Annotated in this window: 50 protein-coding genes and 1 pseudogene (2 of these 51 cut by a window edge); 26 read left to right on the top strand and 25 right to left on the bottom strand. The window is 70.7% G+C overall.

Annotated features, from left to right (window positions below; genetic code table 11):
- Positions 1-4, bottom strand: the start of a protein-coding gene (locus QT196_RS34635) for a YjbQ family protein (protein ID WP_168482609.1). It extends 419 nt beyond the left edge of the window; the window shows 4 of its 423 coding nt (coding positions 1-4); the start codon lies at positions 2-4; its stop codon lies off the left edge, out of view.
- 145 nt (positions 5-149) lie between these two features.
- On the opposite strand from QT196_RS34635, the gene QT196_RS39460 reads away from it, so the two are divergent.
- The 6 genes from QT196_RS39460 to QT196_RS34610 all read left to right on the top strand — a co-directional run bounded on the left by QT196_RS39460 (position 150) and on the right by QT196_RS34610 (position 6,145).
- The gene (locus QT196_RS39460) at positions 150-248 is read left to right on the top strand and encodes a putative leader peptide (protein WP_353962382.1); all 99 of its coding nucleotides are present in this window, start codon (positions 150-152) and stop codon (positions 246-248) included.
- 310 nt (positions 249-558) lie between these two features.
- Complete coding sequence (locus QT196_RS34630; RefSeq protein ID WP_290356346.1) at positions 559-1,491, top strand: ABC transporter permease; 933 nt, start codon at positions 559-561, stop codon at positions 1,489-1,491.
- Complete coding sequence (locus tag QT196_RS34625) at positions 1,464-2,312, top strand: ABC transporter ATP-binding protein (RefSeq protein ID WP_290356345.1); 849 nt, start codon at positions 1,464-1,466, stop codon at positions 2,310-2,312. Before QT196_RS34630 ends, QT196_RS34625 begins: the two co-directional genes overlap by 28 nt.
- Positions 2,313-2,465: 153 nt before the next feature.
- Complete coding sequence (locus QT196_RS34620; protein WP_290356344.1) at positions 2,466-3,509, top strand: ABC transporter substrate-binding protein; 1,044 nt, start codon at positions 2,466-2,468, stop codon at positions 3,507-3,509.
- Position 3,510: 1 nt separating this feature from the next.
- Positions 3,511-4,716, top strand: coding sequence for an LLM class flavin-dependent oxidoreductase (locus QT196_RS34615; RefSeq protein ID WP_168482607.1), 1,206 nt, complete (start codon positions 3,511-3,513; stop codon positions 4,714-4,716).
- A gap of 226 nt (positions 4,717-4,942) precedes the next feature.
- The gene (locus tag QT196_RS34610) at positions 4,943-6,145 is read left to right on the top strand and encodes an NAD(P)-binding domain-containing protein (RefSeq protein ID WP_290356343.1); all 1,203 of its coding nucleotides are present in this window, start codon (positions 4,943-4,945) and stop codon (positions 6,143-6,145) included.
- Here the strand turns inward: QT196_RS34610 and QT196_RS34605 are convergent.
- From QT196_RS34605 to QT196_RS34570, 8 genes are all read right to left on the bottom strand, one after another.
- The gene (locus QT196_RS34605) at positions 6,097-6,699 is read right to left on the bottom strand and encodes an ATP/GTP-binding protein (RefSeq protein WP_168482605.1); all 603 of its coding nucleotides are present in this window, start codon (positions 6,697-6,699) and stop codon (positions 6,097-6,099) included. The two genes, QT196_RS34610 and QT196_RS34605, sit on opposite strands and share 49 nt — an antisense overlap.
- Complete coding sequence (locus QT196_RS34600) at positions 6,680-7,054, bottom strand: DUF742 domain-containing protein (protein WP_168482604.1); 375 nt, start codon at positions 7,052-7,054, stop codon at positions 6,680-6,682. The genes QT196_RS34605 and QT196_RS34600 overlap by 20 nt, the downstream gene beginning before the upstream one ends.
- 10 nt (positions 7,055-7,064) lie before the next feature.
- Positions 7,065-7,472 carry a roadblock/LC7 domain-containing protein gene (locus QT196_RS34595; protein WP_168484190.1) on the bottom strand — a complete coding sequence of 136 codons (408 nt, stop codon included), beginning with the start codon at positions 7,470-7,472 and terminating at the stop codon, positions 7,065-7,067.
- Complete coding sequence (locus tag QT196_RS34590) at positions 7,469-10,015, bottom strand: nitrate- and nitrite sensing domain-containing protein (RefSeq protein WP_290356342.1); 2,547 nt, start codon at positions 10,013-10,015, stop codon at positions 7,469-7,471. The genes QT196_RS34595 and QT196_RS34590 overlap by 4 nt, the downstream gene beginning before the upstream one ends.
- 33 nt (positions 10,016-10,048) lie before the next feature.
- On the bottom strand, positions 10,049-10,813 hold the full coding sequence (locus QT196_RS34585) for an MHYT domain-containing protein (protein ID WP_168482603.1): 765 nt from the start codon (positions 10,811-10,813) through the stop codon (positions 10,049-10,051).
- Between the two features lie 679 nt (positions 10,814-11,492).
- Complete coding sequence (locus QT196_RS34580; protein WP_290356341.1) at positions 11,493-12,833, bottom strand: MFS transporter; 1,341 nt, start codon at positions 12,831-12,833, stop codon at positions 11,493-11,495.
- 355 nt (positions 12,834-13,188) lie between these two features.
- Entirely contained in the window at positions 13,189-13,611 is a 423-nt protein-coding gene (locus tag QT196_RS34575) for a hypothetical protein (RefSeq protein WP_168484189.1), read from the bottom strand.
- Positions 13,612-13,878: 267 nt separating this feature from the next.
- The gene (locus QT196_RS34570) at positions 13,879-15,042 is read right to left on the bottom strand and encodes an NAD-dependent formate dehydrogenase (protein ID WP_168482601.1); all 1,164 of its coding nucleotides are present in this window, start codon (positions 15,040-15,042) and stop codon (positions 13,879-13,881) included.
- A 183-nt stretch (positions 15,043-15,225) separates the two neighbouring features.
- Here QT196_RS34570 and QT196_RS34565 point away from each other — a divergent pair, with 183 nt between their 5' ends.
- The 7 genes from QT196_RS34565 (at position 15,226) to QT196_RS34540 (ending at position 21,121) form a co-directional block, all read left to right on the top strand.
- Complete coding sequence (locus tag QT196_RS34565; protein ID WP_290356340.1) at positions 15,226-15,723, top strand: CrcB family protein; 498 nt, start codon at positions 15,226-15,228, stop codon at positions 15,721-15,723.
- Positions 15,720-16,088, top strand: coding sequence for a fluoride efflux transporter CrcB (crcB, locus tag QT196_RS34560; RefSeq protein WP_168482600.1), 369 nt, complete (start codon positions 15,720-15,722; stop codon positions 16,086-16,088). The genes QT196_RS34565 and crcB overlap by 4 nt, the downstream gene beginning before the upstream one ends.
- Positions 16,089-16,226: 138 nt before the next feature.
- Positions 16,227-16,505: an FmdB family zinc ribbon protein gene (locus QT196_RS39455; RefSeq protein WP_168482599.1), complete on the top strand. Its 279-nt coding sequence runs from the start codon at positions 16,227-16,229 to the stop codon at positions 16,503-16,505.
- 81 nt (positions 16,506-16,586) lie between these two features.
- Positions 16,587-17,225, top strand: a complete 639-nt coding sequence (locus QT196_RS34555) for an AmiS/UreI family transporter (protein WP_290356339.1) — start codon at positions 16,587-16,589, stop codon at positions 17,223-17,225.
- 24 nt (positions 17,226-17,249) lie between these two features.
- Positions 17,250-18,500, top strand: coding sequence for a formamidase (gene fmdA / locus QT196_RS34550; RefSeq protein ID WP_168482597.1), 1,251 nt, complete (start codon positions 17,250-17,252; stop codon positions 18,498-18,500).
- A 167-nt stretch (positions 18,501-18,667) separates the two neighbouring features.
- Positions 18,668-20,119 (top strand): hypothetical protein, encoded by a 1,452-nt coding sequence (locus QT196_RS34545; RefSeq protein ID WP_266732601.1) that lies wholly within the window; start codon positions 18,668-18,670, stop codon positions 20,117-20,119.
- A gap of 96 nt (positions 20,120-20,215) precedes the next feature.
- Positions 20,216-21,121: a hypothetical protein gene (locus tag QT196_RS34540; protein ID WP_168482596.1), complete on the top strand. Its 906-nt coding sequence runs from the start codon at positions 20,216-20,218 to the stop codon at positions 21,119-21,121.
- On the opposite strand, the gene QT196_RS34535 is transcribed toward QT196_RS34540, so the two are convergent.
- Positions 21,015-21,599, bottom strand: coding sequence for an NUDIX hydrolase (locus QT196_RS34535; RefSeq protein WP_323139136.1), 585 nt, complete (start codon positions 21,597-21,599; stop codon positions 21,015-21,017). The two genes, QT196_RS34540 and QT196_RS34535, sit on opposite strands and share 107 nt — an antisense overlap.
- 244 nt (positions 21,600-21,843) lie before the next feature.
- Here QT196_RS34535 and QT196_RS34530 point away from each other — a divergent pair, with 244 nt between their 5' ends.
- A complete protein-coding gene (locus QT196_RS34530; RefSeq protein ID WP_266732598.1) occupies positions 21,844-22,893 on the top strand; it encodes an HD domain-containing protein in 1,050 nt (349 codons plus the stop codon).
- Between the two features lie 109 nt (positions 22,894-23,002).
- Here the strand turns inward: QT196_RS34530 and QT196_RS34525 are convergent.
- Positions 23,003-23,197: pseudogene (locus QT196_RS34525) on the bottom strand (VOC family protein); the annotation flags it as partial.
- 89 nt (positions 23,198-23,286) lie between these two features.
- Between QT196_RS34525 and QT196_RS34520 the strand changes: the two are divergent.
- On the top strand, positions 23,287-24,114 hold the full coding sequence (locus QT196_RS34520; protein ID WP_266732596.1) for an SDR family NAD(P)-dependent oxidoreductase: 828 nt from the start codon (positions 23,287-23,289) through the stop codon (positions 24,112-24,114).
- A gap of 13 nt (positions 24,115-24,127) precedes the next feature.
- Here the strand turns inward: QT196_RS34520 and QT196_RS34515 are convergent, their stop codons facing one another.
- Positions 24,128-24,271 (bottom strand): hypothetical protein, encoded by a 144-nt coding sequence (locus QT196_RS34515; protein ID WP_168476351.1) that lies wholly within the window; start codon positions 24,269-24,271, stop codon positions 24,128-24,130.
- A gap of 48 nt (positions 24,272-24,319) precedes the next feature.
- The gene (gene def / locus QT196_RS34510) at positions 24,320-24,982 is read right to left on the bottom strand and encodes a peptide deformylase (RefSeq protein ID WP_168482592.1); all 663 of its coding nucleotides are present in this window, start codon (positions 24,980-24,982) and stop codon (positions 24,320-24,322) included.
- A 113-nt stretch (positions 24,983-25,095) separates the two neighbouring features.
- On the opposite strand from def, the gene QT196_RS34505 reads away from it, so the two are divergent.
- Positions 25,096-25,674: a helix-turn-helix domain-containing protein gene (locus QT196_RS34505; RefSeq protein WP_266732588.1), complete on the top strand. Its 579-nt coding sequence runs from the start codon at positions 25,096-25,098 to the stop codon at positions 25,672-25,674.
- 183 nt (positions 25,675-25,857) lie between these two features.
- Here the strand turns inward: QT196_RS34505 and QT196_RS34500 are convergent, their stop codons facing one another.
- On the bottom strand, positions 25,858-27,675 hold the full coding sequence (locus tag QT196_RS34500; protein WP_168482590.1) for an ABC transporter ATP-binding protein: 1,818 nt from the start codon (positions 27,673-27,675) through the stop codon (positions 25,858-25,860).
- A gap of 124 nt (positions 27,676-27,799) precedes the next feature.
- Here QT196_RS34500 and QT196_RS34495 point away from each other — a divergent pair, with 124 nt between their 5' ends.
- Both QT196_RS34495 and QT196_RS34490 read left to right on the top strand, forming a co-directional pair.
- Entirely contained in the window at positions 27,800-28,258 is a 459-nt protein-coding gene (locus QT196_RS34495) for a MarR family transcriptional regulator (protein WP_168482589.1), read from the top strand.
- A gap of 82 nt (positions 28,259-28,340) precedes the next feature.
- On the top strand, positions 28,341-31,271 hold the full coding sequence (locus QT196_RS34490; RefSeq protein ID WP_266732584.1) for an FAD-binding and (Fe-S)-binding domain-containing protein: 2,931 nt from the start codon (positions 28,341-28,343) through the stop codon (positions 31,269-31,271).
- A gap of 97 nt (positions 31,272-31,368) precedes the next feature.
- Here QT196_RS34490 and QT196_RS34485 read toward each other — a convergent pair whose 3' ends face one another.
- Complete coding sequence (locus QT196_RS34485; RefSeq protein WP_266732582.1) at positions 31,369-32,739, bottom strand: alpha-amylase family protein; 1,371 nt, start codon at positions 32,737-32,739, stop codon at positions 31,369-31,371.
- Positions 32,740-33,068: 329 nt separating this feature from the next.
- On the opposite strand from QT196_RS34485, the gene QT196_RS34480 reads away from it, so the two are divergent.
- Positions 33,069-34,499 (top strand): Gfo/Idh/MocA family oxidoreductase, encoded by a 1,431-nt coding sequence (locus QT196_RS34480; protein WP_168482586.1) that lies wholly within the window; start codon positions 33,069-33,071, stop codon positions 34,497-34,499.
- A gap of 112 nt (positions 34,500-34,611) precedes the next feature.
- Here the strand turns inward: QT196_RS34480 and QT196_RS34475 are convergent, their stop codons facing one another.
- Positions 34,612-35,370 (bottom strand): hypothetical protein, encoded by a 759-nt coding sequence (locus tag QT196_RS34475; RefSeq protein ID WP_266732579.1) that lies wholly within the window; start codon positions 35,368-35,370, stop codon positions 34,612-34,614.
- Between the two features lie 274 nt (positions 35,371-35,644).
- On the opposite strand from QT196_RS34475, the gene QT196_RS34470 reads away from it, so the two are divergent.
- Complete coding sequence (locus tag QT196_RS34470; protein WP_266732577.1) at positions 35,645-37,444, top strand: ABC transporter ATP-binding protein; 1,800 nt, start codon at positions 35,645-35,647, stop codon at positions 37,442-37,444.
- Complete coding sequence (locus QT196_RS34465; protein WP_168482584.1) at positions 37,441-39,222, top strand: ABC transporter ATP-binding protein; 1,782 nt, start codon at positions 37,441-37,443, stop codon at positions 39,220-39,222. Before QT196_RS34470 ends, QT196_RS34465 begins: the two co-directional genes overlap by 4 nt.
- Before the next feature lie 146 nt (positions 39,223-39,368).
- Here the strand turns inward: QT196_RS34465 and QT196_RS34460 are convergent, their stop codons facing one another.
- From QT196_RS34460 to QT196_RS34440, 5 genes are all read right to left on the bottom strand, one after another.
- Positions 39,369-40,247: a hypothetical protein gene (locus QT196_RS34460; protein WP_266732574.1), complete on the bottom strand. Its 879-nt coding sequence runs from the start codon at positions 40,245-40,247 to the stop codon at positions 39,369-39,371.
- 144 nt (positions 40,248-40,391) lie between these two features.
- On the bottom strand, positions 40,392-42,557 hold the full coding sequence (gene helR / locus QT196_RS34455; protein ID WP_266732572.1) for an RNA polymerase recycling motor ATPase HelR: 2,166 nt from the start codon (positions 42,555-42,557) through the stop codon (positions 40,392-40,394).
- Positions 42,558-42,863: 306 nt separating this feature from the next.
- A complete protein-coding gene (locus tag QT196_RS34450; RefSeq protein WP_290356337.1) occupies positions 42,864-44,075 on the bottom strand; it encodes a glycosyltransferase in 1,212 nt (403 codons plus the stop codon).
- 762 nt (positions 44,076-44,837) lie between these two features.
- Positions 44,838-46,070: a GNAT family N-acetyltransferase gene (locus tag QT196_RS34445; protein WP_266732568.1), complete on the bottom strand. Its 1,233-nt coding sequence runs from the start codon at positions 46,068-46,070 to the stop codon at positions 44,838-44,840.
- A gap of 419 nt (positions 46,071-46,489) precedes the next feature.
- On the bottom strand, positions 46,490-47,281 hold the full coding sequence (locus QT196_RS34440) for a metal-dependent hydrolase (RefSeq protein WP_168482579.1): 792 nt from the start codon (positions 47,279-47,281) through the stop codon (positions 46,490-46,492).
- 453 nt (positions 47,282-47,734) lie between these two features.
- On the opposite strand from QT196_RS34440, the gene QT196_RS34435 reads away from it, so the two are divergent.
- From QT196_RS34435 to QT196_RS34425, 3 genes are all read left to right on the top strand, one after another.
- Positions 47,735-48,346, top strand: a complete 612-nt coding sequence (locus QT196_RS34435; RefSeq protein ID WP_290356336.1) for an amino acid transporter — start codon at positions 47,735-47,737, stop codon at positions 48,344-48,346.
- 923 nt (positions 48,347-49,269) lie between these two features.
- Positions 49,270-51,783, top strand: coding sequence for a DEAD/DEAH box helicase (locus QT196_RS34430; protein ID WP_168482577.1), 2,514 nt, complete (start codon positions 49,270-49,272; stop codon positions 51,781-51,783).
- Positions 51,784-51,835: 52 nt separating this feature from the next.
- Positions 51,836-52,705 carry an acyl-CoA thioesterase II gene (locus QT196_RS34425; RefSeq protein ID WP_168482576.1) on the top strand — a complete coding sequence of 290 codons (870 nt, stop codon included), beginning with the start codon at positions 51,836-51,838 and terminating at the stop codon, positions 52,703-52,705.
- Here QT196_RS34425 and QT196_RS34420 read toward each other — a convergent pair.
- Together QT196_RS34420 and QT196_RS34415 are read right to left on the bottom strand one after the other, a co-directional pair.
- The gene (locus tag QT196_RS34420) at positions 52,636-53,532 is read right to left on the bottom strand and encodes a DUF6397 family protein (RefSeq protein WP_248001442.1); all 897 of its coding nucleotides are present in this window, start codon (positions 53,530-53,532) and stop codon (positions 52,636-52,638) included. The two genes, QT196_RS34425 and QT196_RS34420, sit on opposite strands and share 70 nt — an antisense overlap.
- Positions 53,533-53,611: 79 nt before the next feature.
- On the bottom strand, positions 53,612-54,019 hold the full coding sequence (locus QT196_RS34415; RefSeq protein ID WP_085924956.1) for a roadblock/LC7 domain-containing protein: 408 nt from the start codon (positions 54,017-54,019) through the stop codon (positions 53,612-53,614).
- Positions 54,020-54,188: 169 nt separating this feature from the next.
- On the opposite strand from QT196_RS34415, the gene QT196_RS34410 reads away from it, so the two are divergent.
- On the top strand, positions 54,189-54,617 hold the full coding sequence (locus tag QT196_RS34410) for a PPOX class F420-dependent oxidoreductase (protein ID WP_266732558.1): 429 nt from the start codon (positions 54,189-54,191) through the stop codon (positions 54,615-54,617).
- A gap of 51 nt (positions 54,618-54,668) precedes the next feature.
- Here QT196_RS34410 and QT196_RS34405 read toward each other — a convergent pair whose 3' ends face one another.
- Entirely contained in the window at positions 54,669-55,283 is a 615-nt protein-coding gene (locus QT196_RS34405) for an ATP/GTP-binding protein (RefSeq protein WP_168482574.1), read from the bottom strand.
- Positions 55,284-55,711: 428 nt separating this feature from the next.
- Here QT196_RS34405 and QT196_RS34400 point away from each other — a divergent pair, with 428 nt between their 5' ends.
- Positions 55,712-56,323, top strand: a complete 612-nt coding sequence (locus tag QT196_RS34400) for a class I SAM-dependent methyltransferase (RefSeq protein ID WP_168482573.1) — start codon at positions 55,712-55,714, stop codon at positions 56,321-56,323.
- Between the two features lie 24 nt (positions 56,324-56,347).
- Here QT196_RS34400 and QT196_RS34395 read toward each other — a convergent pair whose 3' ends face one another.
- Positions 56,348-56,907: the 3' portion of an oxygenase MpaB family protein gene (locus tag QT196_RS34395; protein ID WP_168482572.1), read on the bottom strand. 334 nt of this gene lie beyond the right edge of the window; only the last 560 of its 894 coding nucleotides appear in the window; the start codon falls outside the window, past its right edge — the gene reads right to left on this strand; the stop codon is at positions 56,348-56,350.

Here is a 56,907-nt window from a genome sequence, read left to right as displayed (position 1 = left end):
TCATGCGGTCATTTTCGTATGGATGGCCCGCCCTCGTCCGCACCCCCGCGGGTGTCGTCCGCAATGCCGTCTCCACGCTCCGGCAACAAAGGTCCATCAGCCGAGATGGTGTTTGACCCCTCTCGGAGCGCGCCGCTACGTTCAGCGGCATGTCTACATCAGCGATGCTCACCACGCGCGGTCACATTGACCTGCTGCGGGTGGCCTCGGCCGTGTGTCGCCGCGGAGGCGGCCGTTTCTGCCGCTGAGGCAGGCATCCGCTGGCAGTGATGCAGTGGTGTCGCTGAGGCATTGCTGGCGTTGAGGTTGTGGCTGTGGCCCTGGCCAGTGGGCTGATGTCGATCTCTTGAGGGTTGGCGGTTCCTTCGCGACCCCGCGGATTCGTATGTGGGGCCTGCGGCATTGCGGCAAGTCACGCTTCCTGCCGGGCCGTTGTGGGGCTTGGCGCCCTTAGGGGCGGGCCTTGCGGCATTCCACATGTGCGCCGTCTGTTGATTGTCGCCGGGCGCGCCTCTTCTCCCCTCCCTCGTTTTCCGTTCGCCTTCCCGTGGAGCATTCATGAGTGTTGATCAGGCCGTGTACGGCCATGCCCCGCCCGATTCGCCCGTTCAGTCCGTTCAGGCGCGCCGGCCGTTGCTCGCCAAGGGTTTGGAGGCGGGGGCGGAGGCCGGTTCCCGTGGCGGCGGGCCCGTGCTCGAACGGGTTGTTCCCGTTTCTGGGCGGGGGTGGTCGGGGCCGCGGTGGGTGCGGCGGGCGGTGGGGCCCGTTGTGTTGTTGGGGTTGTGGCAGGTGTTGAGTGCGAGTGGGGTGCTGGAGGGGGACGTTCTGGCGTCGCCCGGTGCCATCGCTGCGACGGCCGGGGATCTGGTCTCGGACGGGACGCTGCCGTCGGCGATGCTGGTGTCCCTTCAACGAGTCGCGTTTGGGCTGCTGTTGGGTGGTGTGATCGGTGTAGTGCCGGCGCTCGTCTCGGGGCTTTCGCGGCTCGGGGAGGATCTCGTCGATGCCACGGTGCAGATGTTGCGCTCCATCCCGTGGGTGGGTGTGATCCCGCTGTTCATCATCTGGCTGGGCATCGGTGAGGCGCCCAAGATCGCGTTGATCTCGCTGGGTGTGGCCTTCCATCTGTATCTGAATGTCTATGCCGGTATCCGTGGTGTGGACGCCCAGTTGGTGGAGGCCGGGACCGCGCTCGGGCTGGGCCGGTGGGGGCTGATCCGGCATGTGGTGCTGCCGGGTGCGCTGCCGGGCGCCATGACCGGGCTGCGCTACTCGCTGGCCACCGCCTGGCTCGCGCTGGTCTTCGGGGAACAGGTCAATGCCGATGACGGTCTCGGCTTCCTGATGAATCAGGCCAGGGAATTTTTCCGCACCGACGTGATCGTGGTGTGCCTGGTGGTCTACGCGATCCTCGGGCTCATCGCCGACTTCCTCGTCCGTACCCTCGAAAGGCTGCTGCTGCAATGGCGACCGACGTTCACGGGTCAGTGACCGACACCGCGCAGGGGGAGGGCCCGCGCGCCGGGGCTTCCGAGGCCGCCGCCGTCCAAGTGGCGGGGCTGGTGCGGGCCTTCGGTGACCGCGCTGTTGTTGATGACCTCCAACTGACCGTGCAGCAGGGTGAGTTCGTGGCGCTGCTCGGGCGTAGCGGCTGCGGTAAGTCGACCCTGCTGCGGGTGCTGGCCGGGCTCGACCGGGAGATCGAGGGTGAGGTGCTGGTGCCGCGCCGTAAGGCCGTGGCGTTCCAGGCGCCGCGGCTGATGCCCTGGAAACGGGTCTGGCGCAATGTGCTGCTGGGGCTGCCGGGTCGCCCCGAACGGGCGGCTGCGGAACGGGCGTTGGCGGAGGTCGGGCTCGGTCACCGTGCGGAGGCCTGGCCCAAGACGCTCTCCGGTGGGGAGGCGCAGCGGGCTTCGCTCGCCCGCGCTCTGGTACGGGAGCCTGATCTGCTGCTGCTCGACGAGCCGTTCGGCGCTCTCGACGCGCTGACCCGGATCAAGGCTCAGCGCCTGGTGGCCGAGCTGTGGCGGGAGCGGGGCTGCGCGGTGCTGCTGGTCACCCATGACGTGGAGGAGGCGCTGCTGCTCGCCGACCGGGCGCTGGTGATGGAGGGCGGCCGGATCGCCTACGAGACCACGGTGGATCTGCCGCGGCCGCGGGAGATCTCCGATCCGCGGTTCGGTGCGCTGCGTGCCCGTCTGCTCGACCGGCTCGGCGTGGAGGGCGGCACGGGCACGCACGCGGCGGGACCGGCGGACCCAGCGGACCACGCGGGGGTTACGGGCGATGACTCCGCCACTGCTGCTGCCTGACCGTGCCGGGACCTGCCCGCCACACACTGACCGACCCGACCGCACCCTCACGCGCCGCCCCCTCCACCCCCTGACCAGAAGCGACGCTGCACTCCCTCCCCCTGAGCCCCCGCCCCCTCACCACCCCCACCCCGAAACGGAAACGGACACCCCATGAGAGCACGCCACCTCGCCCCAGCCGCCCTGCTGCTTCCGTTCGCCCTGTTGCTGGCCGCCTGCGGTGGTGCGCCGCGGGCCGAGGGGGGCGGCGGGACCGGGAGCGGGACCGACGGCAAAGGGTCGCTGACGCTCAACGTCGGTGATCAGAAAGGTGGTTCGGAGGCGTTGTTGCGGGCCGCCGGTGAGCTGGATGACCTTCCGTACAGGATCAAGTGGTCGACGTTCACCTCGGGGCCGCCGCTGCTGGAGGCGATCAATGCCGGAGCGGTGGATGTCGGTGCGGTCGGCAACACCCCGCCGGTGTTCGCGGCCGCGGCGAAGTCGAAGATCAAGGTGATCGCCGGGTCCCACAGCAGGTCGGACGGCGAGACGATCCTGGTGAAGAAGGGCTCGCCGCTCAAGCGGCCGACGCAGCTCAAGGGCAAGTCGATCGCCGTGGCCCAGGGCAGTTCGGCGCACTACCAGCTCATCGCCTCGCTGAAGAAGGCCGGGCTGACGCCGAAGGATGTCACGCTCAACTACCTTCAGCCAGCCGACGCCCTCGCCGCGTTCACCCGGGGGAAGGTGGCTGCCTGGGCGGTGTGGGACCCGTACACCTCGCAGGCCCTGGATCAGGCGGATGCCCGGGTGCTGACCACCGGGCAGGGTGTCGTCAACGGGCTCAGCTTCCAGGTTGCCGCGCCGGCCGCGCTGGATGACAAGAAGAAGTCGGCGGCGCTCAGGGACTACACCGAGCGGCTGCGGCGGGCGCAGGACTGGGTGTTCAAGCACCCCGACGCCTGGGCCGAGGCCTGGGCGAAGGAGACCGGGCTGCCGGACAAGGTCGCGCTGGACGCCGTCAAACGCACCCGGGGGACGGCGGTCGCGGTGGCCGTGGACAAGGCGGCCGTCGCCTCCGAGCAGCGGATCGTCGACGCGTTCGCGGCGTTGAAGCTGATCCCCCGGTCCTTCGACTTCGGCGCGTTCGTCGACCCCCGTTTCAACGGCGACCTGCCGCCTTCGGGCACGGCGCCGCGTACCTATGGAAAGGACCACTGAGATGTCCGTACACCTGCACTGGTTTCTGCCGACCGGCGGCGACGGCCGGACCCTCGTCGACCGGCATGCCTATACCGACGGCGGGATCCGGCGTGACCGCATCACCCCGGTGAGCGGGGTACGGGCCCCGGATATCGAGTATCTGGCCCAAATCGCCAAGGCGGCCGAGCAGTTGGGGTTCGAGGCGGTGCTCACGCCGACCGGTACGTGGTGCGAGGACGCCTGGCTGACGACGGTGGCGCTGACCCAGGTCACCGAGCGGCTGAAGTTTCTGGTGGCGTTCCGGCCCGGGGTGATCTCGCCGGTGCTGGCGGCGCAGATGGCCGCGACCTATCAGCGGATCTCGCGTGGGCGGCTGCTGCTGAATGTGGTGACCGGCGGCGACTCGACCGAGCAGCAGCGGTTCGGTGATCATCTCGGGCATGACCGGCGGTATGCCCGTACCGATGAGTTTCTGAAGGTTGTGCGGGGTGTCTGGGGTGGGCGGCCGTTCGACTTCCACGGCGAGCACTACCAGGTGGCGGGCGGGCTGACGGCGCTGCCGCCCGACCCGTTGCCGCAGATCTTCTTCGGCGGATCGTCGGCGGCCGCGGGGCCGGTCGCCGCCCGGAATGTGGATGTGTACCTGACCTGGGGCGAGCCGCCCGAGGAGGTCAAGCAGAAGATCGACTGGATACGCGGGCTGGCGGAGAAGGAAGGGCGTACGGTCCGGTTCGGCATCCGTCTCCACAGCATCTCGCGGGACTCGTCGAAGGAGGCCTGGGCGACCGCCGATCGGCTGCTGGACGACCTCGATCCGGAGACGGTGGCGGCCGCACAGCAGGCGCTGGGCAAGAGCGAGTCGGTGGGACAGCAGCGGATGCTGGCGCTGCACGGCGGCTCACGCGACAAGCTGGAGATCGCGCCCAATCTGTGGGCGGGGGTCGGTCTGGTGCGTGGTGGAGCGGGGACCGCGCTGGTCGGCAGCCATGCGGAGGTCGCCGACCGGATCGAGGAGTACCACTCCCTGGGCATCGAGCACTTCGTACTCTCCGGCTATCCGCATCTGGAGGAGGCGTACTGGTTCGGGGAGGGCGTGCGGCCGGAGCTGGCCGCCCGGGGGCTGCTGGAGGCGGGGCCCGCTCCGCTGGCCGGTGTACCGGCGGCCAACGGCCGGCCGGCGTCGGCGCCGGGTGGAGCACCGCTGCTGATCGCCGGCGGGCGCTGACCGCTGGGCGTGGCCGCAGGGTGGCCGGGCCGCCGAGGAGCAGTGCTGCCTCAGCGGCCCGGCCGTCGTGGCGTACGGCGCTCACGACCCACTCGCGGTGCTTCCCCGGGGACGGTCCAGTGGGCACGGCCGGCCGGACAACGGGAGGGACGAGCCCGTAGGCGGGCAGGAAAGCCCCACTCACCCCGCCGGGAAGACCTGGCCCCCTCCCCCGGTTAGTAGAAGCATGAACAACACCGGGGTGCGTGCGGTCGAGGTCGTGGTGGTCGGTGCCGGGCAGGCCGGGCTGGCCGCCGCCTTTCATCTGCGGCGGATCGGGTACCGGCCCGACCGGGACTTCGTGGTGCTCGATCACTCGCCACGTCCGGGCGGTGCCTGGCAGTTCCGGTGGCCGACGCTGACGTACGACAAGGTGCACGGGATGCATGCGCTGCCGGGCATGGAGCTGACCGGCGCGGATCCGCTGCGGCCGTCGTCGGAGGTGATCGGCGGGTACTTCGACAGCTACGAGCGGGCCTTCGGGCTGCGGGTGCACCGGCCGGTGAGCGTGCTGTCGGTGCGCGAGGGCGGTGCGGGCCGTTCCTGGACGGGCTCTTCCTCGACGGGGCCTTCGTCGACGGGGCCTTCCTCGACGGAGTCCGCCGGAGCGCCGGGGCGCGGGCGGCTGCTGGTCGAGACGTCGGAGGGGAACTATGCGGCGCGGGCGCTGATCAACGCGACCGGGACCTGGGACCGGCCGTTCTGGCCGCGGTTCCCCGGGCAGGAAGTCTTCGGCGGCCGTCAGCTGCACAGTGCGCAGTACCGGGGCCCGGAGGACTTCCGTGCGGCGCACGTCGTGGTGGTCGGCGGCGGGACCTCGGCCGTGCAGCAGCTGCTGGAGATCGCGCCGGTCGCGGCCGCCACGACCTGGGTGACCCGTCGGCCGCCGGTGTTCCGCGCGGGGCCGTTCGGTGAGGAGCAGGGCCGGGCCGCGGTCGCCCTGGTGGCGGACCGGGTCCGGCAGGGGCTGCCGCCGCGGAGCGTGGTGAGCGTGACCGGACTGCCGATGACCGAGGCGACCCGGCGGGGCCGGGAGAGCGGCGTACTGGAGCGGCTGCCGCTCTTCGAGCGCCTCACGCCCACCGGTGCGGTCTGGGACGACGGGCGCACGGTCGAGGCCGACGCGATCCTCTACGCGACGGGGTTCCGCCCCGCCCTCGACCATCTCGCCCCGCTGCGGCTGCGCGAGCCGGGCGGCGGCATCCGGATGGATGGCACCCGCACGCTCCGTGACGCGCGGGTCCATCTCGTCGGTTACGGGCCGTCGGCGAGCACCATCGGCGCCAGCCGCGCGGGCCGGGCCGCGGCCGTGGGCATCGACAGACTGCTGACGGAGGAACCTCAACCAGCGGATGAGGGCGCCGAGTTGGCGGGCATCCTGGCTTCGTAGGCGGAGGCCGCGTGCTCGACCAGACCGATCAGTACCTCCTTGCAGGACGCGCGTTCCCGGGCGTCGCACAGCAGCACGGGGGTCGCCGGATCGAGGTCCAGGGCTCGTGCCACCTCCTGGGCCCGGTGGGCGCGGATGCCGTCGAAGCAGTTGACGGCGACGACGAACGGGATGCTGCGGTGCTCGAAGTAGTCGATGGCCGCGAAGCTGTCGGCCAGCCGCCGGGTGTCGGCGAGCACCACCGCGCCGAGCGCGCCCTGCGCCAGCTCGTCCCACAGGAACCAGAACCGGTTCTGCCCCGGCGTGCCGAACAGATACAGCGCCAGGTCGTCGTGGATGGTGATCCGTCCGAAGTCCATGGCCACGGTGGTCGTGGTCTTCTGCTGGACCCCGTCGAGCCGGTCGACGGGACGCCCGGCCTCGGTCAGCCGCTCCTCCGTGTTGAGCGGGCGGATCTCGCTGACGGAGCCGACGAGGGTCGTCTTGCCCACGCCGAACCCTCCGGCCACCAGGATCTTGAGGGCCATGAAGGAGTCAGAGCGCGCGGAGTCCATCGATCACTTCCCTGAGTATGTGCGCGTCGGGCAACTGGGCAGGCGGCACGGGACGGTTGACGCGGATCAGTCCCTCCGCCAGGAGGTCGCTCAGCAGCACCCGGACCACCCCCAGGGGCAGCCCGGAGTCGGAGGCGACCTCGGCGACCGGGCGGGGGCGTTCGTCGCACAGCCGGTAAATCGCGTGCTGCTCGGGCGACAGCGTGGGGTCCTCGTCCGGCCGGGGCTCGGCCTGCACGACGGCCATCAGCTCGAAGGCCGAGCTGCTCGGCCGGGCCCGCCCGGCGGTCATCGCATAGAGCCGGACCATCGGCCCCGCTTCGTCGTCGTACCAGTGCGGGGTGGAGTCGGTCATGGGCGGCCGGTCACTCCGTTCCGGCGCGCACGGGGGTACCGAGGTGGGCGCCGACCCGCTTGACGAGCCGGGCCATCTCGTAAGCGACCAGGCCGATATCGGCCTCGGCGTCGCCGAACACCGACAGGCACGAGCCGTCGCCGGCCGCCACCACGAAGAGGAAGCCGCCCTCCAGCTCGACCATGGTCTGGATGACCTGGCCGGCCGCGAAGTGCCGGCCCGCTCCCTTGGCGAGGCTGTGGAAGCCGGAGGCGATCGCCGCGAAGCGTTCGCTGTCGTCACGGGTCAGTCCGCTGGAGGTGCCGACGGCCAGTCCGTCGCCGGAGAGCACCACGGCGGAGCGGATCTCCAGCACACGGGAGACCAAGTCGTCGAGGAGCCAGTTGAGTTCGCCGGAAAGCTGCTGGTCGCCGGTCATCGGGTGTCTTCTCCTCGTGACGGATTGTCGTTCGCCCCGTTCGGTTGCCGCGGGACCTGCGGGTGCGGCTGCTCGGGTGGCTCGCGGCGCGGCGCCTGCGGCGCAGGGGTGTCGCCGCGGCCGCGTGCCCAGCCGGCGCGGAGCGACGCCATGGTGGCGCGGGCCTGTTCCGGGGATCGCCGCGGTGCGGGCATGCCCTCGGTGCGCGGCACCCACTCGGGCCGCTGGTCGGGACTCGTCCGCAGCTCCGGCGCGAGGTGGGCCTGACGCACCCGGCGCGGCAGAGCTGCCTCCGGGTCCGCCGCCGCTTCGGAGGGCTGGGCGGCGGTGGCGGGCGAGCTTTGCTCGGCCGCGGGCTGCTCGGTCGCGGTGTCGGCCGCGGCGGGCGGGAGCTCGTTGCGGCGGGGCGCCGCGGCCACCGGCGTCCGGTGTGCGGCCGACCGGCGCCGGTGGAAGAGCGAGGCACCCGCCTCGGACTGCTCGGTGCTGCGCACGTCCGCCGGCTCCTCGTCCGCTCCCGCGGCGAACAGGGCATCGGGCACCAGCACCACGGCAGTGATGCCGCCGTACACCGAGGGCTGGAGCGCCACCTTGACGTGCCGGCGGTGGGCGAGCCGGTTGACGACGAAGAGGCCGAGCTGTTCGGTGTCCAACAGGTCGATCTCTTCGGCGTCCTGGATACGGCGGTTGGCCTCGTCCAGCGCCTCCTTGCCCATCCCGAGGCCGCGGTCGTGGATCTCCACGGCGATACCGGAGCCGACCCGTTCGGCGCGTACCTGCACCTTGGTCTGCGGGGGCGAGAACATCACTGCGTTCTCGACGAGTTCGGCCAGCAGATGGGTGAGGTCGGCGACCGCGCCGCCGGCCAGCCGGGCGTCGACGACGGAGTGCACCTCGACCCGCGGGAAGTCCTCCACCTCGGCGACGGCCGCGCGCACCACGTCGAGCAGCGGTACGGGATGGCGCCAGCCCCGACCGGGTGCGGCGCCGGAGAGGATGATCAGGCTCTCGGCGTGCCGCCGCATCCGGGTGGTGAGGTGGTCGAGCCGGAAGAGGTCCTCCAGTTCCGCCGGGTCCTCGGTGCGGCGTTCCATGGTGTCCAGCAGGGCGAGCTGGCGGTGCAGCAGCAGCTGGCTGCGCCGCGCGAGGCTCACATAGACACCGGAGATCCCGCTGAGCGCCTCGGCGCGGCCGGCCGCCGCCTGGAGCGCGGCCCGGTGCACCGCCACCAGGGCCTCGCCGACCTGCCCCACCTCGTCGCGGCCGGTGCCGCGGTCGCCGAGCGGCGCGACGGCGTCGATGTCCACCTTCTTGCCCGCGTGCAGCAGCCGCATGGAGGCGGGCAGATCCCGGCGGGCGACCCGCAGCGCGGAGTTGCGCAGCTGCTCCAGCTCGACGACCAGCCGACGGCCGATCTTGACCGAGATGAGGAGCGAGAGCAGGACACCGGCCAGACCCAGGACGACGGCGATACCGGGTCCGCCGAGGGTGCCGGCGGACAGCGGGTCGGCGTCCCGGGCCGCCCCGGTGCTCGCGGCCCGCTGCGCGGTGCGCAGGTCGTGCAGAACGGTGTCGCTGACATCGGTCCAGCGCACGGCGGGGACGGCGGTGGCGGCCCGGATGCCCGAGCCGGCATCCCGTACGGCGTTCTCGGCGGCGCGCAGTTCGCGGTAGGCCGCGCCGTCCAGGATCCGGTGGTAGGCCGCGGCGTCCCGGGGCCGCAGATCGTCGATCGCGGCGGTGAACAGTGCGCGCTGGGTGTGCACCGCGCCGGTGAACGCGTCGAACTGCCCCGGTGACATCCGGCCGGAGAGCTGGGCGGCGCCGAGGAGCGCGTCCTCATGAGCGAGCGCCTCGCGGGCCCGGGAGAGTTCCAGGACGACCCGCGCCTCCGAGGAGACCGCCGTCGTCTCCAGGCCGGTCAGCGCGCCGACGGTGGCGAAACCGTCCTCGATGAGGCCGGTGTAGTCGGCGACCAGCCGGTCCCGGTCGGGCTTGTGGCCGTCGACGTGGCCGCGCAGCGCGGCCAGCCCGTCGGCGTCGTGCAGCAGCCGGTCGATACGGCCGGGCAGCTGGGCGTCGGTCGTCTCCGCGTCCGCGCTGCCGCTGTCGATGCCGTCCCGGAGGGCGACCGCGGCGGAGTCGGTGGCCCGCTGCCGTTCCCGCAGCGTCTGCTGACGTCCGGAATCGGGGGACGCGAGGGCGCGGGCCGCGGCGCTGCGCTCTTCCTGTACGGCGGAGACGAAGTCCCCGACCGGGGCGACGAGGGTGGCGTTGACGTCCTTGAGGCGCTGGAGATCGGAGACATTCCGCGCGGTGGTGACGGTGGCGAACGCCCAGAGGGCGATCAGGGACACCACAGGAACCATGAGCAGCGCGACGATCTTCGCGCGCACCGAGCGGGGCATCAGGCGAACGCGGTAATCCGTAGCGAATTTCCAGGACATGGCGACCGCGGGCAGCGCATGCCGGGGGCGGTTGTTCCCGGGCGGCTGCGCCTCCCCTGCGGGCCCGGATCCATCCGGGGTCTGTCGTATGTGCATGAATTCCTCAACAGGTCTGACGAGGTGCGGAGTTCAGTGCTCGGGCAGCGAATCGACGGAGGCGGCTGCGGCACGCTCGCGGGCGGTCGGGGACAATGCGACAAAGGCCGCTGTGAGGAAGAGAAATGAACCGAGGGCGACGGCCAGCGGAAAGACGAATTCCATTGCGGTGACACCAGTCAACGGCGCCCGGCTGGGCGTCAATTCGATGCGTACGGCAGCCATTCCGGTGTAGTGCATGCTGCTGACCGCGAGCCCCATGACGAGGGAGGCGAGGACCGCGCCCATGGTGCCCCGCACGGTGAGCGCGGCCCACAGGGCGGCGGTGGCGGCGCCGGCGGCGATGAGGACCGAGAGCGCGACCAGCCCCGGGTCGAAGGCGACGTGCCCGTGCAGCCGCATCGCCACCATGCCCAGGTAGTGCATGGCGGCCACGCCGACACCGGTGCCCAGGCCGCCGAGCAGCAGCGAGCGCAGCCCGGGGGGACCGTAGCCGACGGTGAAGACACCGGCGCCGACGACCACCATGGCGATCAGCAGGCTGAGGACGGTCAGCGGGACGTCGTAGTGGACCGGGCTGCCGGTGACCCCGAATCCGAGCATGGCGATGAAGTGCATGGTCCAGATACCGGAGCCGATGGCGACGGAGGCGGTCAGCAGCCAATTGCGGCGGGAACGGCCGTCGGCCGCCCGCGCCCTTACCGTGCAGCGCAGCCCGAGGGCGGATCCCACGCATGCCATGGCATAGGCGAGGACCGGAGAAATCCAGCCCGCGCTGAAGTGGTGCAGGTGGCCCACGGAGTTTCCTTTCGCGTATTCGGTTCGCGGCGACGGACGCTAACACGTGATCGTCTTGTGAAACTCGGACACCGGCCCCGAGAGATTCCGGCGGGATTACCGAGTTCCTGACGCACCGTTTCGCTACCGGCGAGTTCAGTGAGCCCACTTCCGGGTATATGTCCATCATTGCCCGGGCGCCCGGGACTTCTGATTGCACGTCAATTCCGGGTGAATAGCGCCCGGCTCATTTCAGCAATGAGATCGGCAATGAGAAAGGTCACGCAACGCGCGACCGCCATGCCCGCACAAGCCCCGCCATGCCCTCTTAAAGGGCGCCAGGGGCGTCATATGGGGCATCGCGAAGACTCCACACGATGCGAACAAGCGAACGTGGGAGCGAGTGTTCGCCGGTAAGCATGATCGAAGAGGGAAGGCCTTCAATTGACTCGGAGCGACGAGCCATGATGACGAGGCGCGAGCGACGTGCTGCAGACCGTTACCGCGCCTCCGGTCGATATCCCTTGCTGGTCCGGAGAGTTGAGTCCCGCAACTTCAAGGAGAAGAATCCCCATGGACATCCTCACGCACCTGCTGGCCAACATCCTGCACTTCGTGGGTTGGCTGGTCTGACAGACCTCACCCCCCAAGGCGCCGCCCGTCCCTGTCCCGGGACGGGCGGCGCCTTCGTGTCCGCCGGCTACTTCTCCAGCTCCTGCCGTGCCGTCTCCGGCAGCGTCAGATAGACGAGGAACGACACCAGGCACAGCGCGGCCACGTACCAGGGGAAGAGTCCGGCGTGACCGGCCTGCTTGAACCAGGTGCCGACGTACGGGGCGGTGCCGCCGAAGAGGGCGACGGTGAGCGAGTAGGGGAAACCGATGCCGGCGGCGCGCACCCGGGCGGGGAACACCTCGGCGTTCACGGCCGCGGCGACCGAGGTGTATCCGGTGAGCAGCACCATGCCCGCGCACTGCACCAGCAGGAGCGAGACGAACGAGTCGGTGACCAGGTGCAGCAGCGGCACGGCCAGGACGGCGAAGCCCAGGGAGAAGCCGAGCAGCAGCGGTTTGCGGCCGATGCGGTCCGAGAGCAGTCCGCCGAGCGGCTGGAGCAGGGCGAAGAAGATGAGCGAGAGGGTTCCGACGGTGAGCGCCTCACCCTTGTCGAAGCCCGCGTTGACCTGCGCGTAGGTGGGCAGGTAGGTGGTCCAGGTGTAGTAGGCGATGGTGCCGCCGGCGGTGATACCGCAGATCAGCAGCGACTGGCGGGGGTGGCGGCGCAGCGCCTCGAAGAGGCCGGGGCGATCGGCCGCCTGCTTTTCGATTGGGGTCTCCCCTGCTCGAACGGCGTTGAGAGCTTGGGGAAGGGTCTCCTGGGCGCCGCGCCGGATCCACAGGCCCAGCAGGCTCAGCAGCGCGCCGATCAGGAAGGCCACCCGCCAGCCCCACTCCCCCATCTGCTGCTCGGTGAGCAGCGCGGCGAGCAGCGCCGCGGTCGCGGACGCCAGCAGCTGGCCGGCGGTGGTGGACACGTACTGGAAGCTGGAGAACAGCCCGCGCCGGCCGGGCCCCGCCGATTCGACGAGGAAGGTCGTGGAGGCGGCGAACTCCCCTCCTACCGACAGGCCTTGGACCAGGCGGGCGAGGACCAGCACGAGCGGGGCGAGGATTCCGGTGGCCGTATAGGTGGGGGTGAGCGCGACCAGCAGACTGCCGCCGCCCATCAGCAGGATGGTGAGGGTCAGTGCGCTGCGCCGGCCGTGGCGGTCGGCGATCGCGCCCATCAGCAGTCCGCCGACCGGCCGCATGAAGAAGCCGACCGCGAAGACCGCGAAGGTCGAGAGCAGCGGGACCAGGGAGTTGCCGGCGCCCGTCGGGAAGACCTGCTCGGCGAAGTAGACCGCGAGGAAGGAGTACGCGTACCAGTCGTACCACTCGACGGCGTTGCCGATGGAGGCGGCGGCCAGTTGCCGCAGCCGCGACGGGGGGCGGACGCTGTCGGGCGTCCGGTCCTTGGCCAGGTGTTCGGCGTTCGACATGGTCCTCCGCTCCCGGTTCTTCTCCTCGGCCGCTGCGGCTGGGGCAGGATGAGCCGTCAGGTGATCATGTACCAGGAAAGCGGGGATGGTCCAGGGTCGCGAGCGGACCGAGTACGGGGGGCTCTCTGCGCCCCGCGTCCGTAGAGGGGGACGATCACCACGCTCGCAGTCCGGCGGTCCGAACTCCGGTAGCAGCGGCCGCCCTTACGGTTCGGCTTGCGCAATATGTGTGGCCGAGTTCGTATTTGACGCACCATCAGCCGCGACGCAGCAGAAGAAGCAGTCCGGCAGCCGAACCGAACGGAGGGAGCCCCCGATGTGGGGGCTCCCTCCGTACGCGTTCAGGCTCGGGCCGTCAGAGCTTTCCGCCGATCTCGCACGCCTGGCACGGCGGGCGGCCGCAGGTGCACTGCATGATGGCCTCCAGCACCTCACGGTCGTGGTAGAGGCACTCGTCCCGGCAGGTGTGGCGCGGGATGAAGCCGGCGGGGATCTCGCCGGGCCAGGGCTCGTGGCCGTCGCGGCAGCGGAGGAAGCGCTCGGGGTCGTTGGCGTGCAGGTCGTGCATGCTCGACCGGGCCTCGTCCTCCAGCTCCCGTACCCGCTCCACCAAGCTCCTGAGCTCGGCGGCGATACCGGAGTACCGGTCGGAACCGGTCCGCACATGGGCGGAGCGCAGCGCCATGGCCGCGTTGCCCAGAAATCTGCCGGCATCCTGCAGGTCGGTCACGTGATGCATCTGAATGCCGTTCACGCCTCGCACCCACACGGCGTCCATGCTGCTCACTGATCCACCTTCCCGGATTTCACCTTGGTTTTCTTGCGAAACAGTATGCGCGGCGCCGGTGCCTTCGCATATGGAAAAATCATTCTTTTATGGACGCTAAAGGTCTCGCCTCGCGCCCGTCCAGGAATTTCGGCGTGAGTCCGCTCACAGCAGGGTGGTGGATCTTCGGGAATTTCTCCAAGATTGCTGGATCTTTCAAGGGCCCGTAAAAATCTTCCCTCTCCCGGTGTTTTTGCCGTCCGCCGTGGCCAGCGTCTGTCACCCGGCGACCGTGTACGAGCGCGCTCCCGCCCCGGCGAGACCGCCCCCGTCGACGATCAGGTACTCCGGGCGGATGGGCCGCCCGTCGAGCCAGTGCTCCAGGATCTCCCGGGTGCCGGCCGAGTAGCGGGCCTGCGCCGACAGCGTCGTACCGGATACGTGCGGGGTCATCGCCTCGTACGGCATGGTGCGCCACGGGTGGTCGGGCGGTGGCGGCTGCGGATACCAGACGTCACCGGCGTAACCGGCCAGCCGGCCGCTGTTGAGGGCCCGCACCACGGCGTCCCGGCTGACGATCAGGGCGCGTGCGGTGTTGACAATGTACGAACCGCGCTTCATGGCGCCGATCAGCTCGTCGTCGAAGAGGTTCTGCGTCTGCGGGTGCAGCGGGGTGTGGATCGACAGCACGTCGATCGCGGAGGCCAGCGAACGGGCGTCGGGGTGATAGGTCAGCCCCAGCTCTTCCTCGACCTCCGGGGGCAGCCGGTGCACGTCGCAGTAGTGCAGGGTGACGTCGAACGGCTTGAGGCGGCGCAGCACCGCCTGGCCAATACGGCCGGAGCCGAGCACGCCGACATCCATGCCTTCGAGGTCGTAGGCGCGCGCCGCACTGTCCGCGATGTTCCAGCCTTCCTTGGCGGTCACCCACTCATGGGAGGGCAGGTAGTTGCGGACCAGCGTGAGGATCTGCATGACGGCGTGCTCGGACACGCTGATGCTGTTGCTGAACGTCACCTCCGCCACCGTCATGCCGTGCGAGATGGCGCTCGGCAGGTCGACATGGTCCGACCCGATCCCGGCGGTGATCGCGAGTTTGAGGCGGGGAGCCCCGGCGATGCGCTCGGGGGTCAGATAGGCGGGCCAGAAGGGCTGCGAGATCACCACGTCGGAGTCGGGCAGCTCACGGTCCAGCGTGGAGCCCGCTCCTTCCTTGTCGGACGTGACGACGAGGGTGTGGCCCCGCTCCTCCAGGAAGCGGCGCAGCCCCAGTTCTCCCGAGACGCAGCCGAGCAGCTGGCCAGGGGTGAAATCGATGGCTTCCGGGGTCGGCGCGGTCTGACCGCCCGGATAGCCGGTGATGGTGGGAATCCCGTCGCGGGCGTAATCGGGGGGATATCCGCCCACGGGGTCCGGATAGAGCACCGCAAGGATCTTTGCCATGGCCGTCCTCCAACGGTGGGGGGCCATTGCTCCGGCAAACCGGCCGGTCGTGGAACCGTCGGTTCCGGTGATCAAATTTTAGTCGCGCGGGCCTCGGCGCGGCAATCCCCGGCGATAATGGAGGAGCTGGGCCGGTGATGGAGTGATGCGGCTATTTCGATGAGGGCTGCGGCAGGTAGTGGGGTGCCCGAGCCGGACGGTGGGCCCGTACGGGCCCGCGAGCCGTTCCGCGCCCGTGTGGGGCGGCGTGTCCTGGCGGTGGTCGCGCTGGGCGGCCTGCTGGGCGGGACGGCGCGCTATGTGCTGGGCCTGGCCTTTCCCGCACACGCGGGGACGTTCCCGCTGACGACGTTCGCCATCAATGTGTCCGGCTCGTTCCTGCTGGCGCTGCTGGTGGTGTACGTGCTGGAGATCTGGCCGCCGACCCTGTACGTGCGGGCGTTCGCCGGTGTCGGATTCCTCGGGGCGTTCACCACCTTCTCGACCTGGATGGTCGACACCGACCGCCTTCTGGGCCATGGCCACCCCGCGGTCGCGGCGGTCAATGTCGTCGGCAGTCTCGCCGCCGGCCTGGGCGCCACCGTGCTGGGCCTGGCGGTCGGGCGGCTGGCGCGGGCGCGGCGGGCCCGGAGCGCCACCCGGCGCCGCCGCGGCCGGCGATACGGCTGGTGGGTACGGTGATCACCCTGCTCGCCGTCGCCGCGGCGGCCGCGGTCGGGGCGGTCGCGCGCTATGTCCTCGACCAGTACGTGCAGTACCGCAGCCCGGGGTCGTTCCCGCGCGGCATCTGGCTGGTCAACATCACCGGCGCGTTCGTGCTGGGGCTGGTGGTGGGCCTCGGCGCACGGCACGGACTGCCGTCGCACGTCGTGACCATCCTCGGCGCCGGTTTCTGCGGTGCCTATACGACGTTCTCCACATTCAGTTACGACTTGGTCCACCTGTGCGAGAAAGGGCAGGTCAGGAAGTCCCTGTGGTACGCCGGGGCGAGCCTCGCGGCAGGGCTGGCGGCAGCGGCGGCGGGGCTCGCGCTCGGGGCGCTCTGACCGAGGGCGGGCCCGGCCGTCCGCGACTTGACACCTGAAGGGACGAGAAGTCTCCTGGAAGTGACGAAGTGAACTGTGGCGCACGCGTATCGGGGCGCACCACACTCACTCGGGCTGGCCGGCATCCGGAGGCTGCTGATGGCCACCTATGAATATCTGTGCAGCCGCTGTGGGCCCTTCGACGTGAAGTTGGCGATCGGGACGGCGCCCCAGAATCATGGCTGCCCTGTCTGCGCAGCCGCCGCGAGACGCGTGTATTCCTCGCCCGGCCTCACGCTGACCCCGGACGGGGTCGCCGCCCTCCATGCACGGGAGGAGCAGGCCCGTGAGGCCCCGGCAGTGGTCTCCGAAGTCCCGGCGGGCAAGAGGGTGCCGAGGCGCCCGCATCCCGCGCTCTCGCAGCTGCCGCGCCCCTGAGGGCGGTGGTCGACCAGGCAGAACATCACAGGCGGGATTCGACGATTCCGTCCCCCACGCGGACTGAGGAGGTGCGTCCCCGTGGGCAACGTGGGACTGCTCTTTGTCGGTGCGGTGCTGTTCATCAACGGAATGCTGTTGCTGGGAAAGGTCGACGGCAAAGCGGCAGCGGTGTTCAACCTTTTCGTAGGTGCACTTCAGGTGCTGACCCCGACCTACCTCATCATTGCCGCCGCCGGTGATCCCATCAAGATCCTGGCGGTGTCCGGCATTTACCTGTTCGGCTTCACCTACCTCTACGTAGGTATCGGACTCCTGGCCGACCTCGACACCACCGGCGTCGGCTACTACTCGTTGTTCGTGGCAGTCGCGGCCCTGGGATACTCGTTCGTCAACTTCCATGTCCTGAAGGACTATCCCTTCGGCGTCATCTGGCTGTACTGGGCATTCCTGTGGTTCCTGTTCTTCCTGCTGCTCGGGCTCAAGTGGGACAGCCTTACCACCTATACGGGCTATGTCACGGCGATCGAGGGCTGGGTTACCGGTGCGATTCCCGCGGCGCTGCTGCTCTCCGGTTACTGGAAACACCCCACCGAAACCGCCATCGCACTCGCGGCCTTCGGCGTGGTGGTGTTCGCCGCCCTGTGGCCGCTCACCCGGAATTCGCGGAAGCCTGCCCCGGCGGCCCCGGAGGCCGGAAGTGTGGGCGCACAAACGTGACCGGATCAGAAACGAGGAACTGTCATGCCCGAAATTCTCTTCAATGTGGACCACAGCAAGTCAATGCGTGACCAGGACGTCCCCGGGCACAACAGGTGGCACCCGGACATCCCGACGGTCGCCATGGTGAAGCCCGGCGCGGAATTCCGCATGGAGTGCCGCGACTGGACCGACTGCCAAGTAGGCAACAACGACTCCGCCAACGACGTACGCGACATCGACCTGACCATCCCTCACATGCTCAGCGGCCCGATAGGCGTGGAGGGCGCCGAACCCGGTGACCTGCTCGTCGTCGACATACTCGACCTCGGCCCCGTGCCGCAGCAGTCCGGGGACGCGGCGGGCCAGGGCTGGGGCTACACCGGCATCTTCGCCAAGGCGAACGGCGGTGGCTTCCTGACCGACTATTTCCCGGACGCCTACAAGGCGATATGGGACTTCCACGGGCAGCAGGCGGTCTCCCGCCACCTCCCCGGAATACGGTTCACCGGGATAACCCACCCCGGGCTGTTCGGAACCGCCCCGTCCGCCGAGATGCTCGCCCGCTGGAACACCCGCGAGAAGGCGCTGATCGACACCGACCCGAACCGGGTCCCGCCGCTCGCCGTACCGCCGGACAGCACCAACGCGCTCCCCGGCACGGCCACCGGAGACCTCGCCACCCGCATCGCCGCGGAAGGTGCACGCACGGTGCCGGCCCGTGAGAACGGAGGCAACCACGACATCAAGAACTTCACCCGCGGCTCACGGGTCTTCTACCCCGTGTACGTGAAGGACGCCAAGCTCTCGGGCGGCGATCTCCACTTCAGCCAGGGCGACGGAGAGATCACCTTCTGCGGCGCCATCGAGATGGGCGGTTTCATCGACTTCCACGTCGAACTGATCAAGGGCGGCATGGAGACGTACGGCATCACCACCAACCCCGTCTTCATTCCGGGCAACGTCGAGCCGAGGTACACGGAGTTCCTCACCTTCATCGGGGTCTCCGTCGACCACGACACGGACACGAACTACTACCTGGACGCGACGCTGGCCTACCGCCGGGCCTGCCTCAACGCCGTCGAGTACTTCAAGAAGTTCGGCTACAGCGGAGAGCAGGCCTACCTGCTGCTCGGCTCCTCCCCCATAGAGGGACGCATCAGCGGCATCGTCGACATCCCCAACGCCTGCTGCTCGCTGTACGTGCCCACCGCCATGTTCGACTTCGACGTCCGCCCGACCACCGCCGGCCCGATGAAGGCCGACCGCGGTCAGTGCGCGATGGCCGCGGCCTGAACTCACGTCAGGAAGGACCCAGGACCCGCCCTGCCGGCCCCCGGCCCACGGCCTGGAGCCGGGGGGCCGGGGGCCATTGCCGGGTGTGATGGCCGGGTGTGATGGCCGGGAAGGGCTGCGACAGGTGTGCGACCCCGCTGTCAGTGGGGATTCCTACACTGATCGGGATGCCCTTCGCACAGGCGGTGCGGGGGCGCGCGCCCGGGGGGAGGGAGCAGCAGATGGTGCTGCGGCAGGACTTACCACCACAGCGTCCCGGTGCGGCCGACCGCGCGCCCGTGGCGGATCCCGGCCCGCCGCCCGAGGCCGCCCCGCGTGTCCTGGCCCCGGCCCGGCTGCTGCCGTGGCTGGCGCGGCTGGGTGTGCCGGCCGCCGCGTTCGCCGTGTTCCAGGCGCTGTTGGGGATCCTGCCGCAGAATCTCGCGGGCGAGGCGGCGCGCTACTGCGTGGCGGCGACCGCCGGGGCCGCTGTCGGCGCCGTGGTGTGGCTGGCGGCGGCCCTGCTGCGGGCCCGCGCCGCGGCCGCCTCCGCCGTACCACCGCCCGTCCCCGCGCCCGCGCCCGCCGGGTCGCTGCCGGAGCTGGTGGACGGCACGTACCAGGCGCTCCGGCGCGGTCTCACGGTGATCGAGGTGCCCGGCCGCGGACCGCTCACAGGCTGGCCGCACTCCCTCGCGGAGAGCGAACCGCCGGTGCATCCGACGGCGTTCGGCACGGCGTACGGGCTGCATCTGCTGCTCGACATCGCGCCCTGCGACGGCCGAATACGGGCCGGTGAGGTGGCCGAGACGCTGTGGCGGCTGCGGCTTCCCGGCGGCGGGTGGGCCGCCCGCTCCCAGGGCAGCGGGGCGCGCCCCGAGGTGTCCGCGATCGTGCTGGGTGCGCTGGCGCGGGCCGGTGCCGATCCACGGCTGCTGGAGGCCGAAATACGCTCCTGCGAGGTGCTGTGGGACCCGGACCATGACGCGTCGGGGCTGGCGAACACCTATGTGGTCACCAATGTGCTGCGCGGGCTGCTGCGGGCGGCGCCCGGGGCCACCGCGCTGGACGGCCTGCGGGAGGTGCTGGTCAATGGCGCCACCGCCGATCCGGCGCGCGACCACCACCGCTGCTGGGGCGCGGCGCTGGCCACCGGCCACGGCAATCCGGCGCCGTCCGCGGTGCACACCGCACGGGCCGTGGTGGCACTGGACCGGGCCGCACGGGTCCTGGGCGAGGACGAGCGGCAGCGGGCGGTGCGCGAGGAGGGGGTGCGCTGGCTGCTGGCCGGCCCGGCGGCGCCAGGGGGCGGCGCGTCCGATCTGCTGAACTGCCAGGAAGAGGTCCGGCGGCCGGTCCAGGAGGATCCGCTGCATCAGGAGCTGCTGTCCGTACGGCACTTCGCGGCCGCGTGGGTGGCCCGCGCGCTGATGACGGACGGTGCCCGGCAGGTGGCGGCCGAGGAGGTGGGGCTGCCGGTGTGGGAGGCACAGCTGACCGCTGCCGTGGCGCGGGTACACGGTATGCAGCAGGGCGGGGTGTGGCGATGGGACGACGGGCCCATGGGCCACCCGGTATGGATGGCGTATCAGGGCCTGTCGGTGCTGCGGCGGTACGCCCTGATGGTCTACCGGCCATGAGGCGGGCCGGGGCCGAGGGGCGGGGTGCTCTTCTGGGCTGCCGGTTCGGTTCAGGAGCCGTATGCGGCCAGGGGGTTCGGTGAAGGGGAGGCGGAGATGCAGGTCGAGGAGGCCCGTCGGCTGCTGGTGGAAGGGCTGGGCGCGGGACCGGAGCCGCCGTCGCCCGAGTCGGCGCGCCAGGTGACCGCCCAGCTGGCGCACCCCGGCACGCTCGGTCCGCTGGTCCGCCGATTATCCGTCGGCGATCTGGAACTCGCGGAGTGCGTCCGGCTGTCGTACCGCCATGTGCTGGGCTTCGACAAGCTGTTGCTGCTGGCCGGTGCGCCCCGGTTCATGCTGCGGATCCATTTCTGGCACGGTGCGGCCGGCGCCGTCTCCGAGGACATCCACAATCACCGCTGTGCGATCGCCTCGGCGGTGGTCCGCGGCCGGGTACGGATGGAGTGCTACGAGCCGGCCGCGGACGGTGTGCCCGCGATCGCCTACCGGGAGACCATCGACGGCCCCGGCGGGGCCTGGCGCCTGCGACGGGTCGGCGACGCACGGCTGCGGCTGCTGCACACCGAGCAGTACGGCGCCGGGCGGAGCTATGGCCTGGCCGCCCGTACGCTGCACCGGGTGGTGAGCGAGGAGCCGACGGTGACGCTGTTCCTGGAGACCGCGCCACAGCGATCGGTGACCGATGTCTATGTCAGGAGCCGCAGCCGCGTCAGGGACCGCGGCTCGGACAGGGACGACTGCGGCTCCGTCAGGGACAGCGGCGGTGATCCGGGCCCGGCCGGCGGCACCGGCCGGACCGGCGAGGTCAGGCCCGGCAGCGAGGCCGGGTCCGCCGGTGAGGTCAGGTCCGGCGGCGAGGTCCAGGCCCCCGGTGAGGCCAGGTCCGCCCGTGAAGTCAGCCCCGGCGGCGCCGAACGCGCGGATCCACCGCCCAAGACTCCGCTGCCGCCGGCCGCCTACCTTGCTGAACTCGACGCCCTGGCAGCGTCTTTGGGCTATTGAAAGGGGGCAGACCAGGGTGCCCGAAGCGGGCCGTCATGGCGCGGAGCCCGGCGGCGTCCAGCCGCCCGCCGAGCGCCTGCCGGATCACCGTGAGGTTGTAGGCGTCCACCCCCGCCTCGGCCAGCTCGGCGGGCCGCACCCAGCGGTGGGCCTGGTCCGGGCTGGGCAGGACGACATCCAGCGTCAGCGGGCGGACAACGAAGTTCTCCTGATGGTTGTGGACGCGGCGGCCCTGGTAGTCACTGAGGAAGCTGGTCGAGCCGGTGTGCGCGACGATGGTGCCGAGCAGCCCGGTCTCCTCCTTCAACTCCCGCAGGGCACCGCTCTCGGCGGTCTCCCGACGATCGAGCTTCCCGCACGGCACCCCCCAGGCGCCGGGCAGAAATCGCTCGCGGTAACTACGGCGCACGATCAGCACACGGGCGTGGTGCACCACCACCGCCGCGGCCAGATAAGTGTCGGCTGCAATCTGGTTCATCGGACTTCTCGCAATCCGAAGAGACGGGCCTCAGGCCCGTGGCGGACGTCCACCGTACCGGCGATGAATCACCGGCGGACCGGTTCCGGAGCACATGACACCCGGGCATTCCGGCGGAGCGGCAGGGTCCGCCTGCATGATCGTCCGGCGACGAACTCCACGCGTACGGAGCGCGCGTACCCGCTCATGATCGACGGGAAGCCGGCCGCCGGCAGCGGGTATCCGCTCGCCCTAGAGTGACCTGGTGGACAGCCCAAAGAACCCAAGCTCGCCGCCCGGAAACGAGACCGCCGCCGCCGGGCCCGTCCCGACCAATGTGGTGGGCCTGACCACGGTGTTCACCGACCCCCTGTGGCAGATTCCCGTCCGCCTGCACCCCGTGGAAGTCGCCCTCCTAAGGACCGAACCGCTCCGGCGCCTGCACTTCGTCGCACACGGCGGAGCCTCGACGGTCAGCACCTTGCAGTCGTACTCCAGGCTTGAGCACACCCTCGGTGTCCTCGCACTGGTCGCACACTTCCGTCCGGAGGACGAACTGCTGCGGGTCGCGGCGCTGTTGCACGACATCGGCCATCTGCCCCTGAGCCACACCTTCGAAGGCGTGGCCGGACTCGATCATCACGCCATCGGTGTGCAGCTGGTGCGGACCGACCCGATCCGTCCCGTGCTGGAGAAGCACGGGATCAGCCCCGAGGCCGTCGCCACCGCACTCGGCGGGACGGCCCACTCGCCCCTCACCAACCGCTCGGGCCTCCTGAATCTCGACCATCTCGACTCCTACGTACGCAGCGGGCGGGCCGCCGGACGTCTCAACACCGATCCAGCCGCCCTCCTGGACCGCCTCGGCCTCGAAGACGCCGCGGTGTCAGCCGACCCCGCGACGGCCGCCTCGCTTGTCGACCTCATCTGCGCGGAAGCCCGACTGCACACCTCGTGGGACAACGTCGGCCCGGCCTCGGTGGTCCGCCGCCTGGCCCGCCAACTGCTCGACGGCACACCCCTCGCCCCGGCCCGGCTCGCCCGGATGACAGATCCGCAGCTGTGGACCGCGTTCGACTCCTGCGCCGTCACACAGGCGGAGAGCACCATGGTCCGCTACGAGCTGCACCGATTGAACGTCGAGGCCGGATCCACTCCCCCGGACCGCCCCGGCTGGACCTTCTCGCTACGCAAGATCTACAGCTCCGCGCCGCTGGTGGAGGGACAACGGATCGAGGCGGCCGCACCCGAGCTGGCAGCTGAGTTGGCTGCGCTGCAGGCGTTGCCCACCACCTTCCACGTCTGGTGGAGCTGACCGCCGTCCGCCGCGGGACGCCGCCGCCAGGTGCGTCGAGCCGTCAGCGCTGAGGCGTACCGGAACCAGGACGCCGCTCACAGCCCCAACCGAGCGGCTGTGACCAGCACTCCTTCAGCAGCCCGATGCGCGGCAGCCCGCGGGGCGGGATTCCTCCGTACGCCGCCTTGAGCCCGGTCCGGAAGTCCTCGTGCAACCCCTCGACGTCATCGGTACGGATGCAGCAGGTGCTGCAGGACTCCGCCGGGTCCTACCGCTTCATCCCGAAGTGGAGCTGAACGCCGCCGCGCTCCACGACCGCGTACGTTACTGAGCGGCGAATTTACTGGTGGTGGCGACACCAGGTTCAGCACGCACTGTCGGTCATCGCGCCCTGCCCGCAGGCTGGTTGTCATGACGCGACGTACCACCTTGATCACCGGCGCCACCCAGGGAATGGGACGCGGCCTGGCACTCGATCTCGCCGCCCGCGGGGGCACCGTTCTGCTGCACGGCCGCGACCCTGATCGTCTCGGGAAGGTGGCGGCCGAGGTACGCGCCGCCGCCCCCGACACCACCGTCCGTACCTACCTCGCGGATCTGGCCGACCTCGACCAGGTGTACGCGATGGCCGACCGGATCCGGGCGGCGGAGCCCCGGCTCGACGGGGTGATCAACAACGCCGTCGCGGGCGGCGGCACCGAGCCGCTCCGGCGCGAGGTGAGCCGGCAGGGCCATGAGCTGCGGTTCGCCGTGAACCACCTCGCCCCGTACGCCCTCACCCGTGCGCTGCTACCGCTGCTGACCACCTCGACGCCGGCCCGCGTGGTCAACGTCGCCTCGATCGGGCAGGAGGCCATCGACTTCGACAACCTCATGCTGGAGCGGGACTACGAGGGGCTGCGCGCCTACTGCCGGAGCAAGCTCGCGCTGATCATGGCGACCTTCCATCTGGCCGCCGAGCTGGCCGGGACCGGCGTCACGGTCAACACGCTGCACCCGGCCCATCTCATGGACACCGACGGGGTGCGCGCGTACGGCCTGACTCCGCTCATCGGCATCGAGGAAGGGGTGCGCCCGACCGTCCGGCTGCTGCTCGATCCGGATCTCGCCACAACCACGGGCCGCTACTTCGACCGGTTCACCGACACCCGGGCACACGCTCAGGCCTACGACATCGCCGCCAGGGAGCGCCTGATGCAGCTGACGCACACCCTCATTGAGCGGCCGGCTGCCGGATAGCCGTCACCGTGCCTCACCTGATCCGGCGGAGCAGCCGCTCCTTGGCCGTGGTGAAGGGCGGGTAGACGGCCCGCACGGTGTCGGGGAAGAGCGGCTTGCTGAGAACGGCCTTGACGTTGCTGAACGTCTCGAGGGCCAGCTCGCTCGGCTTGAGCACCGCGCACGAGAACCTGGGCCGGCAGCACACACCAGGAACCGCCGCATCTCACCGCCCCAAATCGGCGGCCTTGATCGCGCGACGGGCGAAGACGTCCTCACGGCGGTCCTCCATCTGCCGCAAGGCATCTTTGCGGTCCCTCTTGGAGAGACGGTCAAGGTAGGTGTGGCCGATGAGGTGATCCGTTTCGTGCTGGAGACACCGGGCGAAGTAGCCCGTCCCCTCGATGACAAGAGGGTTGCCGTCCTTGTCGAGCCCGCGGACGACAGCGCGGTCGGTACGCGGAACCGCCATGGCGGCGCCGGGCACGGACAGACAGCCCTCGACATCGTCAAGGAGCCGGCGACTCCCTGCATCGGGCAGGTCCAGCACCGGGTTGACGAGGTGGCCGACATGACGGATCCCGTCGTCGTCCGGGCAGTCATACACGAACAGCCGCAGATCGACGCCGACTTGGTTGGCCGCCAGGCCCGCACCGTCGGCTGCATACATGGTCCGGAACATGTCGTCGATCAACGCCGACAGTTCCGGGGTTCCGAACGCGGTCACCTCCCGGCACCGACGACTCAGCACCTCCTCCCCCACCACCGTGACCCGGCGCACCGATCCCCGTTCCGCCTCCACCGGCAGAGCCGGATACGAGTCAACGGGCCGCCCCTGCACCCGCACTCGCCGGTCGACGGGACGGGACCGCTCGTGACGAACAGACATGGCTGCCTCCCCTTTTTGTGCACGCCCCAGATGCCGCGGAGGTCACCGCGGCTGATACCGGCAGCAAGGACTGCCGCTTGCCAACTCCTTTGCAAAGTAGCAGAGTTTGCAAAGTGACCGAAGATGACCTCAACGCCCCGGACGAGCGGAGCGCCGGTACCGACGGCGCATTGCGCGAGCACGAAGTCCGCACCGCCCTGTTGGACCTGCTCGCCGAAGTCGGCACCGTCACGGCGACCGAAGCCGCCGACCGGCTGGGTTACAGCTCCGGGCTCTGCTCGTTTCACCTGCGGCAGCTCGCACGGCACGGGTACCTCGAAGAGGCCCCCCACAGTGGGGGCCGGGCACGCCCCTGGCGTCTGCGGCAGCCCCCCTCCGCTGCCGACGGGCCCATGGAGGAGCAGTTCGGCGATCTGGCCCGGGGGCTGGAGGACGAGAGCTGGCAGCGATGGCTGACCCAGCGGGAGGGGGCGCCGCCCGCATGGCGCCATGACGAAGCCTTCAGCGCCGTCGCCTACCTGACGCCCGAAGAGATGAGCCGGGTCGCGGACGTGATCCGGCGGGCGCTCGCGCCCTACCAGGACCGCGAACAGCGCCCCCTGGCCCGGCCCGAGGGCGCTCTGCCGGTGGCCCTCATCACGCGACTGTTCCCGCTGCTTCCCCACAGGGGAGACGGTGCGGACCAGGACTGAGGAATCACCGGACGTCCCGCCGGGGCGAGCGGCACCGGCCGTACGGTGCCCCGGAGGGGAACGCGGCGAGTAATGAGCCAGCGGGAAGCCGGAGCCGACACGGCTTCCCGCCGACGAATGAGTGCGGCGGCCACCCCGACCAATGAACTGGCCGCCGCGCCTTCGACCTTACCCGTCGGTCACTTACGGGGTCATCACTTGCTCGGCGACGGGGGTGAGGTGTGCGTCACGCCGTACCAGCGCCGCATAGCGCCCGTCGGCGGCGAGCAGCTCGTCGTGAGTGCCGCGCTCGGCGATCCGGCCGGCGTCCAGGACGACGATCTGGTCGGCGTCGCGGACCGTGGACAGACGGTGCGCGATGGTGAGGGTGGTGCGGCCCGCGGACAGCTCGTCGATGGCCTGCTGTACGGCGTGTTCGGTGCGGGTGTCCAGGGCGCTGGTCGCCTCGTCCAGGACGAGGACCGGCGGGTCGCGCAGAATGGTGCGGGCGATCGCGAGGCGCTGCTTCTCGCCGCCGGAGAAGCGGTAGCCGCGCTCGCCGACGAGGGTGTCGTAGCCGTCGGGGAGGGCCGCGATGTGGTCGTGGATCTGGGCGGCCCTGGCGGCGCGTTCGATCTCCTCGTCGGTGGCGTCCGGTTTGGCGAAGCGGAGGTTGTCGGCGACCGAGGCGTGGAAGAGGTAGGTCTCCTGGGAGACCACGCCGACCGAGCGCGCGAGGGTGTCGAAGTCGAGGTCGCGGACGTCCGCGCCGTCGAGGGTGACCCGGCCGCCGGTCACGTCGTAGAGCCGTGGCACGAGATAGCTCAGGGTGCTCTTGCCGCTGCCGGTCGGGCCGACGATGGCGAGGCTGCCGCCGGCGGGGACGGCCAGATCGATGCCGTCGAGGGTGGCGGCGGCCTCGGGGTCGTAGCGGAACGTCACGTTCTCGAAGCGGACTTCGCCCCGCGGGGCCGGGATCCGGACCGGCTCGGCGGGCTCGGTGATGGCGACCGGCAGATCGAGGTACTCGAAGATGCGCTGGAAGAGCGCGAGTGAGGTCTGTATCTGTACGCCGGTGGACAGCAGGGAGACGGTGGGACGCAGCAGGCCCTGCTGGAGCGAGACGAAGGCGACCAGGGTGCCGAGGGAGAAGACCGGGCCGCCGAACTGGAGGACCAGACCGGCCGCCCAGTAGATCAGCGCGGGCATGGCGGCCATGACGATCCCGATGGTGGCCATCCGCCAGCGGCCGGCCATGTTGGCGCGGACCTCCAGGTCGACCAGGCGCTCGGACTCGTCGGCGAAGCCCTTGGTGAGGGAGTCGGCGCGGCCCATCGTGCGGCCGAGCAGGATGCCGCTGACCGAGAGGGACTCGGTGACCATCGCGGACATGGCGGCCATCTGCTTCTGCCGCTGGGTGGTGATCTTCTTGCGCTCGTTGCCGACCCGGCGGCTGATCCAGACGAAGAGCGGGAGCAGCAGCAGCGAGACGACGGTGAGCCGCCAGTCGAGGGCGAGCATGGCGCAGACGGTGGCGAGGACAGAGGTCAGATTGGAGACCAGGGAGGTGGCGGTGGAGGTGACCGTCGCCTGCATGCCGCCGATGTCGTTGGCGATCCGGGACTGGACCTCGCCGGTCCGGGTGCGGGTGAAGAAGGCCAGCGGCATCCGCTGGAGCTTGGCGTAGACGGCGGTGCGCAGGTCGTGCATGACGCGCTGGCCGACAGTGGTGGACAGCAGGGTCTGCAGCACACCGAAGACGCTGGTGGTGACCGCGGTGACGATCATGCCGAGGGCGAGCAGGGTGAGCAGTCCGGTGCGCCGGGCGGGGATCGCCACGTCCAGGATCTCGCGGAGGAGGAACGGGGAGGCGACCGAGACCAGCGAGGAGGCGCCGACGAGCAGGCCGACGAGGGCGAGCCGGGCGCGGTAGGGGCGGAAGAGCGCGAGGATCCGCCGCAACGGGACCGGCTGCTCCGGGTCCTTGGGCGGTGGGGTCCACTGGGGTTCGTCGCTGCGCATGGGCTCCTTCGAGGGGGTGCGGAAGACAGATGGGTGCGGACGGGCGCACCAGCATCGTGGAGCTTAGCTCATTGTTACCTAAGCTCACAATGAACAAGGTCCTGCTGTCCGCTATCCTCGCGGTATGCCCTCCCCCGAGCCGACGGTCAGCACCACCAACCTCGCCGAGCAGCTGGTACGGCTGACCCGCCGGATGCACCGCGCCCAGAAGCACCATCTGGAGCACCTGGACCTCTCCTTCACCCCCGCACAGTCCCGGCTGCTGCGGATCGTCGGCCACTACGGCGACACCCCGCCGCGGATGGCCGACCTCGCCGAGCGGCTGGAGGTCGTCCCGCGTGCGGTGACCACGCTGGTGGACGCACTGGAGGACCGTGGCGCGGTGCGCCGGGTGCCCGATCCGGCCAACCGGCGGGTGATCCGGATCGAGCTGACCGACACCGGCAGATCCACCCTGCGGGCGTTGCGCAGTGCCCGCCGGGCCGCCGCGGAGGAGATCCTGGCACCGCTCACCGGCGAGCAGCGCGAGGTGCTCGGCGGACTGCTGTCCACCCTGGTCGACGGACCGGGGGCCGCGCAGTGAGCCAGGGCCGGTCCGGTGGGCCGGTGGTGCACACCGGACCGCCGGACCGGCCCTGACACCCCGTCAACCGGAGGAGTGCCGCATGCCCCTGCTGGAGCCGGACCCCCAGACCCTGCGGCCCACCGCCCCCGGCGGCCCGGCTCACGACCGGGTGGCCGGCCCGCGGGCGTCCGGCACCCCCGAGCCGCTGCGCGGTGACCTGATCGCACTGCTCGGCGCGGACAAGGTGCTCCACTCGCTCTCCGACCTGGTGCGCTACGCCTCCGACGCCAGCCCGTACCGCTTCGTACCGCAGGTCGTGGTGGTGGCCGAGGACCTCGACGACATCTCCGCGGTCTTCTCCTACGCGCACGGCAAGGGCCGCAAGGTCGTCTTCCGGGCCGCCGGGACCTCGCTCAACGGGCAGGCGCAGGGTGAGGACATCCTCGTCGACGTACGCCGCCACTGGACCGGCATCGAGGTGCTCGACGGCGGGGCCCGCGCCCGCATCCGGCCGGGCACCACCGTGCTGCGCGCCAACACCACGCTGGCCCGGTACGGGCGGCTGCTCGGGCCCGATCCGGCCAGTGCCGTGGCCTGCACCCTGGGCGGCGTGGTCGCCAACAACGCCTCCGGGATGACGGCCGGCACCACCCGTAACTCCTACCGGACGCTGGCCTCGGCCACGATCGTGCTGCCCTCGGGCACGATCGTCGACACCGCGGAACCGGACGCCGACGCGGAGCTGGCGTGGGCCGAACCGGCGCTGTGTGCAGGCCTGTTGGCGCTGAAGGCGGAGATCGAGGCGGATCCGGAACTGGTGGCTCGGATCCGCGCCAAGTACGAGATCAAGAACACCAACGGCTACCGCCTGGACGCCTTCCTCGACGGCACGACACCGGTGGAGATCCTGCGTGGCCTGATGGTCGGCTCCGAGGGCACCCTCGGCTTCCTGGCCGAGACCGTCTTCGACACCCTGCCGCTGGACCGGTGCACCTCCAGTGCGCTGCTGTTCTTCCCGACCCTCGGTGCCGCGGCCGCGGCCGTACCGCGGTTCAACGCGGCGGGCGCACGCGCGGTGGAGCTGATGGACGGCAACACGCTGCGCGCCTCGGTACGCGTGGCCGGGGTACCCGCCGACTGGGCGGCGCTGCCCAAGGAGACCACCGCACTGCTGGTGGAGTTCCGGGCGCCCGACGAGGCGGGACAGGAGGCGTACGAACGGGCCGCAGCGCGGGTGCTGACGGAACTGGAACTGGTCGCGCCGGTCCCGTCCGTCACCAATGCCTTCACCCGGGACGCGGGCGCGATCGGCGGCTACTGGAAGGCCCGCAAGGCGTTCGTGACAGCGGTGGGCGGCTCCCGGCCGGCCGGGACGACGCTGATCACCGAGGACTTCGCGGTGCCACCGGCCCGGCTCGCCGAGGCCGGTACGGCCCTGCTGGAACTCCAGTCCCGGCACGGCTTCGACGCGGCCGTGGCGGGCCACGCCGCACACGGCAATCTGCACTTCCTGCTCGCCTTCGACGCCTCGCAGCCGGCCGAGGTGGCGCGCTACGCCGCGTTCATGGACGAGTTCTGCCGGCTGGCCGTGGAGCGCTTCGACGGATCGCTGAAGGCCGAGCACGCCACCGGACGGAACATCGCGCCGTTCTTGGAGCTCGAATGGGGCCCGCGGGCAACGGAGTTGATGTGGCGGATCAAGGAGACCGTGGACCCGCACGGCATCCTGGCGCCACGCGTCCTGCTCGACCGCGACCCACGGGCGCATCTGCGCGGGCTGAAGACCCTCCCCCGGGTCGAGGCCCGCGCCGACCCGTGCATCGAATGCGGCTTCTGCGAACCGGCCTGCCCCAGCGGGGACCTGACCACCACACCCCGCCAGCGGATCGTGCTGCGCCGCGAGATGCTGCGCCAGCCGGCCGGCTCCCCCGTCACCACCGCGCTGCTGGACGCCTATGGCTATGACGCCGTGGACACCTGCGCCGGTGACTCGGTCTGCCAACTGGCCTGCCCGGTGGGGATCGACACCGGCGCCCTGATGAAGGACTTCCGGCACCGGCGGCACACTCCGCGCGAGGAGTGGATCGCCGCGCAGTCCGCCCGGCGGTTCAAGGCCGTCGAGCAGGCGGCGCGGCTGGCCGTGGCCGCCGCCGACCGGATCGGCGAACGGCTGCTGCGGCCGGTGACCGGCGCCGCCCGTAAGGCCGTACGCCCCGACCTGGTGCCCGAGTGGCTGCCGCGGATGCCCGGCGCGGCGCCCCGTACGCGGCCCGTGACCCGCCGGGCGGGCGCGGCCGCGGTCTACTACCCGGCCTGTGTGAACCGGATCTTCGGGCCGCCCGACGGGTTCCCCGGACTGTCACTGCCCGAGGCGGTGGTGGCGGTGTCGCGGCGGGCGGGCCGGCCGGTGTGGATCCCGCCGGACGTGTCCGGTACCTGCTGCGCCACGATCTGGCACTCCAAGGGGTACCGGCGCGGCACCGAGGTGATGGCCAACCGCATCGTCGAGGCGGCCTGGGGGTGGACGGCGGGCGGGCGGCTGCCGCTGGTGGTGGACGCCTCCTCGTGCACGCTGGGCCTCGCCCATGAGGTCGTGCCGTATCTGACGCCCGGCAATCGCGCGCTGCACGAGGAGCTGACCGTCGTCGACTCGGTCGTCTGGGCCGCCGAGGAGCTGCTGCCCCGTCTGGAGACGGTGCGCGCGGTCGGCTCCGCGGTGCTCCATCCGACCTGCGCCATGCAGCACTTGGGCGACGAGTCGCAGCTGCGCCGGGTCGCCGAGGCGTGTGCGCGGGAGGTCGTGGTGCCGGACGACGTGGGCTGCTGTGCGTTCGCCGGGGACCGCGGGATGCTGCACCGGGAGCTGACCGAGTCGGCCACCGCGAAGGAGGCGGCCGAGGTGACCGCCCGGCACTTCGACGCGCATCTGTCGGCGAACCGGATGTGCGAGGTCGGGATGGACCATGCGACGGCGGGCCGGGGCTATCACTCGGTCCTTCAGGCGCTGGAGCTGGCCACCCGGCCCGCTTGAGGGCGTGGCCGGGCGGCGGGAGTCCCGCATCCGCCGGGACGTGGGGCCCGCATCCGCCGGGAGCGGCAGGTCCGCCCGGCGGATGCGGGAGTGCGGGTCAGCGCGTGAGGTGCAGCGCCACCGCGCCCTTGGCGGGGACCGTGAGCTGTGCCTTGCCGCCGTCGCCCACGGTGACCGTGTGGCCGTCGCACGCGGACGGCGCGGCCGCCACGACATTGCAGTAGGTGCCGGCGGGCAGCGAGGTGGCGAAGGTCTGCTTCAGCTCCCCGTCACCGTTGTTGAGGGCGACGAAGCCCTTGCCGCCCCGGCCGAAGGCGATCGCGCTGCCGCCGTTGTCCCACCAGTCGGTCAGCTCCGCCGAACCCACCGCGTTGCGGAAACCGACCATCCCGGTGACCGCCTGCTTGGCGTGCTGACGGGTCCAGCCGTCGCTGCCACTGGGCGGTCCGGCGTCCTTGTCGGACCACTCGTAACCGGAGTAGACGTTCGGCGACCCGTACGGCGAGGCGAGCATGAAGACGTTGGCGAGCGTGTAGGCCGCGCCGTCCTTGTAGGTGAGCGTCGAACCGTTGCGCTCGGTGTCCCAGTTGTCGACGAAGGTACGGGCCCGGTCGCTGCCGAGCTTGCCGTCCGCGATGGACCGGAGCTGTGCGAGGTTGCCGCCCTGGAAGGCGCTCTTGAGGTGGGTGCCGTAACGGAACTCGTCGACATCGCCGTTGCCGGTGTACTCCTCGGGCTGCACCGCCTCACCGGCGCCGTGGATGACCTCCTGCACCCAGTAACCGGGGTCGCGCATCTTGCCCTTGACGGCGGCGAGGTCGGAGGCGGAGATGTGCTTGGCGGCGTCCACCCGGAAGCCGTCCACGCCCAGTGACCGCAGGTCGTCGAGGTACTTCGCGAGGGTGGCGCGGACCTGGTCGCGTCCGGTGTCGAGGTCGGCGAGGCCCACCAGTTCGCAGGTCTGGACGTCATTGCGGTCGCCGTAGTCGGAGATGCTCTTGCGGCAGCCGTGGAAGTCCTGGTCCTGGTAGGTGCCGGGGTAGTCGTACTTGGTGTACCGGGTGCCGCCGGTGCCCGTACCGGCTCCGGCCGCCATGTGGTTGATGACGGCGTCGGCGACGACCTTGACGCCCGCGCCGTGGCAGGCGCTGACCATCGAGGCGAACGCGGCCCGGTCGCCCAGCCGTCCGGCAATCTTGTAGCTGACGGGCTGATAGGAGGTCCACCACTGGTCGCCCTTGATGTGCTCGGAGGCGGGCGAGACCTCGACATAGCCGTAGCCGGCCGGGCCGAGCTGGTCGGTGCATGCCTTGGCGACGTCCGCGTACTTCCACTCGAACAGCGTGGCGGTGACGGTCTTTTCGCCGGGCGGGGCGGCCTGGGAGGACCACGGTGCGAAGGTGGCGAGGCCGGCCGCGGCCAGCACGCCGGCCAGCGCCCCGCCCACCAGACGGGAACGTTGCTGCATCTTGCGGCTCCTTGGTCATGGGGCGCGGCAGCGCGCACCGCGCCCACGAGAGCAGCCACGCGCCGGCCGCCATGGGGGATGTCCGTACCGGAGCCTGCCGTTTGCCTTGTGGACACGTCAATGCTTTCTGCAAGGCTTTTCAGCGCCTTACGAAAGGAACTGGCGGCGGCACGTCCGGCCTTGCCGTGATGGATCCGCTCTTGCGGCAAAGAGTCCAAGCGTGCCGTAACAAGAGTCCAATCGGCCCTCTTGTGCCTCAGGCCAACGGCCGACAGGGTCCTGACCGAGGTTCACGTATGCCCCGGCACCCCACCGCTCCTGGAGGACCGATGAACGAGGCACCATCGCAGAACCCTGACCCCAACGAGGCCGGTCCGAGCCGCCGTTCGGTCCTGTGGACCGCAGGCGCTGCGGGCGCCGGACTGGGGCTCGGCGGCCTCTCGGCCGGACCGGCCGCGGCGGCCGCACCCGGCGCGGTGACCCCCGGCACCGCCGCCGCGGCCCCCCGCGCCACCGGCAGGACGATGATCGGAGTGCCCTTCGAGCGGCGCGGCACCGTACGCGTCGGCATCATCGGCCTCGGCAACCGGGGCGGCAGCATGATCGACCTGTTCCTCGCGGTACCGGGCGTCCGCGTCGTCGCCCTCTGCGACCCGGTGAAGGAGAAGACCGCCAAAGCCGCCAAGAAGGTCACCGACGCGGGGCAGCCGGCGCCGGCCGTCTACACCAAGGGCGACCATGACTTCGAGAACCTCTGCAAGCGGGGCGACATCGACTTCGTCTACGCGGCCACGCCCTGGGACTGGCACTTCGACATGGCGAAGACCGCGATGCTCAACGGCAAACACGTAGGCGTGGAATGCCCGCTGGCGCTGCGGCTGGACCAGCTGTGGGAGCTGGTCGATCTCTCCGAGCGCACCCGCAGACACTGTATGCAGCTGGAGAACTGCTGTTACGGCAAGAACGAGATGCGGGTGCTGCGGATGGCCCATGCGGGCCTGTTCGGCGATCTGCTGCACGGCGCCGGCGCGTACAACCACGATCTGCGCGGCCTGATGTTCGACCCCAAGTACTACGAGGGGCCCTGGCGCCGGCTGTGGCACACCCGGCTGCGCGGCGACCTCTACCCCAACCACGGGTTCGGCCCGGTCGCCAACTACATGGACATCAACCGCGGCGACCGCGCCGTGCGGATCTCCAGCTTCGGCACCCCCGCGCTCGGTCTCGCCGCCTACCGCAAGGCGCACATGCCGGCGAACGACCCCAGCTGGAAGGAGTCGTACATCGAGAGCGACCGGACGATCAGCCTCGTCCAGACCGCCAAGGGGCGGGTGATCCGGCTGGAGCACGATGTCTCCACCCCACACCCCTACAGCCGGATCAACAGCCTCGGCGGCACCAAGGGAGTCTTCGAGGACTATCCGGAGCGGATCTATATCGAGCCGGACCAGAGCAACGACGAGTGGGGCGACTTCAGCAAGTACGCGGAGTGGGACCACTGGCTGTGGAAGGAGCACGCCAACCCGCCCGGTGGGCACGGCGGCATGGACTACATGCTGGTCTTCCGGCTGATGCAGTGCATGCGGCTGGGCCTCGTACCGGACTTCGACGTCTATGACGCGGCGACCTGGACCGCGCCGGTGCCGCTGAGCGATCTGTCGATCAAGGCGAAGGGCATGCCGCAGGAAATTCCCGACTTCACCCGCGGGCAGTGGAAGAAGGCGCGGCCGGGAATGGATTCGCAGAAACCGGAGGAGTAGGAGGGAGCGCTCCGGGGCCCGGCGGGCGGTGGTGGCGCGCCGGCCGGGCCCTGCCGTCACCCGGTTCCGGGGCGCTCTCCCAACGCTGCCAGTACGCGCCCCGTTACGCCGCTCAGGCCGCCAGGTGCGCCTTGTCCCCCATGACGATGACCGGGTGCCGCGCCGGATCGAGGCCGCGCAGCAAGGCCCGCATCCCGGACTTCGGGACGCTGACGCAGGCGGAGGTGCCGCTGCCGTGGTCCAGATGCAGCCAGACCCCGCCGCCCTTGGACTGCCCCTCCGGCCGGGTCGGGTCCAGCGGGGAGGTGCCTTTGACGCGGTTGTAGTTGATCGCGACGACGTAGTCGAAGTCGTGGCGGGTGTTCTTGGACCAGTACGACGGCGGGGTGAACGCCGAGGAGTGGGTGTAGGGCAGCTTGGCGCCGGGGTCCGCGAGCACACCGCCCGCATCGGTCAGCGGGAACACGCCCACGGGGCTGCGCTTGTCCCCCTCGTGGTGATTCACCGTCCAGCCGCGCCGGCCGTTGTGCGCGTCCCAACTCGCCTTGCGGTCCCAGCCGTTGGTGCCCTTGTCGTAGAGGACGACGGTGGCGTCGGCGGAGTTCACGCCCGCGCCGTAGACCGCCACGACCTGCCGGGTGGCCGCCGGGATCCGGGACCGCAGGGCCGTGCCGACCTCGGGGATGTTCTTGAGGTGTGTGGTGGACGACCCGCCGCGGGCCGGGCCACCGGGGCGCTCCCCCTTCGCCGCACCGTCGTCCTTGCCGCCGCCGTCCCGGCCGCCGCCCGCACCACCGCCGCAGCCCGTCAGAAGAACCAGCCCCGCCGCGGCCACCGCCGCCATCCGTATCGCCCCGCCCGCTGTCCGCATGGCCCCATGGTCGCACCCCGCATCCGACGGCCGGTCAGCGCTCGCCCGCCGCGCACCGGGCACCCGGCCCACCCGGCCACCAACCGCCGTCCCCACACCACCGCCGCACGATTGTCCGAATCGCATGGCCACAGCGGAAAACCCGTTTGAAATCCACCCAGTCCGCGGGCCAATCTTCCAGGACCTCCACCGACGACGCGACATCCGCGGAGGGGCATTCGCCTGCCGGGACGGCCTGCTGCCGCCCCTTCACCACGACTCCGGCTGGGACACCATGCACCTTCGTGACCTTCCGCACCCCGACCCGGGCGTCCCGGACGTCCGTACGGGCGGCGCCTTCCTCCGGTGGCTCTGCCGCCGACAGCTCGGCGGCCAGCTCAAGGCCCTGGCCTGGGGACTGGTGAACATCGGCGCCATCGCCGCCTCCCCACTGCCGGTGGGCCTCGCCGTGCAGGCCGTGGTGGACCGCGACGGCGGGCGGCTCCTCCTGGCCGGCGGCCTGATCCTGGCCCTGGGCGCGCTGATCGCGGCCGGCGACACCATGCTGCACCGTGCGGCCGTCACCAACTGGATCACCTCCGTGGCCCGGATGCAGCAATTGCTCGCCCGCAAGACCACGGAACTGGGCTCGGTCATGACCCGGCGGGTGGCGGCCGGTGAGATCGTCACCGTCAGCACCGGCGACCTGGAGAAGATCGGCTGGTTCGTCGAGGCCCTCTCCCGGTTCGCCGCGGCGGCCCTGGTCACCATCGGCGTCTCCGTCGCCCTGGCCTTCTACCAGCCGGAACTGGGCATCCTGGTGGCCGTCGCGGTACCCGTACTCGCGCTGGCCGTCCTGCCGCTGCTGCCGCCCGCCACCCGGCGCGCCGACGCCCAGCGCGAGAAGGCCGGCCAGGCCACCGAGCTGGCCTCCGACACCGTCGCCGGGCTGCGGGTGCTGCGCGGCATCGGCGGCGAGGAACTCTTCCTGGGCCGCTACCGCAGCGCCTCCCAAGAGGTACGCAAGGCCGCCGTCCGCAGCGCCCGGATGTGGGCCCTGATCTCGGCCCTCCAGGTACTGCTGCCGGGCCTGCTGCTCATCGCGGTGGTCTCGTACGGCGCCCGGCTCGCCCTCGACGGCACCATCGCGGTCGGCGATCTCGTCACCCTCTACAGCGCGGTCACCTTCCTGCTCTTCCCGCTGCGCCGCTTCGAAGAGATCGCCCAGGCCTACTCCTTCGCCAAACCCTCCGCGAAGCGCACGGCCCGCGTCCTGGCCCAGCACCGGCCGACCGGCGAACGGACCGAGGACCGGGCGACGCCGCCCACCGGCGCGCTGCACGACCCGGTCAGCGGTCTGACCGCCCCGGCCGGCCGGCTGACCGCGGTGGTCTGCGGCGACCCCGACGCCGCGGGCCGGCTCGCCGAACGCCTCGGCGGACACCCGCCGCAGCCCGACGAGGGCGGCGAGGAAGGAGCCGGTCTGTCCGTCGTCCTCGGCGGCACCCCGCTCGACGATCTGCCACGGGACACCGCCCGCAGGGCCGTACTCGTCCAGGACAAGGACCCGATGCTGCTCTCCGGCACCCTCGGCGAACTGCTGGACGTCCCGGCCTCCGGGCGGGTGGGCGCGACGGACGCACTGGCCGCGGCCCACTGTGGCGATGTGCTGACCGCGCTGGCACAGGCCTCGGCCGACGACTCGGGCGACCCGATGCACACCTACATCACCGAGCGCGGACGGTCGTTGTCCGGCGGGCAGCGACAGCGGCTGGCGCTGGCCCGCTCACTCGTCACCGACCCGGAAGTGCTGGTACTCGACGAGCCGACCAGCGCCGTCGACGCCCACACCGAGGCCCGGATCGCCGACGGTCTGCGGACGATCAGGACCGGCCGGACAACGGTCGTGTTCACCTCCAGCCCGCTCCTCCTGGACCGGGCCGAACAGGTGGTCTTCCTCCAGGAGGGCAAGGCCGTCGCCACGGCCGGCCACCGCGAACTGCTGCGCAGCCACCCCGCCTACCGCGCGGTCGTCACCCGCGAGACGGACCCCGAGCCGGCGCTGCCGACCGGCCAGATCGAGGAGACCGCATGATCGGCCTGGCGCCCCCGGAATACGATCCGAACGCCCCGCAGACCCTCACGACCCTCCCCGTCGGCTCACCGGCCACCGTCCGCGGCTACGTCCGCGGCCTGATCCGCCGTCACCGCCGGGCGTTCACCGTGCTGATCGCCGTCAACACGGCCGCGGTGATCGCCTCCATGGCCGGCCCGTATCTGCTCGGCGGCATCGTCGAGGACCTGTCCGCGGGCGCCCGCGATCTCCCCCTGGGGCGTACGGTCGCGGTGTTCGCCGTCGCGCTGGCCGCCCAGACGGTGTTCGTCCGTATGGTCCGGCTGCGCGGGGCGATGCTCGGCGAGCGGATGCTGGCGGATCTGCGGGAGGACTTCCTCGTACGGTCGGTGGCGCTGCCGCCGGGCGTACTGGAGCGGGCCGGCACCGGCGATCTGCTGTCCCGGATCACCACGGACATCGACCGGCTCTCCAGCGCGATGCGCGAGGCCGTACCGCAGCTGGCCATCGGCGTGGTGTGGGTGGCGCTGCTGATCGGCGGGCTGACCGTGACCGCGCCGCCGCTGGCCCTGTCCGTGCTGCTCGCGCTGCCGCTGCTGATCGTCGGCTGCCGCTGGTACTACAAGCGGGCGCCGGGCGCCTACCGTTCGGAGGCCGCCGGGTACGCCGCGGTGTCCGCCGTGCTCACCGAGTCCGTCGACGCGGGACGCACGGTCGAGGCCCACCGGCTGGGCGCCCGCCGCATCGCGCTGTCGGAACGCCGCATCCAAGAGTGGACCCAGTGGGAGCGCTACACGCTCTATCTGCGCTCGGTGCTCTTCCCCGTCATCGATATGGCGCATGTGCTGCTCCTGGCAGCGGTGTTGCTGCTCGGCGGCGCCTTCGTCCTGGAGGGCTGGATCAGTCCCGGGCAGCTGACGACGGGGGCGCTGCTGGCGCAGATGATGATCGATCCGGTCGGCATCATCCTGCGCTGGTACGACGAACTCCAGGAGGCCCAGGTCTCCATCGCGCGGCTCGTCGGCGTCCGGGAGGTCGCCCCGGAGGCCACCGACGCGGACCGGCTCCCGGACGGCCGGGACGTCCACGCCGACCAGGTGAGCTTCGGCTACCGCGCCGACGTCGACGTGCTGCGCGAGGTCTCGCTGCGGGTCCGCCCGGGGAGCCGCTTGGCGCTGGTCGGTCCGTCCGGCGCCGGCAAATCGACGCTCGGCCGACTGCTGGCCGGTATCTACGGGCCCCGCGTCGGCAGCGTCACCCTGGGCGGCGCCGAGCTGTCCAGGATGCCGGCCGAGCGGCTCCGCGAGCAGGTCGCGCTGGTCAACCAGGAACACCATGTCTTCGTCGGCTCGCTCCGCGACAACCTCCTGCTGGCGCGTACCGGAGCGGCCGATGCCGAACTGTGGGCCGCGCTCGGCGCGGTGGACGCCGACGACTGGGCGCGGGCCCTGGACCAGGGGCTGGACACCGAGGTCGGCTCGGGCGGCCACGCACTGACCCCTGCCCAGGCCCAACAGATCGCGCTGGCCCGGCTGGTACTGGCCGATCCGCACACCCTCGTGCTGGACGAGGCGACCTCCCTGCTCGACCCACGGGCGGCCCGCCACCTGGAGCGCTCACTGGGCAGAGTGCTGGACGGCCGCACCGTAGTAGCCATCGCGCACCGGTTGCACACCGCACACGACGCCGACGTCATCGCGGTCGTCGAGGAGGGCCGGATCAGCGAACTGGGCAGCCACGACGAACTGGTGGCCGCCGACGGTGCGTACGCGGCACTCTGGCGGTCCTGGCACGGCTGATGTGGGCCGCCGTGCCCGCCCGGCCGTTGATGCCGCCGTACGGCGACCGGGCGAGCGGCACGGACGCGAGGTCGGCGCGGGCGCACGGAACGGCGGCGCCGACCTCATGAAGGCGGCGCCGCCGTTCCGATGTGCGGGAGGCCGGGTCAGCCGGCGGAGCCGCCCTGCATCGCCTTACGCAGGTCGCTCGTCTGCTGCGCCAGCGTCTTCAGGTCGATCTTCTTGAGGGAACGCGAGACCGCCCCGTCCAGGCCGGTCACGTCACCGACCGAGGTGCTGTCGGCCCAGACACACAGGGGGATGTAGTCGCCGCCGCCGTCGGCGACCCCGCAGCGCAGAACGGCTCCCTTCGCGTCGGGGTCCCGGAGAGCGAAGTCCTTCGGCGCGACGGCCATCTTGTTCGGGCCGAAGGCCGCCTTCACCCGCTGCGCGGGGTCGGACACCACACCCGCACCGGTGTGGACGCCCAGGGTGACCGAGGGCTGGTTCTGCGGAAGGTAGACCGAGTCGGTCTGGGTCAGGCCCTTCAACTCCGGGTACAGCGCGGGCTTCCGCTTTTCCGGCGGATACATCGCCGCGGTGGCCTTCGCGTCGTAACGAAGTGCCGCCGGGCCCGACTTCACGACCTTGGGCGTGGCCAGCCCCTTGGAGTTGTTCTCCCCCTCGCTCTTGCCCTGGCCCTGGCCCTTGCCCTGGCTCTGCCCCTGTTCCTGGCTCTGTTCCCCTCCCTGGCTCTGCTCTTGTCCCTGCCGCGCCTCGGTGTCGTCCCCACCACCGAGCTGCGACCACGCCAGGTAGCCACCCCCGGCGAGCAGCACGACGGCGACCAGGACGATGGTGAGGATCAGTCCGGTACGGCGCCGGGGAGGCGGCGGAGGCGGCGGCGTGAAGCCCGGGCCCCCACCCTGGGCCGGCATTCCGGTCGGCGGCGTCGGGCCGTTCTGCGGCGCAACCGGGGCACCGGGGTAGGACGGCAGCGGGGCGCCATATCCGGATGGCGGTGTCTGCGGCGGCTGGTGGGTCACAGTTGTCGGTTCCCTCGTCATCGGTTGCAGGAGCCCGGACATCCTTCCGCATCGCTCGAAGTCGCCGACGTCAGGGGCTGGTGCGGGGCGACCGGGCCCCCGCCACGCACTCGGCCGGCGGCGGACGTTCGTCCGGCCGGGACATCAACTGCTCGTAAGGATCACGAGTTGCTGGGTCGCCCGGGTCATCGCGACATAGCGGTCGACCGTTCCTTCGATGCCCTGACCGAAGTCCTCCGGGTCGATGAGGACGACCAGGTCGAACTCCAGGCCCTTCGACAGCTCCGGGGTCAGCGACCGGACGCGGGACGTCGCCCGGAAGGTGGGGGCCCGGAAAGCGGGGTCGCCGATGACGCAGGCGATCCCGTCGCTCTGCTCGGCGAGCCAGGTGTCGAGGATCGAGTCCAGATCCGAGGTGGAGCCGTGGACGACGGGGATGCCGCTGCTGCGGATGGAGCTCGGCACGTTCGCATCCGGGAGCACGGCCCGGATGACCGGCTCCGCTTCCGCCATGACCTCTTCCGGCGTGCGGTAATTGATGCTCAGCGAGGCCAGGTTGACCCGGTCGAGACCGACCCGCTCCAACCGTTCCTGCCATGACTCGGTGAACCCGTGCCTGGCCTGAGCACGGTCCCCGACGATGGTGAAGCTCCGGGACGGGCAGCGGAGCAGCAGCATCTGCCACTCCGCGTCGGTCAGTTCCTGCGCCTCGTCCACGACGATATGCGCGAACGGGCCCGCGAGCAGGTCCGGTTCGACGCTGGGCAGCACGGACTCATCGACCAGGGTGTCCCGCAGGTCCTGCCCGCGCAGCATCGTCACCGCGCCCTCACCGTCGTCATCGGCCGCGAGCACGTTGTCGATGACGTCGGCCATACGCTCGCGTTCGGCGGCGACCGCGGCCTTGTGCCGACGCTGTCGCCGTGCCGCCTCCGGGTCGCCGAGCCGCTGCCGTGCCGCGTCCAGGAGCGGCAGGTCGGACACCGTCCAGGCCTGGGGAGCCTCCTTGCGCTGCAACTTCCGTACCTCGTCGGGGCTGAGCCACGGAGCACACATCCGCAGGTAGGCGGGCACCGACCACAGGTCTCCGACAAGATCGGCCGCTTCCAGCAGCGGCCACGCGCGGTGGAGGGTGGTCACCAGCTCTTCGTCGCGCAGCAGCGACCTGCGGAAGATGTCAGGCGAGACGTCGCCGTCGTACTTGTCCCGCAGAATCGTGAGCAGCTCCTCCCAGATCTGCTCGCGCGCCTCGTTGTGCGGCGTACCCGGTTCCGGTGCGTCGAACGCCTCGGCCCAGTCGTCGGCGCTCAGCCAGATATCGGCCCAGTCGGTCGTGACCGTCATCCCCTCGGCGGGCGGCTCCTCGTAGATCCTGACGGCCGCCTCGATCGCCTGCACCAGCTGCGCGGACGACTTCAGCCGCGCCACCTCCGGGTCGGCCTCGACCGCTGCGGTGGCTCCCTCGGCGACCAGGTCCCGCAGGATGCAGGTCTGCACGCCCTCCTCTCCGAGGCTGGGCAGGACATCGGCGACATAGGCCAGGTAGGGCCGGTGGGGACCGACGAACAGCACACCGCCGCGACGGTGACCGAGACGGGGATCGGAGTACAGGAGGTAGGCGGAACGGTGCAGCGCGACGACCGTCTTTCCCGTACCCGGACCGCCGTCGACGACCAGAGCGCCACGGGATCCCGCACGGATGATGGCGTCCTGGTCGGCCTGGAGCGTGCCGAGCACATCGCGCATCCGCGCCGACCGGTTGCCGCCCAGACTCGCGATGAAGGCGGACTGATCGTCGAGCGCGGCATGCCCGGCGAACCCGTCCGAGGTGAACACCTCGTCCCAGTAGTCGCTGATCCGGCCGCGGGTCCACCGATACCGACGGCGGCTGGTCAGCCCCATCGGGTTGGCGTGGGTGGCTCCGAAGAACGGCTCGGCCGCGGGAGAACGCCAGTCGAGCAGCAGCCGGCGCCCCGCGCTGTCCGTAAGGCCAAGCCGTCCGACGTAGACCGGCTCGGGGCTGTCCGCGCTCACCATGTGGCCAAGGCACAGATCCAGTCCGAAGCGCCGCAGCGCACGCAGACGCGCGGTCAGCCGATGGACCTCCGCGTCCCGGTCCATCGCCTGCCGCCCCACACCACCGGGCGCCCTGCGCTCGGCATCGAGACGCTCGGACAGTTCGGCGATCGACTGCTCCAGGCTCTCCGCGAGCGCCGCGAAGTGCCGCTCGTCATCGTCGATCAGCGCCGGGTCGGCCTTGGAGGAAAGGCGGTCAGGAAGGTCAAACACGCTGGTGGTCAGCGGGTGCACGGTGTGGCTCCGATCTGAGGGGGGCGCGGGGGTGTGGCGGGGAGGTGCGGCGTTTGGGATGGGGGGAGGCGACTGGTGGGCGACGTGACTGGCTACGCTCCGGCGGGCATGGGCTCGGGGGCGTTGGTGGGTCAGGCCGTGGTGTTGTTGGTTCAGCCTGTGGTCGTTGTTGGTTCGGCCCGTGGCGTGGTTGATCCAGCCCGCTGTGGTTGTCGATTCAGGTCGCCACGGTCTGCGGGTTGTGGTGTGCTTCCGGGTCCTGGCTGGGCGATCTCGCGCGGTTCACGCGGACATCGACGGCTTCTCTCAGCTGACCGCGTCGCGCAGCAGCTTCGCGGCCACCGCCGCCCCGTCGGTGCGGATCGTGCCGGCCACGGCCCTCGCTCGTACGCGGGTCTCGGGGGTCAGGGTCGTCCTGAGCGCGGCAGACAGGGAGTTGACGGTCGGGGTCGGCCCGTCGTGTGCGGCGCCGATGCCCAGCTCGGCCACCCTGCGGGCCCAGTACGGCTGATCCGCCGCCTGGGGTACCACCACCTGCGGCGCACCGGCCCGGGCAGCCGTCGTCGTGGTGCCCGCGCCACCGTGGTGCACTACGGCAGCCACCCGGCCGAACAGTGCCTGCTGGTTCACCTCGCCCACGACGAAGCAGTCGTCCCGGTCGTCGATCAGCTCCAGGTCGGCCCAGCCACGCCTGACGAGAGCACGGCGGCCTTGCGCGCGAACCGCCTCGATGGCGACCCGAGCGATATCCGTCGAGGCGTGCAGGGGCATGCTGCCGAACCCCACGTACACCGGTGGTCCCCCGGCGCCGAGGAACGCCTCCAGGCCGTCCGGGAGGGGGCGTGCGTCGGGCCGGATCCACGCGCCGGTCTGCACGACATCGAGGTCCGCCGACTCCTGCCACGGGTCCAGGACCGGGTCCGTCGCCAACCACGGCCGGTCGCCGACGACGTAGGCGCGGACATCGTCCACCGGGCGCAGACCGATCGCTGCCCGGTTGGTGTTGAGCGCCACACCGAACAGCGCATTGATGCTCTCCGCGTCCAGGGCCCACAGCACCCGGTTGTCGGTCACGCCCGGCGGGAACGGCCGGCCCGGATACGCCAACGGCGGATGGTGCGGCGACGGCAGACCGAATTGCTGGAAGGTCACGGAAACGGAGCGGATACCCAGCTTCTCGGCCACCGACAGCGCCCCGGCCGCGGTCGGCAGCATGCCGGTCGCCACCAGCACATCACACCCCTCGGCCGCCTCCGTGACCGCGTCGAGCTGGCCGGCGATCAACTCGGCCGCGTAACGGGGGAAGGATGACGGCGGCGGCGCCGCAGCCGTCAGCTCCCGTGCCGACGGCCCGACAGGCACCATCGGCACGCCGACCCCGTCCAGCAGGTCCCCGAACTCCTCGTCCGGCGGCGCACACACCCGCACCTCCGCACCAAGCGCCCGCAACTGCACCGCGAGCCCCACCAGCGGTTCCACATCCCCACGCGACCCATACGTGGACAGCACCGCACGCATTCCGCATCCCCCATTTTCCTGCATTCCGGCTCAGGCCGGTGATTCTGCGGCACCATGGGGGCCTTGCCGCAAGCCCCCCAGTGCGCTATATCTTGAAAATGGAAAGGAGCGGGGATCTCCTTTCCTTCTTCTATTTCCTCCTCCGCGCTCTCCTTCTCGCTCTCCTTTGTGTCCCTCTGCGGGTGGATGAAGCACGCAGCGAAGGGTCTAGATGCGGCTGACGGCGGCACTGCGGTAGGCGGTAAGCCGGTAGGTCGGTAGGTCGGCCTAGGAGATCACCGGTGGGCCTACGGATACGGTCAACAGGAGCGTGGACCTCCCGCTCGTCCTCGGAGTCCTAGACGGCTGCCACCGGGTTCCATGTACTGCTCGGTCGACTCCCGCCACTCGGCCCGCCCGAGTCCGACAGGCGAGGCGTCGTAGGGCCAGCAGCGTGCCCAGGTCGGCGACCCCTTCCCGGACCGCCCGCCCGCCCGTGGGCGAGCCAGCCGTGACGGACCAGTTCCTCGTCGAGCCGCCGCCGGAAGGCCAGACCGTCCGGCCATGGGTGACGGGCGCGCCCGCTCCAGCCCGGCCGCCATCGCCTCCGCCCACTCCCGGCCACGCCCACTCACCCCTTTCGCACATCGGGGGCGCGGCCCCGACGTGCGCCCATGTCCGCCCCCCCGCCGCGCAGGAAGCAAGGCAAGCACGCATGCAGGCACCGCGAAGCCCCCTTGCAACCCGGCTAACAAAACCTGCGCAGGGTCGGCGAGCGCGCGATCAGAACCAGTGCAGGCAGTGCGGGGAACGGTCGGCGCGGAAGAGGGCGTCCGCGAGGGCGGCCGCGCCCGGGCAGTGGGCCCGGATGTGTCCGGCGCGTACGAGCGTGCTCGGGGCGGTGCCGCCGAGGTAGACCGAGCCCAGGTCGCTCACGTCCAGGGACAGGTCGGGGTCCTGGTCCGTCGGGACGCAGTCGGCCTTGCTGTCCCGGACGGTCAGCAGGTAGCGACCGCGTTCGCCGAGGAACGGATCGTCGATGTCGAGGACGATCTCGCCGTCCATGAACCAGCCGCGCGCGGTCAGCGCACGCGGGACGTCCAGCAGCCGCACCCAGAGCCAGTCCGTGTCGTCGCTCACCTGGACGGCGCGGAAGTCCGCCAGCTGCCAGCGCAGCGGATGATCGGGCGCGAGGTGCTTGAACACGACCTGAGTGACCAGGTCGTGGCCGAGCACGAACCGGGCCAGGGCCGTGAAAACGGCGTCGTCCGTGGCGATGATCTCGTCGACCGTCAGATTGCCGGACTCGACCGAGTAGCTGGCGTACCCGTCCGGGACGCCGTCGGCGTCACGGTGGACGGCGACATAGCGCGGCGCCGGAGCGACCGGGGGCTGCCCCGCGCCCAAGGCCCACCAGCGGTGCGGCCGGGACAGTGCGCCGGGCTGCGCGCGGCGGTACCGGTCGTAGACCTCTTCCAGGATCTCGCCGCACTCCGCACGCCGCAGCACCTCGACCGAGCCGGTGTCCGAGCCGACCGCCGGGGCGCCGGCCGTTCCGCGCGCCCGGGGGCGGGCGAAGGCGGCCTGGTGGCGCGGCACCGTCAACCGCTGCGTGTAGGTGGCCGGTCCATAGCCGAACCTGCCGTAGATCGGGGCCTCGGAAGCCAGCAGTACGGAGAGGAACTCCCCTCGGGCCCGCAGCTCGGCAAGCTGATGCCGCATCATCGCGCTGAGCACGCCCTGGCGTCGGTGCGAGGGCAGGACGCCGACGGAGGTCACCCCGGCGGCCGGGGCGAGAATCTCACCGGGCAGGGTGAGCTCAAAAGAGTACGCACCGGCCGTGCCGACGGGCCGTCCGTCCGCCGTCATGGCGAGCACGCTGCGGTCCATTTCGAGCGCCGACCACCAGACCCCGCCACCGCCCTCGGTCGGAGTTTCCGGGAAGCGCCCGAACGCGGCATGAAGGGTGTCGACGAAGACGTCAAGATCCTCGTCGGTCGTGGAACGGATCTCCATCGCTGCCGCTGCCTCCCCGGGATACGGGCACCACGCCGCGTGGTGCCCCGCCACAGTGGAGCGTCGATACATGTCCAGGGCAAGCGAATTACGGCCTGGCCTGCGGCCGGTCACAGCGCAGTCCGGTCCCAGCCCGACCTCGTGGGTAAGTTGCCAGTGGTCGGGCTGGGCGGCGGTGATCCCCACGCGAGAGCAAAGGCGTCAGGCTGAGACCGGCGGTGGTCAACCGCCGCCCTCCGGCGCCGCCCTGGAAGTGGTGGCCACCAGGTCGTCCGGTCCACCTTCATCACGCCAGCCGATATGAGCCGACACCACCGCATCGGGGACCCGCCGCCGCCCTGCATACGTCCGAGAAGAGCGCCGGCTCGCGGGCATCCGATGCTGAGCAGATGGCAACGCAGCGAGCCAAGCGCGACCGGTCAGATATAGCCGAGCGCGCCCAGACCACCGAGGCCGCCGAGCACCATGAACAGCGGCATCAGCACCTTCAACTCCACCCAGCTGCCCGCCTTGAAGCGCATGCCCTTGGGCGGACCGAGGGGGTACCAGCGCTTGCGGCCTATCGGAATGGGCCACAGAACGGGGCAGCCCGAGACCGTCAGCGCATCGCCGATGTCATGGACCAGCGCGCCGAGGACGACCGGCAGACCCAGCCAGAGGTACTGCTGGCCCGGCTCGGTGAACAGCCAGCTCGCACCGTTGCCCGGCTGATCGAGAACGCCGGCCAGGATCCACGCCGAGGCCGCACCCAGCAGCCACACCAGTACATCGCTGGAGACCCGTGCCGCCCGCCACAGCAACCCTTCGATGGCGAGCACCATATGGACGAAGAGGATGCCGAGTACCGCCCAGCGCCCGCCCTGCATCGCCAGCAGCGACATCCCGCCGCCGACCAGCACGGCCCATACCCAGGTGTGGGTGAGCGTGCGGTGGCCGCCATTGCGGTTCGAGTCACCGCGCATCTTTGTCGCCTTGTAGACCCCGTGCGAGATGGCGTCAACCACTTCGCACAACATCCGCGACAGCGGCCCGAAAGCCCGTGAAATGGTCGCGGACTTGTGGTCGAGGTCCGGGGCAAGCGCCGCTCCGGCGCAGATCAGAGCCCCACAGACGAGCACCGGCCAGGGCATCGGATGTCCGGCGGCATCCGCCGCCGCACCCACCCCCAGCCAGGCCGCGGCCCCGGACAGCGAGTGCGCCGGTCCCATCATGGTTACTCCCACCCCTTGTTCTCTTACGCATCCACCTGCGCGGCGCGTCGCTCCCGCACTGCTGAGCCGCACCACTGACGCCCGGTCGGCGACTCAGCGTAGCGCCAGATGATCTCCCCCCGAGGAGCGGGTAAGCCAACTCCTTCCCATCCACCCGGGCCAGCCCACTGCTGCTGACGGAGGCATGGGGTGCCTGGGGAGCTGCTTGCCGAGGACAGAGGTGGCTGATGCTGCGTCAATTACGGGGCACAGGACGTAGCTATGCCCCTGAGGCGGATAGGCGTCATTGGTCGAGGAGTCGGTATTCCTGGACGCGACGGCCTCCCGATCGCCGTACCCGTCACTGCTTGTGATCAACAGATGGTGAGTAAGTGATGTGCCGCGCCCGGTCAGCGGTCAGCGGTCAGCGGTCAGCGGTCAGCGGTCAGCGGTCAGCCACGGAGGATAGGAGGCATGACACGCATCCACGCTCCCTTTGGCAGGTGGGACCCCGCTCCTCTGAGCGAGGTAGCCGCGATGTTCTCCAGCTTGGATTGCCACTGGTGGGTGGCCGGGGGCTTCGCGATCGAACTCGCCGTGGGCCACCCGTTCCGGAGCCACGGCGACATCGACGTCCTGCTGTTACGACGTGACCAGCTCGCGGTCCAGCAAGCTCTGGCAGGCTGGCAATGGTGGGCTGCGGATCCGCCAGGGAGCTTGCGCCCGTGGGCCTCGGGTGAGACCCTTCCGCGCGGTGTTCACGACATCTGGTGCCGACCGGGTCCTGATGATCCCTGGCGCGTCCAGGTCATGCTTGACGAGTCCCACGGCCAGGACTGGGTGTCACGCCGCGACCCCCAAGTACGCAGGCCGATCAGCACTCTGGGAACGGCTTCGACTGCGGGCGTTCCCTTTCTGGCTCCGGACGTGCAGCTTTACTACAAAGCCAAGGCACCGCGGCCCAAGGATGAAGAGGACTTCGACACGGTGCTGCCGTTGCTCACGAAGCGGCAGCGTCGGTGGCTCGTCGACGCCATCACCAAGACATACGGACCGCATCCTTGGACCAAGCGCTTGGAGGCGTGAGTCCAAGGCTGGTGCGATCGCCACTCCGCCGGGAAAGCCTCACCAGAGGCACCCCGGATGTGCGGGAACAGCAAGTCCAAGGCGACGGAGACGACTCCGGGATCACATCCAACTGCCGCTTCCTTCCCCTTCTGCAGACCCCAGCCACTGCGCGTTCCGGGGCGGAAGCGAGAGGGGCGCGGCAGGGGCGGAGCCGGGTGACGGGGCGAACGGAAGCGGGGCGGGGTCGGGTCGAGGGGCGGGCCGGGGGCGAGACCGGCGAGGGGGCGGGGTCGAGGGCAGGAGTAAAGGGACGAACGCGCCCTGGGGCCTCCCCACCACGCCCACCCCAGCTCGCTCTCGCAATCAGGCGACGCTCGACAGCGCGACGCCTTGCCCCCTGACCCCTCTCCCCCGCCTCCAGGTCCGTGGCCCGCGCACCGTGGCCCCGATCGAACGCCCCCTGTCCACCAGCTCCCGCCCGCCCGCGACCTCCCGGTTCGGCACGGGCATCGCCCTCACCCCTCACCCCTCAGCGGTCACCCACCTCAGGTGATCTCCGCCACGCACCGAGCGCGCTGCCGCGCCAGGAGGCCTCGACCACGACAGTGCGTTCGTAGTCGTGTACGGGTTGTAAAGACCTTGCGTGGAAGCCTCCCTCGATGCCGGGGCTGGTCAGAGCATCAAGGCGCCGCCACGGCCTTGCTTCCCTCGGCGCCGTAGGTCCGCTCACCCCAGCGAGGGGTGACCATCCTCAGGCTCGGTGGCCCACGTTTCCGCAGGTCAGGGCAGATGCCGCGGTAGTTCCCGGGACTGCATCTGCGGCCTCCAGGGGAAGGGCCGGGCCACAGGGCGCCCCGTACGCAGCGCTGTCGATCTTCCGATGGGCTGCCCTTTGACCGCCGGTTCCCTGATCTGGGGCGAAGACAGGCAGTATGGGGGGCGTGACCCTCATCGATCATCTGCCGAACGACGCCGACCCCGATGCCCTCTTCGAAGCCTTTTCGGGCTGGGCCGAGCAGCAGGGCATCTCGCTCTACCCTGCCCAGGAGGAGGCGCTGATCGAGGTGGTCTCCGGAGCGAACCTCATCCTGTCCACCCCCACCGGCTCCGGTAAGAGCCTGGTGGCGGCCGGCGCGCACTTCACCGCTCTCGCCAATGATCAGGTCACCTTCTACACCGCGCCCATCAAAGCGCTGGTCTCGGAGAAGTTCTTCGATCTGTGCAAGCTGTTCGGCACCGAGAACGTCGGCATGCTGACCGGTGACGCCTCGGTCAACGCCGACGCACCGGTCATCTGCTGCACCGCCGAGGTGCTCGCCTCGATAGCGCTGCGGGACGGCAAGAACGCCGACATCGGCCAGGTCGTGATGGACGAGTTCCACTTCTATGCCGAGCCGGACCGCGGCTGGGCCTGGCAGATTCCGCTGCTCGAACTGCCGCAGGCGCAGTTCATCCTGATGTCGGCGACGCTCGGCGACATGTCGCGGTTCGAGGAGGATCTGACCCGGCGCACGGGGAAGCCGACGTCGGTGGTGCGGTCGGCCACACGGCCGGTGCCGCTGTCGTACGAGTACCGCACGACCGCGCTGACGGAGACGCTCACCGAACTGCTGGAGACCCGCCAGTCCCCCGTCTACATCGTGCACTTCACTCAGGCCGCCGCCGTGGAGCGGGCGCAGGCCCTGATGAGCATCAATATGTGTACGCGTGCCGAGAAGGACGAGATCGCTCAGCTCATCGGGAACTTCCGGTTCACCACGAAGTTCGGCCGGAACCTGTCGCGGTATGTCCGCCATGGCATCGGCGTGCACCACGCCGGCATGCTGCCGAAGTACCGCCGGCTCGTCGAGAAGCTGGCGCAGGCGGGTTTGCTGAAGGTCATCTGCGGTACGGACACGCTCGGCGTGGGCGTCAATGTGCCGATCCGCACGGTGTTGTTCACCGCGCTGACCAAGTACGACGGTACGCGGGTGCGGACGCTGCGGGCGCGGGAGTTCCATCAGATCGCCGGCCGCGCCGGGCGGGCGGGCTTCGACACCGCGGGCTTTGTGGTCGGGCAGGCTCCCGAGCATGTCGTGGAGAACGAGAAGGCGCTGGCGAAGGCGGGCGACGACCCCAAGAAGCGCCGGAAGGTGGTGCGCAAGAAGGCGCCGGAGGGCTTCGTCAACTGGGGTGAGAACACTTTCGAGAAGCTGATCGCTTCCGACCCCGAGCCGTTGAACTCCCGTTTCCGGGTGACGCACACGATGCTGCTGTCCGTGATCGCCCGGCCGGGGAATGCCTTCGAGGCGATGCGCAAGCTCTTGGAGGACAACCACGAGTCGCGCAAGAACCAGCTCCGGCATATCCGGCGGGCCATCGCGATCTACCGCTCGCTGGTGGACGGCGGGATCGTGGAACGGCTGGCGGAGCCGGACGCGGAGGGCCGGATCGTCCGGCTGACCGTGGATCTTCAGCAGGACTTCGCACTGAACCAGCCGCTGTCGACGTTCGCCCTTGCCTCGTTCGACCTGCTCGACCCCGAGTCGCCGTCGTACGCGCTGGACATGGTCTCGGTCGTGGAGTCCACGCTGGACGATCCGCGGCAGATTCTGGCCGCGCAGCAGAACAAGGCGCGGGGCGAGGCGGTCGCCCAGATGAAGGCCGACGGCGTCGAGTACGAAGAGCGCATGGAACGGCTCATGGACGTCGAGTACCCCAAGCCGCTGGAAGAGCTGCTCTTCCACGCCTACGGCCTCTACCGCAAGAGTCACCCGTGGGTCGGCGACCACCCGCTGTCGCCGAAGTCGGTCATCCGCGATATGTACGAACGCGCCATGACCTTCACGGAGTTCACGTCGTTCTACGAGCTGGCGCGCACCGAGGGGATCGTGCTGCGCTACCTGGCGAGTGCGTTCAAGGCGCTGGATCACACCGTGCCGGACGATCTGAAGTCCGAGGACTTCGAGGACATCATCGCCTGGCTGGGCGAGATGGTGCGGCAGGTCGACTCCAGTCTGCTGGACGAGTGGGAGCAGCTCGCCAATCCGGAGGTGGAGACGGCGGAGCAGGCCGCGGAGCGGGCGGATCAGGTCCGGCCGGTCACGGCCAACGCGCGGGCGTTCCGGGTGCTGGTCCGTAATGCGATGTTCCGGCGGGTGGAGCTGGCGGCGCTGGACAAGGTCGAGGAGCTCGGCGAGATGGATGCCGAGTCCGGCTGGGACGTGGACGCCTGGGGCGACGCGATGGACGCCTACTGGGACGAATACGACGAGCTGGGCACCGGCCCGGATGCGCGCGGCCCGAAGCTGCTTCAGATCGAGGAGGATGCCGCGCACGGGTTGTGGAAGGTGCGGCAGACTTTCGCCGACCCGAACGGTGATCACGACTGGGGCATCTCCGCGGAGGTGGATCTGGCCGCCTCCGACGAGGAGGGCCGCGCGGTCGTGCGGGTCACGGACGTGGGTCAGTTGTAAGGCGGTGGCTTCGGCCGAAGCCACCGGAGGATGTGACGGAGGGCCGCCGGTCATGACCAATCCTGCCGAGAAGCTGGTCGATCTGCTGGATCTCGAGCAGATCGAGGTGAACATCTTCCGGGGCCGCAGTCCCCAGGAATCGCTACAGCGGGTCTTCGGCGGGCAGGTCGCGGGCCAGGCGTTGGTGGCGGCCGGGCGGACCACGGAAGGGGACCGCCCGGTCCACTCGCTCCATGCGTACTTTCTGCGGCCCGGCCGGCCCGGGGTGCCGATCGTGTACCAGGTCGAGCGGGTCCGGGACGGGCGGTCCTTCACCACCCGACGGGTCGTCGCCGTCCAGCAGGGACGCACGATCTTCAATCTGACCGCCTCCTTTCACAAGCCGGAGCCCGGCTTCGATCATCAGTTGGCGATGCGCCGGGCGGTGCCCGGCCCGGAGGAGCTGCCGACGGTCGCGGACGAGGTCCGCGAGCGTCTGCGCGATCTGCCCGAGGGTCTGGAGCGGATGGCGCGCCGGATGCCGTTCGAGATCCGGTATGTCGACCGGCTTCGCTGGACGCCGGACGAGATCGAGGGTGCGGAAGCGCGCAGCGCGGTGTGGATGCGCGCGGTCGGGCCGCTGGGCGACGATCCGCTCGTCCACACCTGCGCGCTGACCTACGCCAGCGATATGACGCTGCTGGACGCCGTCCGCATCCCGATTGAACCGCTCTGGGGGCCGCGCGGGTTCGATATGGCCTCGCTCGACCACGCGATGTGGTTTCACCGGCCGTTCCGCGCGGACGAGTGGTTCCTCTACGACCAGGAGTCGCCGATCGCCACCGGCGGCCGGGGCCTGGCCCGCGGGCGGATCTACGACCGGGAGGGCAGCCTGTTGGTTTCCGTCGTCCAGGAGGGGTTGTTCAGAAAACTCGGCGGCTGACCGGGGCGGGCGGTGGAGGGCGCGGCGGCGGGTGTCCGCAGGCGGTCCGGGGCTTCCCTGCGGGCCGTTTCGAGCTCTCGGGAGAGGTTGACGCGGTACCACATCACCTCGTCGAAGTCGTCCGCCGTCAGCACCCGCTCGTAGGATTCCCGGGCGGCCGGGGTCACCGTGATCACAGATGCCAGCACGGGCCTGAGCCGGCGCAGCAGGGCCCGCTCCCGCGGGTCCTCGGCCACCGAGGCGAGTTCCTCCGGGGGCAGCACGGCGGCGATCACCGCGGCCGCTTCCCAGGGGTCGTCGGTCTGGCCCATGAGCTGGGCGACCCGTCGGCTGCGCCACTGGCGGGCCCGCCAGTCCTGTCCGCTGTCGAGCATCACCCGCATCGCCGCGGGGGTGTTGCCCCGCATCAGGTCGGGTTCGCGGTCGGCGAAGTCGGAGACCTCGGCCGCGAGATAGAGCCAGACCACCGCGCCGAAGCGGTTCACATAGAACCTGACGGGGCCGAAGCAGCCGGCCCGGGTCAGGCGCAGGACGCGTCCGGGGCCGATGCCCATCAGCGCGGCTGCCTCGTTCGTGCTGACCGTGCGGATCCGTTCGCGGAGCGCGTCCGGGAAGCCGGGCTCGGCCTGGAGGCGGGTGATCTCCTCCGCCGGGACCCGGCGGCGGCCGAGCGATCCGGCGGTGCCCGGCCGGCCGTCGGTCCCGGACGGGACCGTCCGTACCTTTCCGAGCTGGGTGGCGAGTTCGAACTCGCCGTTCCTCAGCTCCAGTTCACGGGCCGCTCGTCCCATCGTGAGCGTCTGCTGCCCGTCGCACATCACTGTCATGTCGCTTCCCCCGCAACTCGGTCGATCACTGACAGTGACGACTGTAGCCGCAGGCGATGACAGCGGGTCAAGCCCCGCCTCAGACCTGTGGATAACTTTCCGGCTGGCGGACCGCGACGCCCAGATGCTCGCCGACACGATTGACCAGCAGCGTCATTTCGTAGGCGACCTGGCCCAAGTCCGCGTCGGCCCCGGCCAGCACGCACAGGCAGCTGCCGTCGCCCGCCGCCGTCACGAACAACAGCCCGTCGTCGAACTCGACCATGGTCTGGCGCACCCGCCCGATGCCGAAGTGGAGCGCCGACCCCTTCGCGAGGCTGTGCAGTCCCGAGGCGACCGCCGCGAGATGCTCGGCGTCGTCGCGCTGGAGTCCTTCGCTCGACCCGGTCACCAGGCCGTCGTTGGAGAGCACCAGCACGTGCCGTACCTTCTCCACCCGTTTGGTCAGGTCGTCCAGCAGCCAGTCGAGTCCGCTGCTCAATGCCATTGCTGCTTCCTCCCCGTGTCTGTGCCCGCACTCGTGGCCGGACCGCGGCCCGTGGTCCGTTCGAAGGCCGTCGTGCCAGCCTGTCCCACCTCGGCCGTCGCGGCAAGCGGCCCCCCGGTCCGGCGTGCCACGGGATACCGGTTCGTGCCGCATGGCCGAGGATGTCGGCATGGCACACAAGATGACGAAGGACGAGTGGCAGAGGTTCCTTTCCGCGGGGACCCGGACCGGCAAGCTGGCGACCGTACGGGACGACGGCGGCCCGCACATCGCGCCGGTGTGGTTCCTCATGGACGGTGACGAGCTGGTGTTCAACACCGGGGAGGAGACGGTCAAGGGCCGCAACCTCGCCCGCGACGGCAGGTTGGCACTGTGCGTCGACGACGACCGGCCACCGTTTGCCTTCGTAGTGGTGCACGGGACGGCGGAGATCAGCAGCGATCTGACGGAGGTCCGTCACTGGGCGGCCCGGATCGCGGCCCGCTACATGGGCGAGGAGCGGGCGGAGGAGTTCGGCGCCCGCAACGGCGTGCCGGGCGAGCTGGTGGTGCGGGTCAGGATCGACAAGGTCATCGCCCTGGCGGCCGTGGCGGACTGAGGGCGCGTGTGGCGCGGCCCGTCCGCGCCGCGCCACGCGCCGCCCCCGCGGTCATCCCACCGAATCCAGCACCCTGTCGGAGTGCCGCCGCCCCGCGTGCTCGACGAGCCGCACCAGCACTTCCTTGCCGGAGTCGCGGTCCCTGGCGTCGCAGAGCACGACGGGGGTGCCGCGGTCCAGGTCCAGCGCGCGGGCCACCTCGTCGGCGCCGTAGGACCGGGACTCCGCAAAGCAGTTGACGGCCACCAGGAACGGGATCGCGCGGCGCTCGAAGTAGTCGACCGCCGGGAAGCAGTCCTGGAGCCGGCGGGTGTCGGCCAGGACGACGGCGCCCAGTGCGCCCTCCGACAGGTCGTCCCACAGGAACCAGAAGCGGTCCTGCCCCGGGGTGCCGAAGAGGTAGAGCGACAGGCCCTGCCGGATGGTGATGCGGCCGAAGTCCATCGCCACGGTGGTGGTGCCCTTGAGATCCACTCCCCCGGTGTCGTCGACCGTCTCTCCCACCTCGCTGAGGCGTTCCTCCGTACGCAGCGGGTGGATCTCACTGACCGAGCCCACCAGTGTTGTCTTGCCCACGCCGAAGCCGCCCGCGACTAAGATCTTCAGGGTCAACTCGGCGTCGAGGCCCGGGGCTGCGCCCTCCGGGGCCCCTTGTGCGGCGTTCATCGGCCGTCTCCTCCAGGATGCAGGGTCCTGCGTGTCACGGGGTGTGCGGATCCATGGCTCGACGGGGGGGAGCCTTCGGCGGCAGAAAGCCGCACGAAATCCATGGCGAGGACCGTACCGCCCGCTGACCGGGATTTTCGCGGAATGGCCAAAGCGGTCACGTCTTCCGATCAAGAAGCCCATCAACCTCCGAATTCGTGATAGTTGAGCCGAGTAGAGGCATCCGTCTCCGGAGTCCGGTACGTCCTCGGCGGCGTTCGCCCGGTGACCGGTCGGGCTGTGCGGGATCATGAGCTCATGAGGCGGCAGCAGGCACCGGAGCGGCGCGGATCATCGTCCGTGACGCGCGTCTCGCCAGGTGCCGTCGAGTCCCACGGCAGCGCCGTCCTGGCCGCCTTCGCCGCCCGTCGCACTCCCGGAGGAGCCCGATGACCGACCACCACGCCGACCGCCCGCAGGAGGTCCGTGCGTTCTTCGCGTCCCGCGCCGCCACCTGGGACACGAAGTTCCCCGACGACGGCCCCGCCTATGCGGCCGGCGTCGCCGAACTGGGCCTCCAGGAAGGCGAACGGGTCCTGGACGCCGGCTGCGGCACGGGACGCGCGCTGCCCGCGCTCCGGGCGGCCGTGGGGCGGCGCGGAACGGTGCTGGGCGCCGATCTCACGCCCGAGATGCTGGAGGCCGCCGTACGGGCCGGGCGCGACCGTGACGCGGCGCTGCTGCTCGCGGACGTGAGCCGGTTGCCGCTGCCCGGCGCCGCGCTGGACGCCGTCTTTGCCGCGGGGCTGCTGTCGCATCTGCCGGACTCGGCGGGCGGCCTCACCGAGCTCGCCAGGACCGTACGCCCCGGTGGCCGGCTGGCTCTCTTCCACCCCATCGGGCGGGCCGCCCTCGCCGCGCGCAAGGGCCGTCCGATCACACCTGACGATCTACGGGCCGAGCCGAATCTGCGGCCCCTCCTCGCCGGCTGCGGCTGGGACCTCATCCGGTACGAGGACGAGGACTCCCGCTATCTGGCGCTGGCGGTCCGCCGGGGCTGACGCCCACGGCGGACGGCAGGTGCCTCAGGCCGCCGGGCCCTCGCCGTGCGGAACCGGGCAGGTGCCGGTGCGGCGGGAGGTGGGGAACGTGCCGAGCTCGGCCACCCGGAAGCCGTTCGGATAGCCCTTGATCTCGGGGTTCTGGCGGGCGTAGTGCGGGGTGCGGCGGGGCGGCAGCAGCCGTACGGCCTTGGCGCGCAGCTTCAGGGCGGTGCGTACCGCTTTCTGGACCGCCGGCTTGGGCCGCTCGTACCGGAAGGCGTCCAGCAGCGAGTCGTCCAGGAGGGCCATGCTGGCACCGCGCACCACCGGGGCGAGCGGGCCGTACCACCCGGCCATCAGGTCCAAGGTCGCGTCCGAGACCCGCCGCGCGCCCTCGTCCCAGCCGAAGTGCGCCTCCTCGTAGGCGTCGAGGCACTGCTCGAAGTCCTCGTAGGTCTGCGGGAGTTCGGTGATGCCCATGTGGCGGCCGAGGGTGCGGTAGTAGGTGGCCACGGCATGCTGCTCGTGTGCGGTCAGCCGCCGCCAGCCGTACTCGTCGAGCCAGCGCTTGGGCACCACCACGAAGGTGCACAGGACATAGC

The organism is Streptomyces sp. P9-2B-2 (genome assembly GCF_030406865.1).
Classification (GTDB): domain Bacteria; phylum Actinomycetota; class Actinomycetes; order Streptomycetales; family Streptomycetaceae; genus Streptomyces; species Streptomyces platensis.
This window is presented reverse-complemented; position numbering and strand designations above follow the sequence as displayed.

What these genes read in the sequence shown, in the direction of transcription:
- QT196_RS34625 (WP_290356345.1), top strand. Translation starts at nt 1,464, where the DNA reads ATGGCGACCGACGTTCACGGGTCAGTGACCGACACCGCGCAGGGGGAG.
- QT196_RS34420 (WP_248001442.1), bottom strand. Translation starts at nt 53,532, where the DNA reads ATGACAGTGATGTGCGACGGGCAGCAGACGCTCACGATGGGACGAGCG.
- QT196_RS39460 (WP_353962382.1), top strand. Translation starts at nt 150, where the DNA reads ATGTCTACATCAGCGATGCTCACCACGCGCGGTCACATTGACCTGCTG.
- fmdA (WP_168482597.1), top strand. Translation starts at nt 17,250, where the DNA reads ATGCCCGAAATTCTCTTCAATGTGGACCACAGCAAGTCAATGCGTGAC.
- QT196_RS34540 (WP_168482596.1), top strand. Translation starts at nt 20,216, where the DNA reads ATGCAGGTCGAGGAGGCCCGTCGGCTGCTGGTGGAAGGGCTGGGCGCG.
- QT196_RS34445 (WP_266732568.1), bottom strand. Translation starts at nt 46,070, where the DNA reads ATGGAGATCCGTTCCACGACCGACGAGGATCTTGACGTCTTCGTCGAC.
- QT196_RS34580 (WP_290356341.1), bottom strand. Translation starts at nt 12,833, where the DNA reads ATGTCGAACGCCGAACACCTGGCCAAGGACCGGACGCCCGACAGCGTC.
- QT196_RS34485 (WP_266732582.1), bottom strand. Translation starts at nt 32,739, where the DNA reads ATGCAGCAACGTTCCCGTCTGGTGGGCGGGGCGCTGGCCGGCGTGCTG.
- QT196_RS34590 (WP_290356342.1), bottom strand. Translation starts at nt 10,015, where the DNA reads ATGCACATACGACAGACCCCGGATGGATCCGGGCCCGCAGGGGAGGCG.
- QT196_RS34450 (WP_290356337.1), bottom strand. Translation starts at nt 44,075, where the DNA reads ATGCGTGCGGTGCTGTCCACGTATGGGTCGCGTGGGGATGTGGAACCG.
- QT196_RS34480 (WP_168482586.1), top strand. Translation starts at nt 33,069, where the DNA reads ATGAACGAGGCACCATCGCAGAACCCTGACCCCAACGAGGCCGGTCCG.
- QT196_RS34470 (WP_266732577.1), top strand. Translation starts at nt 35,645, where the DNA reads ATGCACCTTCGTGACCTTCCGCACCCCGACCCGGGCGTCCCGGACGTC.
- QT196_RS34520 (WP_266732596.1), top strand. Translation starts at nt 23,287, where the DNA reads ATGACGCGACGTACCACCTTGATCACCGGCGCCACCCAGGGAATGGGA.
- QT196_RS34410 (WP_266732558.1), top strand. Translation starts at nt 54,189, where the DNA reads ATGGCACACAAGATGACGAAGGACGAGTGGCAGAGGTTCCTTTCCGCG.
- QT196_RS34400 (WP_168482573.1), top strand. Translation starts at nt 55,712, where the DNA reads ATGACCGACCACCACGCCGACCGCCCGCAGGAGGTCCGTGCGTTCTTC.
- QT196_RS34615 (WP_168482607.1), top strand. Translation starts at nt 3,511, where the DNA reads ATGTCCGTACACCTGCACTGGTTTCTGCCGACCGGCGGCGACGGCCGG.
- QT196_RS34425 (WP_168482576.1), top strand. Translation starts at nt 51,836, where the DNA reads ATGACCAATCCTGCCGAGAAGCTGGTCGATCTGCTGGATCTCGAGCAG.
- def (WP_168482592.1), bottom strand. Translation starts at nt 24,982, where the DNA reads ATGTCTGTTCGTCACGAGCGGTCCCGTCCCGTCGACCGGCGAGTGCGG.
- QT196_RS34545 (WP_266732601.1), top strand. Translation starts at nt 18,668, where the DNA reads ATGCCCTTCGCACAGGCGGTGCGGGGGCGCGCGCCCGGGGGGAGGGAG.
- QT196_RS34440 (WP_168482579.1), bottom strand. Translation starts at nt 47,281, where the DNA reads ATGATGGGACCGGCGCACTCGCTGTCCGGGGCCGCGGCCTGGCTGGGG.
- QT196_RS34475 (WP_266732579.1), bottom strand. Translation starts at nt 35,370, where the DNA reads ATGCGGACAGCGGGCGGGGCGATACGGATGGCGGCGGTGGCCGCGGCG.
- QT196_RS34500 (WP_168482590.1), bottom strand. Translation starts at nt 27,675, where the DNA reads ATGCGCAGCGACGAACCCCAGTGGACCCCACCGCCCAAGGACCCGGAG.
- QT196_RS34465 (WP_168482584.1), top strand. Translation starts at nt 37,441, where the DNA reads ATGATCGGCCTGGCGCCCCCGGAATACGATCCGAACGCCCCGCAGACC.
- QT196_RS34405 (WP_168482574.1), bottom strand. Translation starts at nt 55,283, where the DNA reads ATGAACGCCGCACAAGGGGCCCCGGAGGGCGCAGCCCCGGGCCTCGAC.
- QT196_RS34570 (WP_168482601.1), bottom strand. Translation starts at nt 15,042, where the DNA reads ATGGCAAAGATCCTTGCGGTGCTCTATCCGGACCCCGTGGGCGGATAT.
- QT196_RS34610 (WP_290356343.1), top strand. Translation starts at nt 4,943, where the DNA reads ATGAACAACACCGGGGTGCGTGCGGTCGAGGTCGTGGTGGTCGGTGCC.
- QT196_RS34495 (WP_168482589.1), top strand. Translation starts at nt 27,800, where the DNA reads ATGCCCTCCCCCGAGCCGACGGTCAGCACCACCAACCTCGCCGAGCAG.
- QT196_RS34600 (WP_168482604.1), bottom strand. Translation starts at nt 7,054, where the DNA reads ATGACCGACTCCACCCCGCACTGGTACGACGACGAAGCGGGGCCGATG.
- QT196_RS34490 (WP_266732584.1), top strand. Translation starts at nt 28,341, where the DNA reads ATGCCCCTGCTGGAGCCGGACCCCCAGACCCTGCGGCCCACCGCCCCC.
- QT196_RS34575 (WP_168484189.1), bottom strand. Translation starts at nt 13,611, where the DNA reads ATGGACGCCGTGTGGGTGCGAGGCGTGAACGGCATTCAGATGCATCAC.
- QT196_RS34535 (WP_323139136.1), bottom strand. Translation starts at nt 21,599, where the DNA reads ATGAACCAGATTGCAGCCGACACTTATCTGGCCGCGGCGGTGGTGGTG.
- QT196_RS34605 (WP_168482605.1), bottom strand. Translation starts at nt 6,699, where the DNA reads ATGGACTCCGCGCGCTCTGACTCCTTCATGGCCCTCAAGATCCTGGTG.
- QT196_RS39455 (WP_168482599.1), top strand. Translation starts at nt 16,227, where the DNA reads ATGGCCACCTATGAATATCTGTGCAGCCGCTGTGGGCCCTTCGACGTG.
- QT196_RS34620 (WP_290356344.1), top strand. Translation starts at nt 2,466, where the DNA reads ATGAGAGCACGCCACCTCGCCCCAGCCGCCCTGCTGCTTCCGTTCGCC.
- QT196_RS34630 (WP_290356346.1), top strand. Translation starts at nt 559, where the DNA reads ATGAGTGTTGATCAGGCCGTGTACGGCCATGCCCCGCCCGATTCGCCC.
- QT196_RS34415 (WP_085924956.1), bottom strand. Translation starts at nt 54,019, where the DNA reads ATGGCATTGAGCAGCGGACTCGACTGGCTGCTGGACGACCTGACCAAA.
- QT196_RS34595 (WP_168484190.1), bottom strand. Translation starts at nt 7,472, where the DNA reads ATGACCGGCGACCAGCAGCTTTCCGGCGAACTCAACTGGCTCCTCGAC.
- QT196_RS34435 (WP_290356336.1), top strand. Translation starts at nt 47,735, where the DNA reads ATGACACGCATCCACGCTCCCTTTGGCAGGTGGGACCCCGCTCCTCTG.